Origin of the sequence: Pantoea sp. GM01 (assembly GCF_000282675.1) — a bacterium.
GTDB lineage: Bacteria > Pseudomonadota > Gammaproteobacteria > Enterobacterales > Enterobacteriaceae > Pantoea > Pantoea nemavictus.
The window spans coordinates 1-57,671 of sequence record NZ_AKIU01000084.1 but is presented as its reverse complement, the minus strand read 5'-3'; the positions used below and the strand labels follow the sequence as shown (position 1 = coordinate 57,671).

At 54.7% G+C, this 57,671-nt stretch carries 56 protein-coding genes and 1 other annotated feature (1 of these 57 running past the window's edge); of the genes, 15 read left to right on the top strand and 41 right to left on the bottom strand.

Annotated features, from left to right (window positions below; genetic code table 11):
* A protein-coding gene (gene ppsA, locus PMI17_RS21320) for a phosphoenolpyruvate synthase (RefSeq protein ID WP_007892710.1) crosses the window boundary here: on the bottom strand, positions 1-96 show its 5' end (the start). Its footprint begins 2,292 nt before the window's first position; the window shows 96 of its 2,388 coding nt (coding positions 1-96); the start codon lies at positions 94-96; its stop codon lies off the left edge, out of view.
* Between the two features lie 450 nt (positions 97-546).
* On the opposite strand from ppsA, the gene PMI17_RS21315 reads away from it, so the two are divergent.
* Together PMI17_RS21315 and PMI17_RS21310 are read left to right on the top strand one after the other, a co-directional pair.
* On the top strand, positions 547-1,374 hold the full coding sequence (locus tag PMI17_RS21315) for a pyruvate, water dikinase regulatory protein (RefSeq protein WP_007892708.1): 828 nt from the start codon (positions 547-549) through the stop codon (positions 1,372-1,374).
* Positions 1,375-1,572: 198 nt separating this feature from the next.
* Entirely contained in the window at positions 1,573-2,622 is a 1,050-nt protein-coding gene (locus tag PMI17_RS21310; RefSeq protein ID WP_007892706.1) for a 3-deoxy-7-phosphoheptulonate synthase, read from the top strand.
* Between the two features lie 3 nt (positions 2,623-2,625).
* Here PMI17_RS21310 and PMI17_RS21305 read toward each other — a convergent pair whose 3' ends face one another.
* The 16 genes from PMI17_RS21305 to PMI17_RS21235 form a co-directional block, all read right to left on the bottom strand.
* Positions 2,626-4,065 carry a YdiU family protein gene (locus PMI17_RS21305; RefSeq protein ID WP_007892703.1) on the bottom strand — a complete coding sequence of 480 codons (1,440 nt, stop codon included), beginning with the start codon at positions 4,063-4,065 and terminating at the stop codon, positions 2,626-2,628.
* A 98-nt stretch (positions 4,066-4,163) separates the two neighbouring features.
* Positions 4,164-4,907, bottom strand: a complete 744-nt coding sequence (locus PMI17_RS21300) for an EAL domain-containing protein (RefSeq protein WP_007892699.1) — start codon at positions 4,905-4,907, stop codon at positions 4,164-4,166.
* A 314-nt stretch (positions 4,908-5,221) separates the two neighbouring features.
* Positions 5,222-5,680, bottom strand: coding sequence for an NlpC/P60 family protein (locus PMI17_RS21295; protein ID WP_007892697.1), 459 nt, complete (start codon positions 5,678-5,680; stop codon positions 5,222-5,224).
* A 69-nt stretch (positions 5,681-5,749) separates the two neighbouring features.
* Positions 5,750-6,496 (bottom strand): vitamin B12 ABC transporter ATP-binding protein BtuD, encoded by a 747-nt coding sequence (gene btuD / locus PMI17_RS21290; RefSeq protein ID WP_007892695.1) that lies wholly within the window; start codon positions 6,494-6,496, stop codon positions 5,750-5,752.
* Positions 6,497-7,042, bottom strand: coding sequence for a glutathione peroxidase (locus tag PMI17_RS21285; RefSeq protein ID WP_007892693.1), 546 nt, complete (start codon positions 7,040-7,042; stop codon positions 6,497-6,499). It abuts the gene before it with no gap.
* Between the two features lie 39 nt (positions 7,043-7,081).
* The gene (btuC, locus tag PMI17_RS21280; protein ID WP_007892691.1) at positions 7,082-8,065 is read right to left on the bottom strand and encodes a vitamin B12 ABC transporter permease BtuC; all 984 of its coding nucleotides are present in this window, start codon (positions 8,063-8,065) and stop codon (positions 7,082-7,084) included.
* A gap of 90 nt (positions 8,066-8,155) precedes the next feature.
* Positions 8,156-8,524, bottom strand: coding sequence for a DUF2502 domain-containing protein (locus tag PMI17_RS21275; protein WP_007892689.1), 369 nt, complete (start codon positions 8,522-8,524; stop codon positions 8,156-8,158).
* A gap of 190 nt (positions 8,525-8,714) precedes the next feature.
* On the bottom strand, positions 8,715-9,017 hold the full coding sequence (ihfA, locus tag PMI17_RS21270) for an integration host factor subunit alpha (RefSeq protein ID WP_007892687.1): 303 nt from the start codon (positions 9,015-9,017) through the stop codon (positions 8,715-8,717).
* Between the two features lie 4 nt (positions 9,018-9,021).
* The gene (gene pheT / locus PMI17_RS21265) at positions 9,022-11,409 is read right to left on the bottom strand and encodes a phenylalanine--tRNA ligase subunit beta (RefSeq protein ID WP_007892682.1); all 2,388 of its coding nucleotides are present in this window, start codon (positions 11,407-11,409) and stop codon (positions 9,022-9,024) included.
* Positions 11,410-11,423: 14 nt separating this feature from the next.
* The gene (gene pheS / locus PMI17_RS21260) at positions 11,424-12,407 is read right to left on the bottom strand and encodes a phenylalanine--tRNA ligase subunit alpha (protein ID WP_007892680.1); all 984 of its coding nucleotides are present in this window, start codon (positions 12,405-12,407) and stop codon (positions 11,424-11,426) included.
* A 71-nt stretch (positions 12,408-12,478) separates the two neighbouring features.
* Positions 12,479-12,604, bottom strand: a sequence feature (Phe leader region).
* Positions 12,555-12,599 carry a pheST operon leader peptide PheM gene (gene pheM, locus PMI17_RS25430; protein ID WP_106120997.1) on the bottom strand — a complete coding sequence of 15 codons (45 nt, stop codon included), beginning with the start codon at positions 12,597-12,599 and terminating at the stop codon, positions 12,555-12,557. (Overlaps the previous feature by 45 nt.)
* A gap of 115 nt (positions 12,605-12,719) precedes the next feature.
* On the bottom strand, positions 12,720-13,076 hold the full coding sequence (gene rplT, locus PMI17_RS21255; RefSeq protein WP_007892678.1) for a 50S ribosomal protein L20: 357 nt from the start codon (positions 13,074-13,076) through the stop codon (positions 12,720-12,722).
* A gap of 94 nt (positions 13,077-13,170) precedes the next feature.
* Positions 13,171-13,368, bottom strand: a complete 198-nt coding sequence (gene rpmI, locus PMI17_RS21250; protein WP_004157374.1) for a 50S ribosomal protein L35 — start codon at positions 13,366-13,368, stop codon at positions 13,171-13,173.
* Between the two features lie 99 nt (positions 13,369-13,467).
* A complete protein-coding gene (infC, locus tag PMI17_RS21245) occupies positions 13,468-14,019 on the bottom strand; it encodes a translation initiation factor IF-3 (RefSeq protein WP_036621995.1) in 552 nt (183 codons plus the stop codon).
* Complete coding sequence (gene thrS, locus PMI17_RS21240) at positions 14,015-15,952, bottom strand: threonine--tRNA ligase (RefSeq protein WP_007892653.1); 1,938 nt, start codon at positions 15,950-15,952, stop codon at positions 14,015-14,017. The genes infC and thrS overlap by 5 nt, the downstream gene beginning before the upstream one ends.
* 246 nt (positions 15,953-16,198) lie before the next feature.
* Positions 16,199-16,960 carry a YdiY family protein gene (locus tag PMI17_RS21235; protein WP_007892650.1) on the bottom strand — a complete coding sequence of 254 codons (762 nt, stop codon included), beginning with the start codon at positions 16,958-16,960 and terminating at the stop codon, positions 16,199-16,201.
* A gap of 331 nt (positions 16,961-17,291) precedes the next feature.
* On the opposite strand from PMI17_RS21235, the gene ghoS reads away from it, so the two are divergent.
* The gene (gene ghoS / locus PMI17_RS21230) at positions 17,292-17,582 is read left to right on the top strand and encodes a type V toxin-antitoxin system endoribonuclease antitoxin GhoS (protein WP_007892647.1); all 291 of its coding nucleotides are present in this window, start codon (positions 17,292-17,294) and stop codon (positions 17,580-17,582) included.
* Positions 17,583-17,671: 89 nt separating this feature from the next.
* On the top strand, positions 17,672-18,565 hold the full coding sequence (locus tag PMI17_RS21225; RefSeq protein WP_007892644.1) for a fructosamine kinase family protein: 894 nt from the start codon (positions 17,672-17,674) through the stop codon (positions 18,563-18,565).
* Between the two features lie 4 nt (positions 18,566-18,569).
* On the opposite strand, the gene PMI17_RS21220 is transcribed toward PMI17_RS21225, so the two are convergent.
* Positions 18,570-19,106: a YniB family protein gene (locus tag PMI17_RS21220; protein ID WP_007892642.1), complete on the bottom strand. Its 537-nt coding sequence runs from the start codon at positions 19,104-19,106 to the stop codon at positions 18,570-18,572.
* Positions 19,107-19,247: 141 nt separating this feature from the next.
* On the opposite strand from PMI17_RS21220, the gene hxpB reads away from it, so the two are divergent.
* The 6 genes from hxpB (at position 19,248) to PMI17_RS21190 (ending at position 24,541) form a co-directional block, all read left to right on the top strand.
* Entirely contained in the window at positions 19,248-19,916 is a 669-nt protein-coding gene (gene hxpB / locus PMI17_RS21215) for a hexitol phosphatase HxpB (RefSeq protein ID WP_007892639.1), read from the top strand.
* Between the two features lie 156 nt (positions 19,917-20,072).
* Positions 20,073-20,909, top strand: coding sequence for a 5-dehydro-4-deoxy-D-glucuronate isomerase (gene kduI / locus PMI17_RS21210; RefSeq protein WP_007892636.1), 837 nt, complete (start codon positions 20,073-20,075; stop codon positions 20,907-20,909).
* 13 nt (positions 20,910-20,922) lie between these two features.
* A complete protein-coding gene (gene kduD / locus PMI17_RS21205) occupies positions 20,923-21,684 on the top strand; it encodes a 2-dehydro-3-deoxy-D-gluconate 5-dehydrogenase KduD (RefSeq protein WP_007892633.1) in 762 nt (253 codons plus the stop codon).
* Between the two features lie 140 nt (positions 21,685-21,824).
* Entirely contained in the window at positions 21,825-22,415 is a 591-nt protein-coding gene (locus PMI17_RS21200) for a metal-dependent hydrolase (RefSeq protein WP_007892630.1), read from the top strand.
* Positions 22,416-22,568: 153 nt separating this feature from the next.
* Entirely contained in the window at positions 22,569-23,960 is a 1,392-nt protein-coding gene (locus PMI17_RS21195) for an L-cystine transporter (protein WP_007892621.1), read from the top strand.
* Positions 23,961-24,157: 197 nt separating this feature from the next.
* Positions 24,158-24,541: a DUF6515 family protein gene (locus PMI17_RS21190; protein ID WP_007892617.1), complete on the top strand. Its 384-nt coding sequence runs from the start codon at positions 24,158-24,160 to the stop codon at positions 24,539-24,541.
* 58 nt (positions 24,542-24,599) lie between these two features.
* On the opposite strand, the gene osmE is transcribed toward PMI17_RS21190, so the two are convergent.
* Positions 24,600-24,935 carry an osmotically-inducible lipoprotein OsmE gene (osmE, locus tag PMI17_RS21185; RefSeq protein ID WP_007892614.1) on the bottom strand — a complete coding sequence of 112 codons (336 nt, stop codon included), beginning with the start codon at positions 24,933-24,935 and terminating at the stop codon, positions 24,600-24,602.
* Between the two features lie 192 nt (positions 24,936-25,127).
* On the opposite strand from osmE, the gene PMI17_RS21180 reads away from it, so the two are divergent.
* From PMI17_RS21180 to cho, 3 genes are all read left to right on the top strand, one after another.
* Positions 25,128-26,318, top strand: coding sequence for a multidrug effflux MFS transporter (locus PMI17_RS21180; RefSeq protein ID WP_007892611.1), 1,191 nt, complete (start codon positions 25,128-25,130; stop codon positions 26,316-26,318).
* Between the two features lie 117 nt (positions 26,319-26,435).
* Complete coding sequence (gene nadE, locus PMI17_RS21175) at positions 26,436-27,263, top strand: ammonia-dependent NAD(+) synthetase (protein WP_007892610.1); 828 nt, start codon at positions 26,436-26,438, stop codon at positions 27,261-27,263.
* Between the two features lie 110 nt (positions 27,264-27,373).
* Positions 27,374-28,234 carry an excinuclease Cho gene (gene cho / locus PMI17_RS21170; protein WP_007892609.1) on the top strand — a complete coding sequence of 287 codons (861 nt, stop codon included), beginning with the start codon at positions 27,374-27,376 and terminating at the stop codon, positions 28,232-28,234.
* 89 nt (positions 28,235-28,323) lie between these two features.
* Here the strand turns inward: cho and spy are convergent, their stop codons facing one another.
* The 6 genes from spy to PMI17_RS21140 form a co-directional block, all read right to left on the bottom strand.
* The gene (gene spy / locus PMI17_RS21165) at positions 28,324-28,821 is read right to left on the bottom strand and encodes an ATP-independent periplasmic protein-refolding chaperone Spy (protein WP_007892608.1); all 498 of its coding nucleotides are present in this window, start codon (positions 28,819-28,821) and stop codon (positions 28,324-28,326) included.
* A gap of 400 nt (positions 28,822-29,221) precedes the next feature.
* Complete coding sequence (astE, locus tag PMI17_RS21160; RefSeq protein ID WP_007892607.1) at positions 29,222-30,217, bottom strand: succinylglutamate desuccinylase; 996 nt, start codon at positions 30,215-30,217, stop codon at positions 29,222-29,224.
* Positions 30,218-30,262: 45 nt separating this feature from the next.
* A complete protein-coding gene (gene astB, locus PMI17_RS21155; RefSeq protein ID WP_007892606.1) occupies positions 30,263-31,591 on the bottom strand; it encodes an N-succinylarginine dihydrolase in 1,329 nt (442 codons plus the stop codon).
* On the bottom strand, positions 31,591-33,057 hold the full coding sequence (gene astD, locus PMI17_RS21150) for a succinylglutamate-semialdehyde dehydrogenase (protein WP_007892595.1): 1,467 nt from the start codon (positions 33,055-33,057) through the stop codon (positions 31,591-31,593). The genes astB and astD overlap by 1 nt, the downstream gene beginning before the upstream one ends.
* Entirely contained in the window at positions 33,054-34,085 is a 1,032-nt protein-coding gene (gene astA, locus PMI17_RS21145) for an arginine N-succinyltransferase (protein ID WP_007892592.1), read from the bottom strand. Before astA ends, astD begins: the two co-directional genes overlap by 4 nt.
* Positions 34,082-35,302 (bottom strand): aspartate aminotransferase family protein, encoded by a 1,221-nt coding sequence (locus PMI17_RS21140; RefSeq protein WP_007892589.1) that lies wholly within the window; start codon positions 35,300-35,302, stop codon positions 34,082-34,084. Before PMI17_RS21140 ends, astA begins: the two co-directional genes overlap by 4 nt.
* 878 nt (positions 35,303-36,180) lie before the next feature.
* Between PMI17_RS21140 and PMI17_RS21135 the strand changes: the two genes are divergently transcribed.
* Positions 36,181-37,254: a porin OmpC gene (locus tag PMI17_RS21135; protein WP_007892586.1), complete on the top strand. Its 1,074-nt coding sequence runs from the start codon at positions 36,181-36,183 to the stop codon at positions 37,252-37,254.
* A gap of 82 nt (positions 37,255-37,336) precedes the next feature.
* On the opposite strand, the gene PMI17_RS21130 is transcribed toward PMI17_RS21135, so the two are convergent.
* The 7 genes from PMI17_RS21130 to PMI17_RS21100 all read right to left on the bottom strand — a co-directional run bounded on the left by PMI17_RS21130 (position 37,337) and on the right by PMI17_RS21100 (position 44,826).
* Positions 37,337-38,773: a YchO/YchP family invasin gene (locus PMI17_RS21130; protein WP_081496539.1), complete on the bottom strand. Its 1,437-nt coding sequence runs from the start codon at positions 38,771-38,773 to the stop codon at positions 37,337-37,339.
* Between the two features lie 170 nt (positions 38,774-38,943).
* A complete protein-coding gene (locus tag PMI17_RS21125; RefSeq protein ID WP_007892580.1) occupies positions 38,944-39,741 on the bottom strand; it encodes a glucose 1-dehydrogenase in 798 nt (265 codons plus the stop codon).
* An 11-nt stretch (positions 39,742-39,752) separates the two neighbouring features.
* The gene (locus PMI17_RS21120; RefSeq protein ID WP_007892577.1) at positions 39,753-40,820 is read right to left on the bottom strand and encodes an ABC transporter permease; all 1,068 of its coding nucleotides are present in this window, start codon (positions 40,818-40,820) and stop codon (positions 39,753-39,755) included.
* Positions 40,821-40,840: 20 nt separating this feature from the next.
* The gene (locus PMI17_RS21115; protein WP_007892575.1) at positions 40,841-42,373 is read right to left on the bottom strand and encodes a sugar ABC transporter ATP-binding protein; all 1,533 of its coding nucleotides are present in this window, start codon (positions 42,371-42,373) and stop codon (positions 40,841-40,843) included.
* Between the two features lie 9 nt (positions 42,374-42,382).
* A complete protein-coding gene (locus tag PMI17_RS21110; RefSeq protein ID WP_007892572.1) occupies positions 42,383-42,994 on the bottom strand; it encodes a DUF2291 family protein in 612 nt (203 codons plus the stop codon).
* Positions 42,995-43,036: 42 nt separating this feature from the next.
* Positions 43,037-43,972: a D-ribose ABC transporter substrate-binding protein gene (locus PMI17_RS21105; protein ID WP_007892571.1), complete on the bottom strand. Its 936-nt coding sequence runs from the start codon at positions 43,970-43,972 to the stop codon at positions 43,037-43,039.
* A gap of 56 nt (positions 43,973-44,028) precedes the next feature.
* The gene (locus PMI17_RS21100) at positions 44,029-44,826 is read right to left on the bottom strand and encodes a GolD/DthD family dehydrogenase (protein ID WP_007892569.1); all 798 of its coding nucleotides are present in this window, start codon (positions 44,824-44,826) and stop codon (positions 44,029-44,031) included.
* Positions 44,827-45,204: 378 nt separating this feature from the next.
* Here PMI17_RS21100 and PMI17_RS21095 point away from each other — a divergent pair, with 378 nt between their 5' ends.
* Positions 45,205-46,008, top strand: a complete 804-nt coding sequence (locus PMI17_RS21095) for a DeoR/GlpR family DNA-binding transcription regulator (RefSeq protein WP_007892568.1) — start codon at positions 45,205-45,207, stop codon at positions 46,006-46,008.
* Positions 46,009-46,168: 160 nt separating this feature from the next.
* Here PMI17_RS21095 and cheZ read toward each other — a convergent pair whose 3' ends face one another.
* The 9 genes from cheZ to cheA all read right to left on the bottom strand — a co-directional run bounded on the left by cheZ (position 46,169) and on the right by cheA (position 57,512).
* Complete coding sequence (gene cheZ, locus PMI17_RS21090; protein WP_007892566.1) at positions 46,169-46,810, bottom strand: protein phosphatase CheZ; 642 nt, start codon at positions 46,808-46,810, stop codon at positions 46,169-46,171.
* 9 nt (positions 46,811-46,819) lie between these two features.
* Positions 46,820-47,209 carry a chemotaxis response regulator CheY gene (gene cheY / locus PMI17_RS21085; RefSeq protein WP_007892562.1) on the bottom strand — a complete coding sequence of 130 codons (390 nt, stop codon included), beginning with the start codon at positions 47,207-47,209 and terminating at the stop codon, positions 46,820-46,822.
* 39 nt (positions 47,210-47,248) lie between these two features.
* Complete coding sequence (locus PMI17_RS21080; protein ID WP_007892560.1) at positions 47,249-48,298, bottom strand: chemotaxis response regulator protein-glutamate methylesterase; 1,050 nt, start codon at positions 48,296-48,298, stop codon at positions 47,249-47,251.
* Complete coding sequence (gene cheR, locus PMI17_RS21075) at positions 48,295-49,170, bottom strand: protein-glutamate O-methyltransferase CheR (protein WP_007892559.1); 876 nt, start codon at positions 49,168-49,170, stop codon at positions 48,295-48,297. Before cheR ends, PMI17_RS21080 begins: the two co-directional genes overlap by 4 nt.
* A gap of 103 nt (positions 49,171-49,273) precedes the next feature.
* Positions 49,274-50,953, bottom strand: a complete 1,680-nt coding sequence (locus PMI17_RS21070) for a methyl-accepting chemotaxis protein (RefSeq protein ID WP_007892558.1) — start codon at positions 50,951-50,953, stop codon at positions 49,274-49,276.
* Positions 50,954-51,200: 247 nt separating this feature from the next.
* Positions 51,201-52,862 (bottom strand): methyl-accepting chemotaxis protein, encoded by a 1,662-nt coding sequence (locus tag PMI17_RS21065; RefSeq protein WP_007892557.1) that lies wholly within the window; start codon positions 52,860-52,862, stop codon positions 51,201-51,203.
* 319 nt (positions 52,863-53,181) lie between these two features.
* Entirely contained in the window at positions 53,182-54,855 is a 1,674-nt protein-coding gene (locus PMI17_RS21060; protein WP_007892555.1) for a methyl-accepting chemotaxis protein, read from the bottom strand.
* A 166-nt stretch (positions 54,856-55,021) separates the two neighbouring features.
* Positions 55,022-55,519 (bottom strand): chemotaxis protein CheW, encoded by a 498-nt coding sequence (gene cheW / locus PMI17_RS21055; protein ID WP_007892553.1) that lies wholly within the window; start codon positions 55,517-55,519, stop codon positions 55,022-55,024.
* A gap of 22 nt (positions 55,520-55,541) precedes the next feature.
* Complete coding sequence (gene cheA / locus PMI17_RS21050) at positions 55,542-57,512, bottom strand: chemotaxis protein CheA (RefSeq protein ID WP_180823742.1); 1,971 nt, start codon at positions 57,510-57,512, stop codon at positions 55,542-55,544.
* Positions 57,513-57,671 lie beyond the last annotated feature (159 nt).

The following is a 57,671-nucleotide window of genomic DNA, read 5'->3' as shown; positions in this document are numbered from 1 at the left end:
TCCGAGGGAGGCATTTTTACCTCCCACCCGATCAACATCATGCATGCCAAGCTGGTTGTACCAGAGCACTAGCGACTGTTGGTCTTGATTGGACATTGAGATTATCCTTTTAAATGATGTGAATACACATGGAACATTTTGCTGTTCGCCAAAACAGCCTGGCACAACCGATTAATAAAGACTAAGTGTTGAATCGTTAAAGCAGGAAAAGAGCGGCAAAATAGGATTAGTACGTAGAATTACCTGAGTTGCGCAACCCTTCTATTTCAGGTTAATTGATTGCTGTGGCGATATTTTTCCCCTTTTCAGAGGGTTAGCGATTGATTTTTGTTGCTCAACGCCTGCACACTTTATTTCATGCGCGAAAAGGAAAATGCGCGAAAATAGCGCTTTTCAAAACAGCATTTCATCTAAAATTGATTATTCGCTTATTCATCTTTGTGAGCGCACTAGCGGACAATATGGATATTTCATTTTACTATTATTTAAAATGAAATATTGTCATTGTTAATTTGGTCATGGGTACGCAAGAGGATTATTCGCACTATGAATACTGAACGCAGCGTCTTTTACATTTCTGATGGTACCGCCATTACCGCCGAAGTGCTCGGGCATGCGGTGCTGTCACAGTTCCCGGTGATGACCCATAGCGTGACGCTGCCGTTTGTGGAGAATGTGCAGCGCGCGCAGGCGGTTAAAGCACAGATCAACGCGTTGTATCAGCAGAGCGGCCTACGTCCAGTGGTGTTTTTTTCCATTGTCACTCCTGACGTGCGCGAAATTATTCTGGAGAGCGAAGGCTTTTGTCAGGACATCGTGCAGGCGCTGGTGGCGCCGTTGCAGAGCGAACTGGGCGTCGCATCAATGCCGGTAGCGCACCGAACGCACGGATTAACCGCCAGCAATCTGGGTAAATACGACGCGCGTATTGCGGCGATCGATTACACCCTCGCACATGATGACGGTATTTCGTTACGTGGCCTGGAGGATGCGCAGGTGATTTTGCTCGGCGTATCGCGCTGCGGTAAAACCCCCACCAGCCTCTACCTGGCAATGCAATTTGGCGTGCGTGCCGCCAACTATCCCTTCATCGCGGATGACATGGATAACCTGAAGCTGCCGCCGGCGCTGCGTGCGCATCAGCATAAGCTGTTCGGCCTGACCATCGATCCGGAGCGTCTGGCGGCGATTCGACAGGAGCGCGCGGAAAATACCCGCTATGCGTCGCTGCGCCAATGCCGCCTGGAAGTGGGCGAAGTGGAAGCGCTGTTCCGCACTAACCAGATTCGTTACCTCAACAGTACCAACTATTCGGTGGAAGAGATCGCCACCAAAATCCTCGATATCATGGGCCTCAGCCGCAGCATGTATTAACAGCCTTCTGTTGTGTCGCCAACTTTGGCGACCTCATGGGCTGAGAATCCACCTGTATTTAAGGCGTAAAGCCTGGCTTCCGTCTTGTTGTATGCCCTTTGTTTTTAGCAGGTTGAATTCGCAGACTATTAGTTTATTGTGACCACCATCACTTCCCGGTATTTCACCGCTGCGAAGAACCCATTTTTGAGAATCTCAATGAACAAGACTGATGAACTGCGCACCGCGCGCATCGGTAGCCTGCTGACTCCGGCTGCACTCGCGCATGAACACCCCATTTCGGCGGAAATTGCCGCCAACGTCACCGCGGCACGCCAACGCATTGCGCGTATTCTGACCGGTGAAGATCCACGTCTGCTGGTGATTATCGGCCCATGCTCACTGCACGACCCCAAAGCGGCGATGGAATATGCCCAGCGTCTGACTGTGCTGCGCGAGCGCCATCAGGATCGACTGGAAATTGTGATGCGTGCCTACTTCGAAAAGCCCCGCACCGTCGTGGGCTGGAAAGGCCTGATTTCCGATCCAGATTTGGATGGCAGTTACGATGTGAATCGCGGCATTGCTATTGCCCGCAAATTGCTGCTGGATATCAATGCGCTGGGCATGCCGACCGCCACCGAATTTCTCGATATGGTGATCGGCCAATTTATTGCCGACCTGATTAGCTGGGGCGCGATTGGCGCGCGTACCACCGAAAGCCAGATTCACCGTGAAATGGCCTCGGCGCTCTCCTGTCCGGTGGGCTTTAAAAACGGCACCGACGGCAACGTACAGATCGCGGTAGATGCGATTCGCGCCGCGCGTGCCAGCCATATGTTCCTGTCACCCGATAAAAACGGTCAGATGACCATTTATCAAACCAGCGGCAACCCGCATGGTCATGTGATCCTGCGCGGCGGCCGTCAGCCCAACTATCACGCTGAAGATGTGGCAGCGGCGGCAGCGAATTTGCGCGATTTCAACCTGCCTGAGCAATTGGTGATCGACTTCAGCCACGGCAACTGCCTGAAGCAGCATGGTCGTCAGCGTGACGTTGCCGATGACGTGGCCGCACAAATCCGCGCGGGTTCACGTGCGGTTGCCGGCGTGATGATTGAGAGTTTCCTGCAGGAAGGAAATCAAAAAGTGGTGAGCGGTGAAGCGTTAACCTATGGCCAATCGATCACCGATCCGTGCCTCGGCTGGGAAGACAGCGCCGAGGTACTGGCGAAACTGGCTGCCGCAGTCGACAGCCGTTTCAACTAACGCTTAGCTGGAGCAGCTCACTTCCAGCGTTTTGCCCCACTCTGGCGGCCGTTGGCGCAACTCAGCGCTAACGGCCGCATCGCTATACGGCTGCTGTAACGCGTTATGCAGCCTGGCTAACGCCGTCGTCTCGCCTTTCTCAACCTCTTCAATCACCTGCTGTGCCAGATAGTTGCGCAACACCAGTGCCGGATTGGCTGCTTTCATTACCGCCTGACGCTGCTCATCGCTGGCCTGGTCTTGTAACAGGCGCTGGCGATAGTCGCTGTACCAGCGATCAAAGGCGGCGCGATCGATAAACTCATCACGCAGCGGCGAACGGGTTTCCTGCTGTTGGGTGTCGCTCAGCATGCGGAAGGTCAGCGTGTAATCGCTGTGTTCTGCGGTCATCAGTGACAGCAGGCCGGTGAGAATAGTGTTGTCATTGGCATCTGCTGTTAGCAAACCAAGCTTAGCGCGCATCTTCTCACCCCAAACGCGCATCAACTCATTTTCATACTGGCCGAGCGCCTGCTTAAGCTGTTCGGTACTCAGCAAACCGGATAAGGCATGTGCCAGTCGATTCAGGTTCCACAGGCCAATCATCGGCTGATTTTCGAAGGCGTAGCGCCCCTGATAATCACTGTGATTGCAGATATAGTTCGGCTGATAGTCGTCGAGGAAACCGTACGGACCGTAATCCAGCGTCAATCCCAGAATCGACATGTTATCGGTGTTCATCACGCCGTGCGCAAAGCCAACGCTTTGCCAATGCGCGATCAGGCTGGCGGTTCGTTTCACAATATCGGTGAACCACAGCTGATAACGATCCGCTTCATCCTGCAGCTGCGGCCAGTGATGGCGAATAGCGTAATCCGCCAGCATACGCACTTTGTCTTGCTCACCCGCATAATAGACGTGTTCAAAATGACCGAATCGCAGATGGCTTTCCGCAATGCGCATCAACATCGCGCCGCGCTCCTGCGTTTCGCGCAGTACCGGCTCATCACCAATCGCTAACGCCAGCGCGCGCGTAGTGGGAATTCCCAGATGGTGCAGCGCTTCGGAAGCGAGGAATTCACGCACGCTGGAACGGATCACCGCGCGTCCATCGCCCATTCGCGAATAGGGCGTTAATCCTGCTCCTTTCAGGTGCCAGTCCAGCTTGCCACCCTTGGACAGCTGCTGTTCACCGAGCAAAATGCCGCGTCCGTCGCCCAGCTGTCCGGCCCAAACGCCAAACTGGTGGCCGCTGTAAACCTGTGCCAGCGGCGACATGCCGGGCAGCAGCTCACGTCCTGACCATACGCCGTGGCCGTTGCCGGCAAAGAGCGCATCGTCTACCCCCATCTCTTGCGCCAGCGGTGCATTGTGATAAAACAGCCGTCCACCCGCCAGCGGCGTCGGCGGCAGCGCGGTGTAGAATCCGGGTAATTCTTGCTGCCAACTATTGGTAAATTGCATCGATACTCCTGAAGGTGCACTTTAACAAGGCACCAGCATTGAGTTTTAAGATAAAGCAGAGTGTAACGCCGACGCGGCGCGGAAGACAGGCGAAAGGATTACTGCTGCGAAGGCGTGGGTAAATCAAGGTCGGAATAAATCAGATCGTTCAAGCGTTCGGCCTTAACCACCGGGAACAGACTGCCCTGCAGCTGCGCACCGCTAAGCGTGTTCATCTTTTCCATCATTTGATTATCGTCGACACCGCAAATAATGATCTGCTCTGCAAAATCAGAGAAAGTATCGATAACCGTTTGAATAAATGGCGTAAAGGAAGCGCGCTTAGCCAACCCCTGAATAAAGGCTTTATCCAGTTTCAGGACGCTAAACAGATTATCGTACACCGCATTTGCCGGTGCTTTTCCTGCGCCAAATTGTGAAAGCGATAAACGAAATTCGTGTTGCAACGCCGCTAACAGAGGATGGGATTTACCCAATGCCAATTGCGGAAACGTTTCGCTGATATCCAAAACAATAAAAGGAATTTGTTTGAACTTTCTTAACAGAAACTCGCTGGCTAAAAGTGTATTTGCCATAGAATCATCAATACGAACCAAAGCGATAATTTGATTGAGCTCAAAAAAGTCGCGGTACTTTTCCAGCAATGAAAGTTGGCTCTGTAACAGACGTAATTGCTGCGCATCATCCAGCTGCGGCAACAGCAAATCCTGCGGCAGCGTAATAGGTGCGCTGTCGTGGACAAATTGCGTAACCAGCTCGACCGCAGTCAGCTGGCCCGTCAGAGAATAAACTGGATAAAACCAGGTTTCCGACTGATAGTCGGCAGACAGATGGACTTTCATTTTACAAGCCAGAAGCAATGGCAATTGGCGCATCGTATATCAACGAAAACAACCAGGCAATAGGACCAAACGTTTGAAGAGATGCCGTTTTCAGTCTTATTACGTCGGTTTAAGCCGCAAATAATACTTAAGCCAAATAAGCCGGGGTTAATGTCCATACCAATTAAATAAAATTACGCTTTATTTTTAGTATTAAATCAATGGCGGGTAAAGTGCCATTTTAAATGATAGTTAAATATCGGCACAATTCGGATTTAATTCAGGGTGAATAACCCTTATTTTTTCGCGCTTTTAATGCTCAAACAGATCCACGTTTAGATGCGACGCGCCTGCCAAAATACTTTGCGCCAGTAAACATTGTCCAGCGAGGAGCGAATCACACCCTGACTGGTAGAGGCGTGAATAAAGGTGTTGTCGGTATCATAAATACCCACATGCAAACCATTTTCTCCACTACCGGTTTTGAAGAACACCAGATCGCCAGGCAGCAGATCGTCTTTATTGATACGGGTACCAATGTCGGTTTGATCGATAGTCGAACGCGGTAGCTGCATGTCGAATTTATCGCGGAAAGTGAGATAGACAAAACCCGAGCAATCGACACCACCCCGACTTAAACCGCCGTAGCGATAGGGCGTGCCACGCCAGCGGCTAAGCTGCTCGTTGAGCTGGGCAATTACGGTGATGGAATCGGACAGACGACCATTCGGCGGCGGTGCATGATGGCTACAACCGGCCAGCAACAGTGCCAAAATAAAAATCGTCAGCCGCATCAGCGTTTTCCTTCATTCCTTGTCCGGCTGACACTTTAGCGGCAAAGCGCTACGGCACGCAATGCTCTGTCAGGGAATAAACAGCAGCGGACCTTGTGCGGTATCGATTTGTTCAAACGGAGTTTGATAGAGTGGCGCTAATTGTGCCGCAGTTAACACCGCGCTGGCCCTGCCCTGTTTAACCACCTCGCCCCGATGCATCAACCACACGCGGTCGGCATGGCGCAGGCTGTGATTAAGGTCGTGGCCGCTGGCGACAATTGCCAGACCGCTACGGTACAGCTCAGCCAGCAGCTTATCGACTGCCCGCTGCTGCGCCACATCCAGCGCACTCATTGGTTCATCTAATAGCAGCAGCTTGCCGCGTGGATTAAGCGCCGGATGGACCTGTAGCACCACGGCAGCCAGACGCACCCGTTGCCACTCTCCGCCGGAAAGCTGCGTCACACTGCGGGTCAGCTTGTCTTGTAGCCCCAGTTGGGCCAGTACGTCTTGTAAAACATCGTCGGTTTCAGCCGTGAGTAGCGCGATGTGCATACGCAGATAGTGCCACACCGGCATCTGTCCCGGCGCCATCTGCTGCTGAGGCAGCCAGCCACGCAGCTGCGCCAACGCCGCCCCGCTAAGCGCCGCCAGCGCTGTACCGCCGATCAGCATGCTGCCCTGGCTCGGCAACAAGCCTGACAGCATCGCCAGCAGCGTACTTTTGCCGGCACCGTTCGGCCCAACCAGGTGCACCAGTTCACCGGCGTTGACGCAAAGTTCGACCGGAGCCAGTCGCCCTGAGACGCTGGCTCCGTGGCACTGCAGCACCATTTACTCTGCCAGCGCCTGCTCAACGCGTTTCAGAATGATCGGGTCATCCGGCGTCATATCCGGTGAGAAGCGGGCAATCACCTGGCCCTGCTTATTGATGAGGAATTTCTCGAAGTTCCACAGAATATCGCCCGGCGCTTTAGGTGCACGGCCTTTACTCTCCATACGTTCGAGGAACCCGCTGCCTTCCGGACGCTGCGCAACCGGTTGTGCCACCGTCAGCTGCGCATACAGCGGATGACGCTGTTCACCGTTGACATCGGTTTTATCAAACATGGGGAAGGTAACGCCGTAAGTGGTGCTGCAGAAGGTTTTGATCTCTTCGTTACTGCCCGGCTCTTGCTCGAGGAATTGATTGCACGGGAAACCGAGCACACTGAAATTTTTATCCTGCCAGGCTTTTTGCAACGATTCCAGCTGCTCATACTGCGCCGTCAGGCCACATTTTGAGGCCACATTCACCACCAGCAATACTTTTCCTTCATATGCTGCCAGCGTGGTTTTCTCTCCATCCAGCGTGACCAGTTCAGTTTGATAAATGCTCATAGTCGATTCCTGTTGTTGATAACACGTTGCCAGCCAAAGCTAGCGCGAAGACTTCACTAATAACACGATAAACAGCGGCGCGCCGAGCGTGGCGGTTACCACACCGATCGGCAGTTCGGCCGAGGTTAAAACCAGGCGAGCAATAATATCTGCGCCGAGCAGTACCGCCGCACCCGCCAACGCTGCCGCCGGAAGCAAATAGCGGTGATCGCTTAAACCACTGAGGCGTAATAGATGCGGAATGACCAGGCCAACAAAGCCAATTGCGCCGGCCATCGCCACGCTAACGCCGACTAACCAACCCATAGCCAGTACCAGCAAATTGCGCCACAGCAGCAGCGGCAAACCCAGCTGACGCGCTGAGGTTTCACCCAGCGCCAATAAGTTAAGCGTACGCGCGGTAGCAATTAGCAGCAGCGTGACCGGCAACAGCGCCAGCATCATCCAGCCATAGCGCCAGTCAATGCCGCTAAAACCGCCCATCATCCAGTACATGAGCTGGCGCAGATCGAGGCTGGTGCTAAAGTACACCGCCCATGTCATGATCGCGCTACAGATAATGCCCAGCGCTACGCCGGTTAGCAGTAAACGGCTCACCGATAACTGTTGGCGCGCGAAATGCAGCAGAAGAAGCGTAATCAGTAGTGCGCCAGCCATCGCCGCCAGCGCTAAGCTCCATAACGAGCCGTTACCGAGCATCACGCCCATCACCAAACCAATGCCGGCGCCATTAGACACGCCAAGCAAGCCCGGTTCCGCCAGCGGATTATTGAACAGTGCCTGCATCACCACACCACATACCGCCAGCGCCGCGCCAACCAGCACCACTGCCAGCGTACGCGGCATGCGCAGTTGCCAGACGAACAGATCGCCATTGGCCGAAAACCATTGGGTGGGGGAAATCCAGCTGTCACCGGCACACAGGCTAAGTCCAATCAGCAGCACTAACAGCACGCTGAGTGCGATAAGCCAGCGCTGGCTGCGGCGATTTGCCTGACGGGCAAGCTGATCCAGCAGAGTCATAGATAAGATTGGCTGAGAAAACAGAGATTTGATTGTAGAGGGATTACAGCAAAAAGAAAGCGGCGCTGTGAAGGCGCCGCTGGACGTGTATTACTGATGCGGAGGAATCGGCTGGCCGTGATTATCATGCTTCTGCTGCTTATCACGCTGATCGTGATGCTGCGGCTGCTGATGTGGCTGGCGTGGGTTATCCCGGTGCGCACCATTGCCTGGATGCTGGGCCTGCCAGCCGTTACCGTTCCAGTAACCGTGCGGGCCTTTGGTGCCAATACGCTGGTTATGATGCTGCTTCCACCAGGTTGGCGCACGCCAGTCGTAACCATCCCAATAGTAGCCACGCTTATCTTGATCGCCAATATGAATGGAAACACCTGGCGTGTTGATGTTGACGGAAACATTGGCGCTAGCCAACAGCGGCATGCCTAACAGGATGCTTAATAAAAGTGCGATCTTCTTCATTATTCAAACCAGTTGCTGTGTGATGGCGCTGTTATAACAAAAGCGTTGCTACAGTCACTATCGGCGCGGACCGATTTTCACCCTATTTTCCGGATGCTTACGCAATCCTTACATCGTGAATACATCGTGCAGAACGGCCAGTTTTCAGGCAAAAAAAAGGCCGCTAAGCGGCCTTTTTGTCGTACTGAAATTAGTCAGCATCCTTGGGTGTCGCGTTCTCAACGCGACTTTTCAACTTCTGTCCCGGACGGAATGTCACCACTCGGCGCGCGGTGATAGGAATATCTTCCCCCGTCTTCGGGTTACGGCCCGGACGCTGGTTTTTGTCACGCAGATCAAAATTACCAAATCCGGACAGTTTTACCTGTTCTCCGTTTTCCAACGCGCGGCGAACCTCTTCAAAAAAAAGTTCAACCAACTCTTTGGCATCACGTTTGCTCAACCCGAGTTTTTCAAACAGGTACTCTGACATTTCAGCTTTTGTAAGCGCCATAGGTTCAATCCCTCAAGGTTGCCTGGAATCGCTCTTTTAATGCCGCAACGCATTTGGCAACGGTCGCGGCAATCTCCTCTTCTTCGAGTGTCCGGCTGGTATCCTGCAAAATCAGGCTAATCGCAAGGCTCTTTTCACCTTCGTTTACGCCCTTACCACGGTACACGTCAAACAAGTTTACGCCAACTACCTGATTTACGCCAACTTTCTTACACTCCGCAATGATATCTGCTGCTGGCACGTTTTCAGCCACCACCACAGCGATATCGCGACGGTTTGCCGGGAAGCGTGAAATCTCGCGCGCATCAGGCAGGACGCGGTCTGCGACCTTATTCCAAAGCAGTTCAAACACTAAGGTGCGACCATTAAGATCCAGCTTACGTTCCAGCTCTGGATGAACCACACCGATAAATCCGATTCGTTCACCGTGTAAATAAATTGCGGCGCTTTGTCCTGGGTGCAGCGCCGGATTGGCTTCCGCACGGAAGGAAATCTCATCGAGTTTACCGGTCAAATCCAGCAGCGATTCTAAATCGCCTTTCAAATCATAGAAGTCAACCGTCTGACGCGCCAGATCCCAATGCTCTTCGTAGCGATTACCGCTTAAAACACCGGCCAGCATAAGATCCTGGCGAATGCCCAGATCGGCCTGTGTATCAGGTACAAAGCGCAAACCGCTCTCAAACAGGCGCACGCGGCCCTGCTGACGGTTTTGGTTGTACACCACCGCCCCCAGCAAACCGGTCCACAACGATAGGCGCATCGCCGACATGTCGCTTGAGATCGGGCTTGGCAGAATCAGGGCTTCTTCACCTGGATGCAGCAGTTGCTGCAGTTTTGGATCAACGAAGCTATAAGTAATCGCTTCCTGATAGCCTTTATCAACCAACAGATTTTTCGCGCGTTTCAGCGACAGATCGGCTTCGCGATGCTGCGTCATGATCAGGCTGGCCTTTACCGGCACATCGGGGATGTTGTTGTAGCCGTACACGCGAGCCACTTCTTCCACCAGGTCTTCTTCGATAGCCATATCGAAGCGCCAGCTTGGCGCTACGGCTTGCCATTCACCGCTACCCACCGTCACTTCGCAACCGAGACGCGTCAGGATATCGGTCACCTGATCGTCGGCAATGACGTGGCCAATTAAACGGTCAAGCTTTTCACGACGCAGCGTGATGGTGGCGCGCGGCGGCAACGCATTCGCGTCAGTTTGATCGATAACCGGGCCGGCTTCGCCGCCACAGATCTCCAGCAGCAGCTGTGTGGCACGCTCAATCGCCTTGTGCTGCAGCGCGGGATCGACACCACGCTCGTAGCGATGCGATGCGTCGGTATGCAGGCCCTGACGACGTGCACGACCGGTAATCGCCAGCGGATCAAAATAGGCACACTCAAACAGGATGTTTTGCGTCTCTTCATTTACGCCCGAATGCTCGCCACCAAAGATGCCGCCCATCGCCAGCGCTTTGTGGTGATCGGCGATCACCAGCGTATCACTGCTCAGTTTGGCTTCGGTACCATCCAGCAGCGTGAGCACTTCGCCCTCTTTCGCCATGCGCACCACAATGCCACCGTCGATGCGGTCGAGATCAAAGGCGTGCATTGGTTGGCCGAGCTCCAGCAGCACAAAGTTGGTGATATCGACGACCGGATCGATTGAGCGAATACCGCAGCGACGCAATTTTTCACGCATCCACAACGGCGTGGCTGCTTTCACATTCACCCCTTTTACTACGCGGCCAAGGTAGCGCGGGCACGCTGCGCTCGCATCAACGCGAATCGGGAACGTATCGCTAATCGTCGCGTTGACCGGCTGAATGGCAGGCGCGGTCAGCGGTAAACCGTTTAGTACCGCCACATCACGCGCAATACCGATGATGCCGAGGCAATCGGCGCGGTTTGGCGTGACGCTGATTTCAATGGTGTTATCGTCCAGCTGCAGATAGCTGCGGATATCGGTACCAATCGGCGCATCAGCAGGCAGCTCAATGATGCCGCTGTGATCGTCGGAAATGCCCAGTTCTGAGAATGAGCACAGCATGCCTTCAGACGGCTCGCCGCGCAGTTTTGCCGCTTTGATTTTGAAATCGCCCGGCAATACCGCACCCACGGTGGCCACCGCCACTTTCAGGCCCTGACGGCAGTTTGGCGCGCCGCAAACGATATCCAGCAGGCGATCGCCGCCAACGTTGATTTTGGTAACGCGCAGTTTGTCGGCATTCGGATGCTGGCCGCACTCAACCACTTCACCCACGACAACACCGGTGAAAGCACCGGCAACCGGATCGACGCCATCCACTTCGAGGCCGGCCATGGTGATTTGCTCAGACAGCGCAGCGCTGTCCAGGGCTGGATTTACCCATTCGCGTAACCAGAGTTCACTGAATTTCATTGGATAACCTGCCCTTATTTAAATTGTTTGAGGAAACGTAAATCATTTTCGAAGAAGGCGCGCAGATCGGTCACACCGTAGCGCAGCATGGTGAGACGCTCCATGCCCATGCCAAAGGCAAAGCCTGAATACACTTCCGGATCGATGCCCACGTTGCGCAGTACGTTCGGGTGCACCATGCCGCAACCCAGTACTTCCAGCCATTTGCCGTTTTTACCCATCACATCTACTTCCGCAGACGGTTCGGTAAACGGGAAGTAAGAAGGACGGAAGCGGATTTGCAGGTTCTCTTCGAAGAAGTTGTTCAGGAAATCGTGCAGCGTGCCTTTCAGATTGGTGAAGCTAATGTCTTTATCGACAATCAAACCTTCCATCTGATGGAACATCGGTGTGTGCGTCTGATCGTAGTCGTTACGATAAACGCGGCCTGGCGCGATGATGCGGATTGGCGGCTGCTGATTTTTCATAGTGCGAATCTGCACGCCTGAAGTTTGGGTACGCAGCAAACGCGTGGCATCAAACCAGAAGGTGTCGTGGTCGGCACGCGCCGGGTGATGCCCCGGAATATTCAGCGCATCAAAGTTATGGTAATCATCTTCAATTTCCGGACCGGTCACTACCGCAAAACCGAGTTCGCCGAAGAAGTTTTCGATACGATCGATGGTACGAGTGACCGGATGCAAACCGCCATTCTCAACGCGACGACCTGGCAGCGACACATCGATGGTTTCTGCCGCCAGACGCGCGTTCAGCTCAGCGCTTTCCAGCGTCTCTTTGCGCGCGGTAAGGCGATCCTGCACTTGCTGCTTGGCATCGTTGATAACCGCACCGGCTGCTGGACGCTCTTCTGCTGGCAATTCGCGCAGCGTGGTCATTTGCAGCGTCAGGTGCCCTTTCTTACCCAAAAATTCGACGCGCACGGCGTCCAGAGCAGCGATATCCGCCGCCTCGTCGATGGCGGCCGTGGCACGGGCCACCAGGTCTGCGAGTTGGGACATGATTTCCTCTTCTTCCAGCCGGGCTGGTCAGTTCTCGTTGGGATCGTGTGATCCGATTAAGTGTCGCCAGAAATAAAAAAGCCTCCACGAGGGAGGCTTTCAGCGCGATTTTTCGTTTCTTTTCTTATGCGCAAAAGCCCCTGATGTTCAGGCGCTAAAGTAAAAAAAGAAACGGAAAATAGCAGCATTCATGCTTGCGTTACCTTGTCATGTTAGAAACCGCACTATTGAAATGCGCAGCGGCCAAAATGTCAATCTTTTGCGCGAGTTGCGGGTAATAAAAAAGGGAGCAAGCTCCCTTTTTCAACTGACTTACGCCAGAGCTGATTTTGCTTTTTCAACAAGTGCAGTAAATGTCACTTTGTCGAATACAGCGATGTCAGCCAGAATCTTACGGTCGATTTCAATAGAGGCTTTTTTCAGGCCATTGATGAAACGGCTGTAAGAGATACCGTTCTGACGAGCCGCAGCGTTGATACGCGCGATCCACAGTTGACGGAACTGACGCTTACGTTGACGACGGTCACGGTAAGCATACTGACCAGCTTTGATAACAGCCTGGAAGGCAACGCGGTATACACGTGAACGTGCACCGTAGTAGCCTTTAGCTTGTTTTAAGATTTTCTTGTGACGTGCGCGAGCAATTACACCACGTTTAACGCGAGCCATGTGAGCTCTCCTTTATCATATTCTGTGACGCCTTATACCCTGCAAGCCAATGGCCGTTACGCAACGTTTTCAGGCAAATTTATAAAAAGTTTACTTATGCGTACGGCAGGCAGGCAATAACCAGACCCAGATCGCCTTTAGACACCATGCCTTTCGGACGCAGGTGACGTTTACGCTTAGTAGACTTTTTAGTCAGAATATGACGCAGGTTTGCGTGCTTACGCTTGAAGCCACCAGAAGCGGTCTTCTTAAAGCGCTTAGCGGCGCCACGTACAGTTTTAATCTTTGGCATTTTTACAAATATCCACTTCGCATTGTTAATAAAATGAATCAGATAGGCGAATAAAAATCCGCGCAACGCAAGCGCTGCGCGGCATTATTACTTGAAGGCCTACTGTTTCTTCTTAGGAGCGAGCACCATGATCATCTGACGACCTTCGATCTTCGAAGGGAAGGATTCGACAATCGCCAGATCCATGTCTTCACACAGATCTTTACGGACGCGGTTAAGCACTTCCATACCGATCTGCTGGTGCGCCATCTCACGACCGCGGAAACGCAGCGTGATTTTGGCTTTATCGCCCTCTTCCAGAAAGCGAATCAGGTTGCGTAGTTTGACCTGATAGTCGCCATCATCGGTACCAGGACGGAATTTGATTTCCTTAACCTGGATAACTTTCTGCTTCTTCTTCTGTTCCTTAGAAGACTTACTCTTTTCATAAAGGAACTTGCCGTAATCCATAATACGGCAAACCGGCGGTTCGGCGTTCGGGCTGATTTCAACTAAATCTACGCCAGCTTCTTCAGCTTTCTCAATGGCTTCACGCAAGGTGACAATGCCAAGTTGCTCACCGTCTACGCCAGTTAAGCGCACTTCGGTGGCTCGGATTTCGCCGTTGATACGGTTCGGACGTGTCGGTTGTACTCGTTTTCCGCCTTTAATAACCTGTTTCCTCTAATTGGTGAAGATGTCGGCTGCGAATCTCTTGTTGCAGCTTCTCAACAAACACATCTACGTCCATGCTCCCAAGGTCTTTACCACGGCGGGTGCGCACGGCAACTTTGCCTGCTTCCACCTCTTTGTCACCGCAAACCAGCATATAAGGGACGCGACGTAATGTGTGCTCGCGGATTTTAAAGCCTATCTTCTCGTTTCTCAAGTCTGCTTTGACACGAATGCCCGCATTCTGCAATTTCTTTGTCAGTTCACTGACATATTCTGACTGACTGTCGGTGATATTCATCACTACAGCCTGCACCGGCGCCAACCAACTCGGGAAGAATCCAGCGAACTCTTCGGTCAGGATGCCGATAAAGCGCTCCATCGAACCGAGAATTGCGCGGTGAATCATTACCGGTGTCTGGCGATCGTTGTTTTCGCCGACAAAAGTAGCGTCCAGACGCTTTGGCAGGGAGAAGTCTAGCTGAACGGTGCCACACTGCCAGGCGCGGTCGAGACAATCGTACAGGGTAAACTCAATTTTAGGGCCGTAGAAGGCACCTTCTCCTGGCTGATATTCGAATGGAATGTCATTCTCTTTCAGCGCTTCTGCCAAATCCACTTCCGCACGATCCCACATTTCGTCGGTACCGATACGTTTTTCCGGACGGGTCGACAGTTTCACCACGATTTTTTCAAAACCGAAGGTGCTGTACATGTCGTATACCATGCGGATACAGCTATTCACCTCATCACGTACCTGATCTTCGGTACAGAAGACGTGAGCATCATCCTGAGTAAAGCCGCGTACACGCATCAGACCATGTAACGCACCTGAAGGTTCGTTACGATGGCAGCTACCAAACTCCGCCATACGCAGCGGCAGGTCGCGGTAGGATTTCAGACCCTGATTAAAGATCTGCACGTGGCCTGGGCAGTTCATGGGTTTGATGCAATATTCACGGTTCTCTGAAGAGGTGGTGAACATCGCTTCTTTGTAGTTTTCCCAGTGACCGGTTTTTTCCCACAGCACACGGTCCATCATGAACGGACCCTTTACTTCCTGATAGTCGTACTCTTTCAGCTTGGTACGCACAAACACTTCCAGCTCGCGGAAGATGGTCCAGCCGTCATTGTGCCAGAACACCATGCCCGGTGCTTCTTCCTGCATGTGGTACAGATCAAGCTGCTTACCGATTTTACGGTGATCGCGTTTCGCCGCTTCTTCCAGGCGCTGCAAATAGGCAGCCAACTGTTTTTTATCCGCCCAGGCCGTACCGTAGATGCGCTGCAGCATTTTGTTATCGCTGTTGCCGCGCCAGTAAGCTCCGGAGATTTTCTGCAGTTTGAAGTGATGGCAGAAACGCATATTCGGCACGTGCGGACCGCGGCACATGTCGATGTATTCTTCATGGTGATACAGGCCAGGACGGTCGTCATGGCTGATGTTCTCGTCAAGAATAGTGGTTTTATAGCTTTCGCCACGCTCGGCAAACACGTCACGTGCTTCCTGCCAGCTCACCTTCTTCTTAACAACATCATAATTGCTTTCAGCCAGCTGGTGCATACGTTTTTCCAGCAGCTCAAGATCTTCCTGAGTTAACGTATGTTCCAGATCGACGTCATAATAGAAACCGTTATCGATCACCGGGCCGATAGCCATCTTGGTGTTTGGCCACAGCTGCTTAATCGCATGCCCTAACAGGTGTGCACACGAGTGACGAATGATTTCTAAACCGGCGTCGTCTTTAGCGGTAATAATCGCTACCTGAGCATCTTCGGTGATGGGATCAACCGCATCAACCAACTCGCCATTCACGCGACCGGCGATACAGGCTTTCGCCAAACCCGGTCCAATATCCAGAGCGATATCCATCACGCTAACGGGACGGTCAAAGCTGCGCTGGCTGCCATCAGGAAGAGTAATTACTGGCATTTCATATCCTTAAATGCAGTGGTAAGCCACACGAAAGCCTACATGCAAAACTGAGTTTCGTAGTGTGTAACCCGGCGTGATGTCAGACCCACGTTGTCGGAATGACGCCAGGAATGTAAAGCGGCGATGATAATAGCAGCTTTCGCCGCCGATCAAAACCCGTGCGGAGATTCGCTAAGCTAAAGAGAAATAAAAAAAACCGCCGCGAGGCGCAGGCCTGGCAGCGGTGATTCACACACGGCTCGCTTACATCGCGTATGAGAGCTGGATCGTGGTTTTAGTATCGGTACGATCGGGCGCAGATTCTGGTGGGTTGTTATTCCAGGTCACGTTATAACCCAGTTTCAGTGCGAAGTGATCATTGATAGCCACCTGTAACGCGGTTTCTGAGTTCAGCGTGGTGTCTTCACCGAAGCTGCTCAGCACAGATACACCCTGAATAAACTTGGTGGTATCCGTCAGCTGCCACTGGTAGCTCACTGCGCCATAACCCAGCGCTTTGGTTTCATGACCGCCTTCGCGGAAATCATCGTAACGTACACCCGGACCGAATTCAGCACGCAGTGAGTGAACCGGACCGTTGAGGATCTGACGACCGTAACCGGCTGTCAGCACGTCGCGTGAATCATAACCGTTGAAACGATCGCTTAACCAGCTCGCCTGACCAAACAGGTAATCAGCGCTATTAAGGTTGTAACGGCTACGACCACCGATGTTATAGGTCTCAGATGAACGCTCATCGTTAGATGAGTTGTTTGAAGCATTGCCCCAGAGACTCAATGCGGTGTTGGTTTGGTACCACGTCATATTGGTAGCAGCACTCAGCGAAGAGCTGGTGGTGTTACCGGTTTGAGCCAGATAACCCGCTGACGCAGTGCCTTCAAACGGTTTTTTCGCCGTGGAAGGGTCATCCATTGAGGTGAAAACGGCGTTATCTGCCAATGCCTGGTGACAAAATGCTCCAGCAGAGAGCAATAAAATAGCGGACAGCTTGTTGAAGGCTTTCATTAAAAGTAATCCGTACGACAGTTTAAAAAACGAAGAGTTTGAAGCGTTTCTCCGGCCAAGCAATGCAATTTAGCGTAAGTTTTGTAAAAAAGCATGTACTCACAAAAAAAGCCAGGAAAGCCGCTGGAGCGCTCATTTAATGGGATTTCTCCCATTTTCGTTGCGCATTATAGGGGGCAAATAACCAAATAGCAGCCCAAAAACAACAAGAATTCTCTTAACTCTCTTGACGCAGATTTACGTCTCACGCAAAGCAATAAATTGCTCGAAATTCGCTCTATTCAGCCTGCTGGTCTACGCTGAAATCTGTTCGATAACAATGAGGTGAATAATGAGTGACCATGACCTAAAACGTTACATTGTCACGTTGAAATACCAGGAAAATGGCTTGGGTGACTTGCAGTCCGTTAACAGCGCCATGATTAATGGCGGATATAGCACCTCATTAAACGATAATGACGGCCATCCGCATGAACTTGGCACCAACAGCTTTGGTATCGTCAGCGCCTTAGAGGAACATGACGTTGCTGAGCAAGCGGCGGGATATGCCCAAATTGCGCTGGACCATAAACCCGAGGTTGAAGTCACTACGCTGGAAGCATTTCTGAAAAACCAATCCTGACGCATTGTAAAAAACCGCATCGACGTCAGGTTTGCTGAAGTTTTGCGCGTTACAATCGAACTTACGCAGCGAATAAAGAGGATTACCCGATGTGGTCAACCATTAGTCGTCTGTTAAGCGAATACGCCGGCGATGCCGAAATTACTGAACGCCAGGAACTTCCCGGCGGCGACGTTCACCCTGCGTGGCGTATCCGTTACGGGGAATTGGAGGTGTTCGTCAAATGTAATACTCGCGACATGCTCACGCTGTTTAGTTGGGAAGCGGATCAACTTGATTTGCTGGCACGCACGCAAACGGTGCGCGTGCCAAAAGTGTATGGCGTCGGCAACGATCGCGATACCAGCTTCCTGCTCCTGGAGTATATTGCGCCCGAACCCTTAAACGACAAGAGCGCCTTCCAGCTCGGTCAGCAACTCGCGCACCTGCATCAATGGAGCGAGCAACCGCAATTTGGTCTCGATTACGACAACAACATCACCACCTCGCCGCAGCCGAATAGCTGGTTACGTCGCTGGTCGGTGTTCTTTGCTGAGCAACGCATCGGCTGGCAGCTCCAGCTGGCCGCTGAGAAGGGCGTGCATTATGGCAATACCGAGCTGATTGTCGATTGCGTACAGCGCGCTTTAGCCAACCATCATCCGCAGCCCTCTTTACTACACGGCGATCTATGGCCAGCCAACTGTGCAGGTAGCGTCAACGGCCCGTGGCTGTTCGATCCCGCCTGTTACTGGGGCGATCGTGAATGCGATCTGGCCATGCTGAGTTATTACGCTGACCTACCACGCCAGATATATGATGGCTACCATGCTGTTTGGCCGCTGGCAGAGGGTTTCTCACAGCGTCAGCCGGTTTATCAGCTCTATTACTTGCTCAATCGCGCTAACGTGTTCGGCGGCAACTGGACGGGCGAAGCCCAGTTCGCCATCGGCCAGTTGTTAGATGAAGATGTATTGGGAGCTCGTCAGGCCAAACCGGCCTGACGTTTTACAGCATACCGAGCAGCTTAAGCACGAAATACCCGGCGATAGCGATAACGATAGGCAAGATATAAAGCGGGAAAATCTGCAAAAAAATGGTGTGGCGTGGAATGTGAATTTTCTCTTCCAGTTGCATGCGCGTGCGCCCTTCACTGCCTTTAGCCTGTTCCAGGATCAGCTGATCCTCAATTCCCTCTTTAATATGGCGCGACTGACGCCACATCCGAGCACCAGATGCCTGTAAGGCGATGCCGACAAAAATCAGGATGTAGATCAGCCAGAATCCGATATTCGCGCCGCCGTTAAATTCCGGCACCGGTGAGTTTTGCCAGAATACATTGAGAAACGGTGTATTGAACTTCACCATATCGACCATGACATGGACAAAATCGAGCATCACCGCATCAATGCCTGGTTGCTTTTCACTGTGCTTAAACATATAGCCCAGCAGCGAAATGATGGTGGATAGCAGTGACGGTATGAAAATCACCCAGCCAGCCACACGCTTAAGGATGGCGATGCGGCCAGCCTGTTGGTAAGTCATGGTGTCTCCCTGAACCAAAAATAGTTTGCCTAAGTCTACCTGCACTAACGCCATTTTTCCTGAAAAATGCGTGGCCTGCCGTCAGTCGGCTTTCTGCAGGTCTCATGCTAAGGTAAACCAAATTTCAAAGGGAGCTGTTGTATGTCATATCGTCGTCCTGTATTGGCCGCCATTTTTGATATGGACGGATTGCTGATCGACTCCGAACCGCTATGGGATCGGGCAGAGTTGGATATTTTCGCCAGCCTCGGTGTGGATATCACCCGCCGCCACGAGTTGCCGGATACGTTAGGCCTGCGCATCGATCAAACCGTGCGTATGTGGTTCGAAGCGTTGCCGTGGCAGGGGCCGGATCAGCAGGAAGTGACCAATCGCATTATCGCCCGCGCGCTGGCGCTGGTGGAAGAGACGCGGCCACTGCTGCCCGGCGTGGAACAGGCGCTGCAATTGTGCCAGCAGCAAGGTTTGAAAATTGGCCTTGCCTCCGCCTCACCGTTGCACATGCTGGAACGCGTGTTGGCGATGTTCGACTTGCGGAAATACTTTGATGTGCTGGCCTCCGCCGAAGCGTTGCCCTACAGCAAGCCGCATCCGCAGGTCTATCTCGACGCCGCAGCAAAATTAGGTATTGATCCGCTCAACTGCGTCACGCTGGAAGACTCTTTCAACGGCATGATTGCGACCAAAGCCGCACGGATGCGTTCGATTGTGGTGCCCGCGCCCGAGCATCGTGACGATGCGCGCTGGTCACTGGCGAACATCATTCTTACGGATCTTACCCAACTCAGACCTGAACATCTGCACGGTTAATCGCAGCCCGCTCAACGCGGGCTTTTTTATGCAAGTTGATCGATCACGCAAATAAATAAAACATCGTTTCATTTTTATTGAATTCATGTCTCATCCTGCCTAAGATGCCCGAAGACCCGCATCGGGACCATTCCTTTGACTCTTGAGAGGCCTGAGATGGACGTACGTCAAAGCATTCACAGCGATCATGCCAAAACCCTGGATACCACCGGTTTACGCCGCGAGTTTCTGATCGAAAAAATTTTCGACGCCGATAACTACACCCTGACTTACAGCCATATCGATCGCATCATCATCGGCGGCGTAATGCCGGTGCATAAAGCGGTGACCATCGGTCATGAAGTAGGTAAACAGTTGGGCGTCAGCTACTTCCTTGAGCGCCGCGAACTGGGTGTCATCAATATTGGTGGGCCAGGTGTAATTGAGGTAGACGGCAAAACCTGGGAGATTGGCCAGCAGGAAGCGCTGTACGTGGGGCAAGGTGCACAGAGCGTGATATTCCACAGTAGCGATGCTCATCAGCCCGCGAAGTTTTACTACAACAGCGCGCCAGCACATACTCACTTCCCAGACAAGAAAATCACCCTCGACGAGGCCGTAAAAGCCACCTTAGGCGATGCCGCCACCTCCAATCGTCGCACCATTAATAAATTCATCGTGCCGGACGTGCTGCCGACCTGCCAACTGACAATGGGACTAACGCGTCTCGATGACGGTAATCTGTGGAATACCATGCCGTGCCACACCCACGAGCGGCGTATGGAGGTCTATTTCTACTTTGATATGGCCGATGACAGCGCCGTGTTTCATATGATGGGCCAGCCGCAGGAGACGCGTCATTTGTTAGTACACAACGAACAGGCGGTGATTTCACCCAGCTGGTCAATTCATGCTGGCGTTGGAACGCAACGCTATACCTTTATCTGGGGCATGGTGGGTGAAAACCAGGTGTTCGATGACATGGATCACGTCAACATCAGCGCGCTGCGCTAACAAGGAGCGAAGCATGATACTCAACGCATTTAATCTTGAAGGCAAAATCGCGCTGGTGACCGGCTGTAACACCGGATTAGGTCAGGGCATGGCACTCGGGCTGGCGCAAGCGGGCTGTGACATCATTGGCGTCAATCGCGCGGGGCCAGATGATACCCAGGCCAAAGTCGAGGCGTTAGGCCGTCGCTTCTGGTCAATTCAGGCCGATCTCACTAAACCCGCCGTCGTGCCACAGATTGTGCAACAGGCTGTCGCACAGGCCGGGCATATCGACATTCTGGTCAATAACGCCGGCATTATTCGCCGCGAAGATGCACTTAACTTCAGTGAGCAGGATTGGGACGATGTGATGAACATCAACAGCAAAAGCCTGTTCTTCTTGTCGCAGCAGGTGGCGCGGCAGTTTATCGCGCAAGGCAACGGCGGCAAGATCATCAACATCGCCTCCATGCTCTCGTTCCAGGGCGGGATTCGCGTGCCGTCTTATACCGCCTCGAAAAGTGCGGTCATGGGATTAACCCGCCTGATGGCCAACGAGTGGGCGAAACACGGCATTAACGTCAATGCCATCGCGCCGGGCTACATGGCAACTAACAACACCGAACAGCTGCGCAGTGACGAATCGCGCAACGAGGAGATTCTCGGCCGCATTCCATCAGGTCGCTGGGGCATGCCGGACGATATGATGGGTCCCATCGTGTTCCTCGCCTCCAGCGCCTCGGATTATGTCCAGGGTTACACTTTAGCCGTCGATGGCGGATGGTTAGCACGCTAAGCTAACCCGTTCTTTTCCCGCGTCATTGTGGCGCGGGAATGCCAAAATTATTAACGCTTCGTTACAGCGTCACCATTCTCATTCACTGGATAAATCCCTATACTGGATGCATCGACAGTTTTATGCAGCCAGGTTTTATCATGACGGCCGAAGGCCATATTATCTTTGCCATTGCCAGCGCCATTTTTGCCAAGCGCGCGGAACTGACGCCAGTGATGGCCAGCGCCGATTGGTGGCATTTAGTGCCTGCTGCGCTTCTCACCTGCCTGCTGCCCGATATCGATCACCCGAAATCCGTATTAGGCCAGCGGCTGAGGTGGCTATCGCATCCGATTGCCCGCGCTTTTGGCCATCGCGGTTTTACCCACAGTTTGCTGGCCGTGGCGCTCAGCTTATGGCTATTTCAGATCAATGTGCCCGCCAACTGGTTTCTCCCCGCCGATGTGCTGCAGGGGATGACGCTGGGTTATCTCAGCCATATCGTCGCCGACATGCTAACGCCAGCGGGCGTACCCTTGTTATGGCCCTGCCGCTGGCGCTTCCGTTTACCGATACTGAATAGCCAGAAAGGTAACCAATTTGAGCGTGCGCTTTGCCTGGCATTAGTCGGTTATGCTCTGTGGTTCCCACCCGGGCTGCCCTCTTTTGGTGCTAATGGTTGGCCGGAACAGCTGTTTAATACGCTACAAAATGGCGTCGGTCGGCTGGTTAATGGTCAAAACGGTCAATAACCCGACAATTCAAGCGATAAAGTTATAAAACATTCTTTTTGGGTATAAGCCCGCTCCGCACTGAACTGATAACATTCCCAATATTCCCTAAAGGGGACTTACTGTTTTCTGCGCCATCATAATCTCATGGCGCAGCACCTTCTGGAGTTGAGCATGGATATTCCCCTAATTATTAACATCGTGGCGTTTGTCGCGCTGCTGATTCTGCTGAATCGCATTGGTAATCAAAGCTGGAGCCTGTCAAAGCGCGTATTGACCGGTTTGGTATTGGGCGTGGCTTTCGGTCTGGCGCTGCAAACCATTTACGGCGAAAACAGCGCCACGGTAAAAGCATCGATTGGCTGGTTCAACATCGTCGGTAACGGCTACGTTCAACTGCTGCAAATGATTGTGATGCCGCTGGTGTTCGCCTCTATCCTGAGTGCGGTAGCGCGTCTGCATAATGCATCATCGTTGGGCAAAATCAGCGTACTGACCATTGGCGTGCTGTTGTTCACCACAGCGATTTCTGCGCTGGTCGGCGTAATGGTGACCGGCTTGTTTGGCCTGAGTGCTGAAGGTTTGGTACAAGGCGTGCAGGAAACCGCGCGTCTGAGTGCGATTCAAAGCAACTATGTGGGCAAAGTGGCCGACCTCAGCACGCCACAGCTGCTGCTGTCATTCATCCCGAAAAACCCGTTTGCCGATATGGCCGGCGCCAATCCAACCTCGATCATTAGTGTGGTCATTTTTGCTGCCTTCCTCGGTGTGGCAGCGCTGCAACTGCTGAAAGATGACAAGGCTAAGGGCGAGCGCGTACTGGTGGCGATCGATACCCTGCAATCGTGGGTGATGAAGCTGGTGCGCTTGATCATGAAGTTGACGCCGTACGGTGTGCTGGCGCTGATGACCAAAGTCGTGGCGGGTTCTAACCTGCAGGACATCATCAAGCTAGGTGGTTTCGTGGTGGCCTCTTACCTCGGCCTGGCGATCATGTTTGCTGTGCACGCGCTGCTGCTGTCGGTCAACGGCATCAACCCAATGCGCTTCTTCCGTAAAGTGTGGCCGGTGATTACCTTCGCTTTCACCAGCCGCTCCAGCGCCGCGAGTATTCCACTGAACGTGGAAACGCAAACGCGTCGTCTTGGTGTGCCGGAATCTATCGCCAGCTTCTCAGCCTCGTTCGGTGCCACTATTGGTCAGAACGGTTGTGCGGGTCTCTATCCCACCATGCTGGCGGTGATGGTTGCGCCTACGGTGGGTATCAACCCGTTTGATCCGATGTGGATTGCCACGCTGGTGGGGATTGTCACGCTGAGCTCTGCGGGTGTTGCGGGCGTCGGTGGCGGTGCAACTTTCGCCGCGCTGATTGTGCTGCCCGCGATGGGCCTGCCAGTGACGCTGGTCGCACTGCTGATCTCCATCGAGCCGCTGATCGATATGGGCCGTACCGCGCTCAACGTTAACGGCTCAATGACCGCCGGTTCACTGACCAGTCGCTGGCTCGGTTTGACCGACAAGCAAGTGCTGGAGAGCGACGAGCACGCCGAACTGGCGCATCGCTAACGTCTTATGATTTCGATAACGGCAGGCCGCAAGGTCTGCCGTTTTTTTTGCCTTTTTCTGTCGAATTCGCCCCAATCATGGTGCCAGCGTCAGGAAAGCGTTAAGCGTGGTAAACAGAGGAAAAATCGACGGCTTTTCGCTTGAGTTTTCCCTCAGGAAAGCCAATTCTGCTGCTCATCACAGCAGGAGAATCACCGATGAAAAAAGTTATCGCCTCGCTGCTGGCGTTAACCTTATTAACGCCAGCTATCAGTTTCGCTCATCCCGGCGGTTGGGGTCCCGGCCCAGGTCCACATTGGGGTGGAGGCCCGCATTGGGGCGGCCCGGGCCCGTTGCGCTTCTTACCGGAAGCGGCAACCGCCGTGCTACTGGGGGGACTGACCTATTACGTGCTAAACGGCAACTACTATCAGCGTCAGGGCGACACCTACGTGGTGGTCCAGCCGCCTAAAGCGCCGCCCGGCGGCGGGATGCGCGTGCTGGATTTCAACGGCAAGCGCTACTACGTGCAGGAAGGTCATTACTACCAGCGCGAGATTGGCGGCGATTATGTCGAAGTGCCACGCCCTTACGGTTTATAAGCGCGACAACGAAAAACGGCCCGTCAATGACGGGCCGTTTATAATTCTACTGCTGCGCTTACTGAGCCGCTTGCGGATCGGTATCGTAATCTTTACAGCTCTGGAAGCCATAATTCATCACGCGACCGGTATCGTTATAGCTCACGAAGTAGGTCTGAGGTTTGCCATCGCGCTCGCCAATGACATAAGTCTGGCAAGTACCACGCGCGTGAACCATGGTGATCTCCGTGGAGGCTGGACCGGCAATCTGGCGCACCTGATCACGCGTCATCCCTTTCTTCACATCTTTCACTACTGGCTTGGTCACGTAGCTTTCAGCTTTGTCATAAGTCGTACAACCCGACAGGGCTGCCAGCGTCATAGCGGCAGCGATACATCCCATCACTTTATTCATGTTGTTGTTCCTCGTTTTTTTGTCCATGTGAGATAAGCCTGGAACATAAATCCAGATTTATCAACTTTATGGGATAAATTTCACCAAAATCCGAAGCGTTAGGTTTTCGTAAAAATGCTGTGTTGGCGCGCTACGCTTCGTATAATCCCCCGCGAAAAAATACCGATAGTGATGAATTAAGACAGAGGATAAATGACACCTGCACCTTCTAACCGCCTGGCTTATGCCATTACGCTTGGCCTGCTCGCTGCGCTCGGGCCACTTTGTATCGATCTTTACCTGCCTGCCCTGCCGGAACTGGCGCGTGATTTGCAAACGGAAACCGCCACCGCGCAACTGAGTTTGACCGCCGGCCTGCTCGGTCTTGGCGCGGGCCAGCTGCTGTTTGGGCCGATGAGTGACAAATTTGGCCGCATCCGGCCGCTGCTGTTATCGCTGGTGCTGCTGTTTATTGCCTCAATTGGCTGTGCGCTGGCCAAGGACATCAACGCGTTGCTGATAGCGCGTCTGTTTGAAGGATTGGCGGGCGCAGGCGGCGCGGTACTGTCGCGCGCGATTGCTCGTGACATGTATAGCGGCCATGAATTAACGCGTTTCTTTGCGCTACTGATGTTGGTCAACGGATTGGCACCGATTGGTGCACCGGTACTGGGCGGCGCGTTAATGACAGTACTAAACTGGCGCGGCATCTTTGTGGTGCTGGGCTGTATCGCCGTGGTGTTGATTTTCCTCGCGCGCTGGAAATTGCATGAAACCTTACCCGCCGAACGCCGCAGCCAGGGCTCGATTTTTTCCGCATGGGCAGCGCTGGGCCAGGTGGTGACGCACCGTCAGTTTATGGGCTTCTGCCTGACGCAGGGTTTTATGATGTCCGGCATGTTCGCTTACATCGGCGCTTCGCCGTTTGTGCTGCAACAACTGTATGGTCTGACACCGCAGGCCTTCAGCTTCTGTTTTGCTGCCAACGGCCTCGGCCTGATTATTGCATCACAAACCAGTGCGCGCCTGTGTCCGCTGTGGGGCGAATATCGCGTATTGAAAGGCGGTCTGACGCTGGCCTTCGTCGCATCCAGCTGCTTGCTGCTGGCGGGACTAACGGGAGCGGCGCTGCCGATTCTGTTGGTCGCCCTGTTCTTCACCATTGCCAGTAATGGTGTTATTGCCACTACCGCCTCATCGTTGGCGATGCAGAGCCAGGGGCAACGCGCGGGCAGCGCTTCCGCCGTAATTGGCGTGGGCATGTTCACCTTTGGCGCCATCAGCGTACCGATCACTGGCCTTGGTGGCACATCGGTGGTGAGCATGACGGGCACTATTTTTGGCTGCTTTATGCTGGCGATTGTGTCGTTCAATTTGTTAGTACAGAAGTCAAAAAACGTCTGATTTGCCAGCAAATAATCCGCACAACAAACCGTGCGGCTTGTTGTTTGCCGACAGAGGCGTTAGCTTTAGCAGATGATTCGCATTGTGCCGTCAGGCTACTGACTTGAGGAGAGATTCATGTCTTTGCAACAGGAAATCATTGAAGCCCTTGGGGTTAAGCCCGTTATCGACCCGCAGCAGGAGATCCGCGTCAGCGTTGATTTTCTGAAGTCTTACCTGAAAGCCCATCCCTTTTTGAAAACGCTGGTGCTCGGTATCAGCGGCGGACAGGATTCCACTCTCACCGGCATCCTGTCGCAAACCGCGATTCGTGAGCTGCGTGAAGAGAGCGGCGATAACGATTACACCTTTATCGCTGTCCGCTTGCCCTATGGCGTGCAGGCCGATGAGCAGGATTGTCAGGACGCGCTAGCCTTTATCCAGCCGGATCGCACGCTGGTGGTGAATATCAAAGAAGCGATTCTGGCCAGCGAGCGCGCACTGAAAGAGGCCGGTATTAGCGTATCGGATTTCGTACGTGGTAATGAAAAAGCCCGTGAACGTATGAAAGCGCAGTACAGCATCGCCGGCATGACCAAAGGCGTGGTGGTCGGCACTGACCATGCGGCGGAAGCCATCACCGGTTTCTTCACCAAATACGGTGACGGCGGCAGCGATATCAACCCCATCTTCCGCTTGCACAAAGGCCAGGGCAAACAGCTGCTAAAAACGTTGGGTTGCCCGGAGCACCTTTATCTCAAGCATCCTACCGCCGATCTGGAAGACGATCGCCCAGGCTTGCAGGATGAAGTGGCGCTTGGCGTCACCTATCAGCAAATTGATGCTTATCTGGAAGGCAAAACCATTGATGCCGCCGCGGCCAAAACCATTGAAGGCTGGTATCTGAAAACCGAGCATAAACGTCGCCCGCCGATCACCGTGTTCGACGACTTCTGGAAGAAGTAAGCGCGCCCCGTTTCCCGCCGTCGTTGCGGGAAACTTTCTCCTAACCGCTGACTGGCGAGAAAAAGCACAGTTTGATATACTGGATGGACAACCAGTAATCGGAGTGTGCTTTGGTCAGACGTGCAGCCAGCCACCGCCTCGATTTCGATGCGGCAGCAATCTATCAATATCCTGAACATCTACGTCAGTGGCTGGAAGGCTTACCCAATCAGCCGGGCGTGTATACCTTTCACGGTGAAAGCGAAAATCTGCCGCTGTATATCGGCAAAAGCGTCAACCTGCGTAGTCGGGTAATGGCGCATTTTCGCACGCCAGATGAAGCCAGCATGCTGCGTCAGGCGCGGCGCGTTAGCTGGATCCCCACCGCCGGCGATGTGGGCGCGCAGTTGCTGGAAGCGCAGATGATCAAAACCCAGCAGCCGCTGTTCAACAAGCGTCTGCGCAAGAATCGTCAGCTCTGCTCGCTACAGTTAGGCGAGGGTGCACCGCAGGTGGTGTATGCCAAAGATCTCGACTTCTCGCGTTCACCCAATCTGTACGGCCTGTTTCGCAGCCGGTTTGCCGCGCTGGAGAAGCTGAAAACCATCGCCGATGAGCAACGCCTGTGTCACGGTTTGCTGGGGCTGGAGTCTTTGCGTCCAGGGCGCGGCTGTTTTCGTGCCGCCCTTAAGCGCTGCGCGGGTGCTTGCTGTGGCAAGGAGTCGGTCGCTGAGCATCAGCAGCGTTTGCATGCCGCGTTAGAGCAGATGCGCATCATGTGTTGGCCTTGGCAAGGCCCGGTTGGCATGGTTGAACGTGGTGCAGATATCACGCAGATCCACGTGATCGACCACTGGTTCTGGCTGGGGTCGGTGAGCAGCGAAGCCGAAGCACGCCAGCTGCAGCGCGCCTCGCACGGCTTCGATCATGACGGCTATAAAATCCTTTGTCGCCCGCTGCTATCGGGCGTGTTCCCGCTGATTGAGCTGTAAAACAAAACCGCCGACGTTGCCCAAGGTATCGATGCAAGATCGAAAGCAGTGGACAACGTCGGCGGTCTCTATTCAGTTAGCGAAAGAACTTATTCAGCATCAGCCGGCGGTGGCGGCGTTTTGCCATCGTGCGGACCTTTCTCGGTTAAGCGCTTCTCAAAGTTCGCGTTGTACTGTTTCTTCTGTTCAGGTGTCAGCACGTTATAAATTTTGTTCTGAGTCTCCATCATCTGCAGAGCGCGATCTTTCGCATTCGCGGTCATCTTCTCTGCCTGCGCCTCAGCTTTGGCCCGGTCAAAGGTATCTGAAGCGATGATGCTGTGGTCAGCGCGACGCTCTTCCAGCGACGGACGCTTCATATCTTTATGGCCATCACGCAGGATGGTTTTGATCTGCGTTTTCTGCGCATCAGTCAGGTTAAGGCCTTTGAACATCATCTCCATGCCGTGATGGCGCATCGGCGGCTTATGCATCGGTTTTTCACTGCCCGCGGGTGGCGGAGTCAGGTTGTCTGCCGCTGCATGGACGATATTGGCGGCACCCAGTGCCATTGCGGTAGCCAGGAACACAGAAGTTAATTTACGCATAATATTGTCCTTATTTATCAGTTTAATGACGACAGCCTGTGTCGCGTCTTCGGAAACAAGCATACGACGCTGAACGTCAACTACTCAGAGGCTGAGTAAAGCCCTGAAAGCATAAAAGACAGAGTTCAGGCAATCATGGAGGGAAAGAGAAGAAATGCGTGAAGAATTGAAAAAGTTTATGACAATCAAAGGAAAAACGCAGGAATTATGGAGGAGTGTAACGGTATTGTCGGTTTTCAGATAGCGGAATATGCACAGGATCGTTAGTACTACTTTCCCTCACCCTACCCCTCTCCCGCAAGCGGGAGAGGGAATGATTAGGTAGAGCGACGGATGGATCTTCAGACCGTACGTTCGGCTCCCTCGCCCGCTTGCGGGAGAGGGCTGGGGTGAGGGCAAATCAGAGCGTCAGCGCCTGCGTCTGTTCGTTCTCTTCCACCAGCATCAATCCGGCGCGTAATCCCGGCGCCACGTTGGGATTGGGAAACAATACATACTCCCGCGCTTGCTGCACGAAGTAACGCCGCTCCCCCTCTTCCGCCAGTAACGTTCCCTGCGGGAAAGCGGTGAAGTTCAAGGTTTCCGGTCCCATATGCAGGACAAACTTATCACCGTGCCGGGTGAGTTGCTGCGACACGCGATAGTGGTGCGGTTGCTCGCGGACCTCCGGCAAGGCATCGCCATACAGCAAGGCTGCCAGCGCCTGCTGCACCCCGCTAAACTGGCTAAGATCGTTTTCACCAAACGGCAGCGCTTTGCCAAGTTCCAGCGTGCAGCTCGCCGCATCGTGGTGTTCGCAGCTGTAATGGGTAAAGGTCCCGCCCGGTGAACGATGGAACACCAGCGCTTCCATTTCTGCTGCCGCCAGCCAGTGCATAAAGTCCTCAGGCCACGGATTGGGATTCAGGGGCATCACGCCAAATCGCGCATGATACGAACCACGAATCGCGGTATGCAGATCGAGATGCCAGCGCACTTCATGGTCGAGACAGGCGCGCCAGAAACTCTCCAGCTCTTGCTCCAGCTGCAGCACGCGCTGCGCTTCGGGGACATCGGCCACCTGCTGCCAGCGGCCGCCAAACAGACGATTGATATCGTGCTGCTGATAGCGCTTGCCGCTGCGTAACGCTGCGGGATTGCCCAAAATAACCAGCAAGCGCACTGCCAGCGGCTTTTCGCCCTTGAGCAGCGGCGTCAGTAACAGATTGAGAATTTCGACTGGCGCAGTTTCATTACCGTGAATCCCCGCAGAAAGCACCAGCGCCTGCTGCGTTGGAGTATGCGGCGTGAGGGACATCAGCCCCTCGTTGTGCCATTGCCAACTGAGATGGTCATTGCTCCCTTCTCGCTGCTGTGGCGGTTCACCAGACAAGGTCTGCTGTAAAAAATCCTGCATGTTCACTCCTTTTTAACGACGTGGGGCGAACCTCTCGCCCCGGCGTTAACGCTGAAACGCGTAGACACTGCCTAAGTCTAGCAGCTGCGTCAGCTCATCCAGCGCGGTGCGCCCTTCACGCAGCAGTTGCGGATCGGCTAAATCGGCCTGGGTTAAGCGATCGCGATAGTGCCGATCAACCCAATGGTTAAGGGTAGCAAACAGGCGATCGTTCATCAGCACCGCCGGATTCAGCGCCTGACGCTCGGTTTCGGTCAATACCACGCGCAAACGTAAGCAGGCCGGTCCGCCGCCGTTAAACATGCTTTCACGCAGGTCAAATACCTTAAGTTCCCGAATCGGTCCGCCGCTCTCTACCAGCTCCGTAAGGTAGCGCCACACGCCAGGATGCTGACGCGACTCCTCCGGTAACACCAGCAGCATGCCGCCCTCTGCACGTTGCAATAACTGGCTGTTAAACAGATAAGTGTTCACTGCATCGGTGACCGACACTTTATCACGTGGCACCTCAATCGGCTGAAAACCGCTGACGCGCGCGGCGAGATCGCTCAGCAGCTGCGGTTGATTAACAAACGCATCCTGATGGCAGAACAGCACCTGCTGATTGCTCACCGCAATCACGTCGTTATGAAACACACCCTGATCGATCACCGCAGGATTCTGCTGAGCGAACAGCGTGCGATCGCCGTGCAGCTGATGTAAACGCGCCACCGCTTCGCTGGCTTCGCGCGTTTGTCGCGCCGGATAACGTGCCGGTGTCGCACCCTGCTGCTGGCCGTCGCGACCATAAATAAACAGCTGCACCCCGGCATCGCCGTAATCGCTGCCGAAGCGATTGTGATTTGCCGCGCCCTCATCGCCAAACTGCGCCACCTGCGGCAGCGCGTCGTGCACGCTAAAGTGCTGAGGATTGCGGAAGATGGCGCGCAGCAGATCGGCGGTTTCTGGCGCTTCAATCGCCCGGTGGAATTTGTTATTGAGGTTAGCGACGGTGAAATGCACGCGCCCATCGCCGCTGTCGGCGGACGGAGAAACCGTCGCCGCATTCGCTACCCACATGGCCGAGGCCGAACTGGCCGCCGATAACAGCTGCGGCGCGTGTTGCGCCGCTTGCGCCAACACCTGCTCATCGCTGCCGCTGAAGCCCAGCTGGCGCAGCAGTGGCAGATTGGGCCGTTCATGCGGCGGAATCACGCCCTGCACGTAGCCCATATCCGCCAGCGCTTTCATCTTCAACAAGCCCTGTTTCGCCGCCAGACGCGGGTTGGAAGGCTGCAGTTGGTTGCGCGTCGAAGCTTCATTGCCAAACGACAACCCGGCGTAATGGTGCGTCAGCCCGACCAGCCCATCAAAATTGGCTTCAAAGGCTTTCATTATTTAGCTCCCTGCGGCGAGAAATCGAGGCCCGGCGATAAGCTGCCCGGCAGCGCCATAGCGGGACTTTCCAGCGATGCCATGGGCCATGCGCAGTAATCGGCGGCGTACCAGGCGCTGGCACGATGGTTACCCGAAGCGCCAATGCCGCCAAACGGTGCGGTACTGGCAGCGCCGGTGAGCGGTTTATTCCAGTTAACGATACCGGCGCGCGCTTCCAGCAGCAGCTGATCAAATTGCGCGCGCTGCGGTGAGATCAAACCACACGACAGGCCATAGCGGGTGTTATTGGCGATGGCGATTGCCTGCTCGAAGCGGTCGTAGCGAATCACCTGCAGCAGCGGGCCAAACACCTCTTCATCCGCTAAATCATTGATCTCGGTAACGTCAATGATGCCCGGGGTAATAATGGCGCTGTCACGATCCGGCCAGTGCATACCCAGCAGCACTTTTCCGCCCTGTTCAACCTGCTGCTGCCAGGCGGCAAAAATATGTCCAGCGGCTGTTGGCGAAATCACGCTGCCCATAAAGGGTTGTGGCTCGGCGTTCCACGCGCCCGGCTGCAGGCGTGCCGTCACCTCAATCAAACGCTGCAGGAACGCATCCCCCGCCGCGCCGCGTTTCACCAGCAGACGACGCGCGCAGGTGCAGCGCTGTCCGGCGGTAATAAACGCCGACTGAATGGCGATATGCACCGCACCCTCCACGTCAGAAGGCTCCTCCACAATCAGCGCATTGTTACCGCCCATCTCCAGCGCTAGCATCTTATCTGGCTGACCGGCAAACTGGCGATGCAGGTGATAGCCGGTGGCCGCGCTACCGGTAAACAGCAGGCCATCAATCTGCGGTTCATTCGCCAACGCCTGGCCGGTTTCGCGACCGCCCTGCACCAGCGCGATGACACCCGCCGGCAAGCCCGCCTGTTCCCACAGCTCAACGGTTTTCTGCGCCGTCATCGGCGTCAGTTCGCTCGGTTTAAACACCACGCAGTTACCGGCCAGCAACGCCGGGACGATATGACCGTTCGGCAGATGCCCAGGGAAATTGTAGGGGCCAAACACCGCCAGCACGCCGTGCGGCCGATGGCGTAATGAGCTCTCGCCGTCGGCCTGTTCGCCGGTGCGGCTGTGATAAGCCTTAATTGAAATGGCGATTTTATTGATCATCGCCTGCACTTCGGTCAGCGTTTCCCAGCGCGGCTTGCCGGTCTCCTGAGCGATAGTTTCTGCCAGTGCCGTTTTATGGCTTTCAAGCAGACGCGCAAAACCCTCTACCAGCGCCTGACGTTCTGCAAAGGGCTTTCTCGCCCACAGCGGAAATGCCGCGCGCGCTGCTTCACAGGCTGCAGCCACTTGCGATCCCGAGGCTGCCTTACCCTGCCATAGCGTTTCACCGGTTACCGGATTTTGTTTGCTAAAGGCGTCCGCGCCGCCGGTCAACCATTGACCCTGAATAAAATGCGTCATGCTTTTTTCTCCTCGCGACACAGCGTGACCACACGCAGTTCATCGCCATGTTTACACTGCAGCGCCGCGCGCTGGCTCTCATTGAGGCACACAATGCCGGAAGCCATGTCGACCGGCAGCAGCGCCACGCGAAAATGTTGGTAATCGGCATTCGCCACCAGACATAGCGGCCAGTTTTCATCCGCTGAACCCGGTTGCGCGGTCAGCAGTCGACTTTTACGAATCGCGCGAATGCGATCGATCTCGCACTCCAGCGTTGGGCCGCCGTCGAAGATGTCGATGTAGTTGAGATAACGGAAGCCTTCTGCCTCGAGCACCGCGCGCGCTGGCGCCGTTTTCGGATGCACTTCACCAATCACCTTCTGCGCCGCCTCGGACAGATAGTCAATGTAGAGCGGATGTTTCGGCATCAGCTCGGCGATAAAGGCTTTCTGGCCGGTGCCGCTGAGGAAATCCGCCTTGCTGAACTCCATAGAGAAGAAGCGGCTGCCCACGCTGTCCCAGAATGGCGAGTGCCCGTTGTCATCGCTGACGCCACGCATTTCCGCCACCACGCGTTTCATAAAGCGATCGCGGAAGTTGGCCATAAACAGGAAGCGCGATTTCGACAACAGATAGCCATTTTTGCCATCGCGGTAGTCAGGATCGAGAAACAGCGTGCACATCTCGCTACTGCCGGTATGGTCGTTGCACAGTGACAGCGTGGGCAAGCTGGCATAGACGTTAAGCTCTTTCGACGCGTGTACCTGGGTACCGACGCGGAAGTTATACCAGGGATCCTGTAAGCCAACCGCGACTTCAATGGCGCAGATACCGACGGCGCGATTGTCCTCGCTATCAGCCAATACAAATACATAGCCTTGTTCGGCGCGCGGCAGCGCACCTTGCCAGGTGAGCAGCGAACGCTCAATACGCGCTTTGAGCGTATCGCTATCCGCGGGCAGCGAGGTTAAACCGCCCCCGGTTTTGCCCGCCAGCGACAACAACTGCGCAAGATCGTCACGTTCGACGGGGCGAATCACCATCATGATGTGGCTCCTTTGAGCACGCGTTCACAGGCACGTTCGAAGCGCGCCAGACCCTCTTTCACTTCGCGTTCGCTGATGTTGAGCGCCGGCGCAAATCGCACCACGTTAGCGCCGGCAATCAGCACCATCACGCCCTCTTCAGCGGCGGTGAGGTTGAACTGTTTGGCCTTACCGGCGAAGTCGTCGTTCAGCACAGCCCCAATCAGCAGCCCGAGTCCGCGCACTTCTTTAAACACCGGCAGACGCTGGTTCAGCTCTTGCAACGCGGCAACAAACCACTGATGACGCTCGGCAACGCCCGCCATGAAGTCCGGCTGGTTAATCAGCTCCATCACTTTGCCCGCCACAGCGCCCGCCAGCGGATTGCCGCCGTAGGTGGTGCCGTGGGTGCCCACGCCCATGACCTGGGCTAAATCTTCCCGCGTTAGCATCGCGCCAATGGGGAAGCCGCCACCCAGCGCTTTTGCCGTAGTCAGCACATCGGGCGTCACGCCGTAATGCATGTAGGCATACAGCGAACCGGTACGACCCACGCCGCTCTGCACTTCATCAAAAATCAGCACGGCATGATGTTTATCGCAGAGTTCACGCAGGCCGCGCAGGAAAGAGGGATCGGCAGGCAGCACGCCGCCTTCACCTTGAATCGGCTCAACGATCACCGCGCAGGTTTGGTCATTAATCAGCGCCGCTGCCGAGGCCAGATCGTTGAACACCGCATGGTCAATGGCCGGAGGCAGTGGGGAAAAATCACGTGAATAGGCCGGCTGCCCGCCCGCTGTCACAGTAAACAGCGTGCGGCCGTGGAACGCATTTTTAAACGCCACGATGCCATTTTTCTCCGCACCGAAGCGATCGTGTGCGGTTTTACGCGCCAGCTTCAACGCCGCTTCATTCGCTTCGGCGCCGGAGTTACAGAAGAACACGCGATCGGCAAACGTGGCATCAATCAGCTGTTTGGCAAGGCGTAGAATCGGCTCATTGGTGTAGCCATTACCGGTATGCCACAATTTGCCCGCTTGTTCAGTCAGGGCCTGCTGTAAAGCGGGATGGGCATGACCTAAGGCGTTAACCGCAATGCCACCGGCGAAGTCGATATACTCTTTCCCCTGCTGATCCCAGAGCGTTGAACCTTCGGCACGCACCGGAACAAACGCTGCGGGTGCATAAACTGGCATCATCCATTGATCAAAATTTTGACGTGAAACCTGCAGTGACATAGCCCTTTCTCCTGCTTCACAACCCGCGAAGCCTTTGTTTTAAATTTGTTAAAAATGTTAAGTGACCGCTCTAATGTATATTGCAGTTAGCGTGCCAGCCAGCGGTTAAAATGCATAAACGTCTTACCACAACGGAATATCAACAACTTAACTGCTATCACTATTCACACTTAATGCATAAAAAGTGAATAAATGTCTGATGCCGACGCTGTCGCAGCAATTTATTTAGCGGATTTATGCATCTACAAAATGAAATATTGCTTTTGTGATCGCGCAGGAAATAATTCGCCAAAATAGCGCTTTTAAAGCCCTTTTTTGGGGCGTTATGAACCGGATTGGTGCAGTGAAGTGCCCAAAGTGTGCAGCTTTGTGCGGGGGCGTTTTACATTCGTTTTAACATCTCAATAACGCCACTGGATATTATTTAACCAGGAACAAATCTTAAATTAAGGCTAAATAACATTTCGTGACCAAGGTTATTATCAGAATGGAAATAACCAGACACAAAGCCATGTACCAAGTAATTACCCTGCTAATGATTAGCGGGATTCAGATATTTACTATTGAACAATAATGCATAGGCTTGTGCTATTTCAGGAACATGATAGCCACAATGTTTACGCTTCTTTTAATTTCATAAAATGCTTATTAATCAACTTACTGCATATTAAATCCATCGATTACCTCAACCATTAATAGATAAGTTTAACCAATATAAGATTCCACATAATGGAATTAAGGATTAAAAATCACACAAAAAGCCAACTGGAAATGTTTAGTTACATATATTGCACTATAGATCTTGAACCTTTTGTGTCATTTTCTTTTCACCCCAACCTTGGGGATAAAATTAAAAAATATCACAGGGTAAAAATTAAATGATGAAGCGCTCCTTACTGGCAGCAGTGATGCCTTTACTGCTGGGAATTTCTTCGGCTCAGGCCGCCGAAATCTACAATAAAGATGGTAACAAGCTGGATCTGACCGGCAAAATTAACGTCTCGCATTTGTTCTCTGATAACGATGCGGCAAATGGCGACAACTCGTCTTACACCCGTCTGGGCTTTAAAGGCGAAACCAAAATCAGTGACCAACTGACTGGCTATGGTCAATGGCAGTATCAGTACAGCCTGAGCAACTCAGAAGGCAGCGATGCTAACACCGGTAACAAAACCCGTCTGGGCTTTGCAGGCTTGAAGTTTGGTCAGTTTGGCTCGATTGATTACGGTCGTAACTACGGCCTGATTTATGACGTGCTGGGTGTTACCGATATGCTGCCATTCTTCGGCGGTGATTCCGGTTATACCGATGCGTTCCTGTCTGGCCGCTCAGGTGGCGTGCTGACATGGCGCAACAAAGATTTCTTCGGTCTGGTGAAAGGCTGGAACGTTGCGGCGCAGTATGAAGGTAAAAACGATCGTAGCGATGCGAGTGTTGCAGTACGTCGTTCAAATGGCGATGGTTACGCGCTCTCTACTTCCTATGATTTCGATTTCGGTCTGAGCCTGCTGGGTGCATACGCCAGCCTGGATCGTACCAATGCGCAGAACCTGGCCGCGCGCGGCGACGGCGAGAAAGCGCAGCACTGGACTGCCGGTGTGAAATATGACGCCAACCAGATTTATCTGGCAACCATCTACGGTGAAACGCAGAACGCCACGCCAATCACCGGTGGTTTTGCTAACAAAGCCGTCAACTTTGAAGCGGTTGCACAGTATCAGTTCCTGAACGGTCTGCGCCCTTCTATCGGCTACGTATCCTCTAAAGCCAAAGACGTGGAAGGTATTGGCGATGTTGATATTGTTAAATACATTGGTGTCGGCGGAACCTACTACTTCAACAAAAACATGTCGGTCTACAGCGAATACAAAATCAACCTGCTGAAAGATGACAATGCTTTAGCCATTCCGAAAGATGATGTTGTGGCCGTCGGTCTGGTGTACCAGTTCTAAGTTGCAGTTCCCTCATTGCATCTTCGGCTAGTGTCGGCTGAAGATGAGCAAAGGGCAGCGTAAGCTGCCCTTTTTATTGCGCTTACGGCGCCATCAAATTGAAACGCTCGTCATCACCCTGATCCAGCGAGAACGGCGGTTGCAGCTGCAGAACAATCTCATTCGAAGTCACATGATTCTGCTTACTGTCTTCTAACTGCACCGACAAGCGATAACTGTTGCGAGCACCGGGTGAACTGTCCCAGGCCGGCAAGATAACACTCCAGCCTTGTGGATCGTTCGGGTTGGCACCTGGCGTCAGGCTCAGCGCCTGGGTATCACCCTGCCACATCACTTTGGCGATCGGATTAGTACTGCGAATCTGCAGTTTCAGCGGCAAGCTTTCCCCACCCTTCAACTGCCACGGCGGCGTTGCGAGGAATACCGACAGCGTCTTACGCTGGCGGAATTCCAGCACCGGCGTATTGGTGCGCGTCACGTTATCGTAGCGACTGCCGCGCAGCGAGTGCGCCGCCGCCACGTTGTCCGGACTTAACTGCTGGCTGAGCGCTACGCCGAAGCGATAGTTGAGGCGCAGACCCAGCTGATCCTGGCTCTCTCCGCTATCGCTGGTTTTATGACTGGCCGACAGCGTCACCAGCGGCACTGGCGTATAGGTCACGCCAAAGGTCAGCGCCGACGGATTGTGGTAGCGATTGCCCGAGCTAAACAGATCAACGTTATCGCCGAGATATTGCTGCCAGCTTACCGAAGCACCCAGTTGGCGATACTGCGGCAGATAGCCTTGCGTAGTGAAATCATAGCCGCGCGCCAGGCGTTGCTGCTGGAACGGATCGCGATCCTGCCAGCCAGATAACGGCGTGTAATAATTGGCGGAAAAACGCAGGTAATCGCCCCAGGCTTCGGTACCGAGCGAAGCGCGTTGCTGTCCGCTACTGAACATACGATCAACAAAGCCGTTATAGCCCAGCAGCCATTTACCCGTCACCCAGCGCTGACCAAGGCCAAAATTGCCCACCAGCCCATCATCGGTTTGATGAAACCCCACCTGACTAAAGGTCAGATAGCGGTAGTTATCCGCCCACGGCGTCAACAGCGAGGCACCGCTGCCGTTAAAGTTACCGTCGATATCCACGTTGAAGTCGATCTGTGCGTTGCCGTACGGTGAAAGCAGCGACTGGCCTTCATTAACCAGTCGATTCCCCACTTCATCGCGGAAATGATTGAAGGCCCAAAGACCCGCCTGCTGACCTAACGAATTTTCGTCGGTGCTATTCTGACTGGCTTCACCGATGCTTTTCGCAATGGTCGCCAGCTTTTTGTTAAACGTCTCGGTCTCGTCCTGATAACCCAATGCCGGTAACTGATCGGCCATTTTCTGGAAACGTGCGGGATCGCTAAACGGCGCATCGGAGAGTTTAGTATCAGAGATCAACGCCAGCGCTGGCGCAGCGACGGCGAGTGCGGAAATACCGGAGACATACCGCAAGGATTTAGGCGAAAACAAAGTAGGCAACATAGCAAAAAAGGGATCAACCCGACTCAGAATTAGAGGTAGCTCACAAAACTGCATAAGTTTACCCTAGCACATTCTGACCTGTGTGCAGGCAATGTCTTGTTTTGTTTAAGACAATACCGAATCGACCGCGGTTTAGTAGGGTGCGCATTCATGCGCACCTGGGGAAAACATCACGAAAAGATCAACCCGCCGTCCACGTTAATGGTCTGCCCGGTGATGTAACGCGCATCATCCGAGGCGAGAAACGCCACTAAACCGGCGACATCTTCCGGCTGACCCGCGCGCTTCAGCGGGATGTTCTCCACCCACTCCGCCATCAACTCGCCTTTGCCATACTGCTTTTTATCGCTACTGAGAATCTCACCCCATACGCGATCGTTATAGTCCCACATTTCACTCTCAATAATGCCGGGACAGAAGGCATTCACCGTGATGTGCCACGGCGCCAACTCCAGCGCCAGGCTCTGCGTAATACCAATCACCCCCATCTTGCTGGCGGCGTAGTGAGGCGTATAGATAAAGCCCTGACGTCCCTGACCTGAAGAGGTGTTAATCAGGCTGCCGCTGCCCTGCTTCACCATATATTTTGCCGCTTCGCGACAGCACAGCCAGACGCCGGTGGTATTCACCGCCAGGATCTTATCGAAATCGCTTTTCGGCATCGAATCAAAGCGATCGATGGTGATCACCCCGGCATTTTGAATCGACACATCAATGCTGCCAAAACGCTCCGCAGCCTGCTGATAGAGCTGCTGTACCTCAGTCTCATTGGTGACATCCACCTGCAGCGCCAGAATCTCACTGCCAAACTGCTGTTCGATGGCCTGCGCGGTAGTAAAGACGCGTTCAGCATTTGACACCATCACCAACCTCGCACCGTCGCGGGCGAAGCGAGCCGCAATGCCCGCCCCAATGCCGCGGCATGCTCCGGTAATCACCACCGTCTTACCACTAAAATCGCGTGTCATATTGCCTCCTGTTATCCATGTGTCGCTTCAGGCAGGGCGGCCGATTGCTGCTTTTTTTCATGTCTGCGCAGCAGCACCACCTTACTTTGTAATTTTTGCTGGAACTGGTCGATCACCACCGCAGTAACTATCACCAGGCCTTTAATCACCATCTGCCAGAAATCACTGACGCCCATCATCACCATGCCATCGGCGAGGAACACGATGACGAAAGCGCCGATAATAGAGCCGGACACCCGACCACGGCCGCCCGCCAGCGCCGTGCCGCCTAATACCGTGGCACCGATAGCGTCCATCTCGAACATGTTGCCGGTCATCGGGTGGGCGGTTTGCAGCTGCGACGCCACGATCAAGCCTACCAGCGCGGCACACAAGCCGGAAAAGGCATAGACAAACACTTTAACTTTGATGATTGGCACGCCGGCCAGCCGCGCCGCCGATTCGTTGCCGCCGGTGGCGTAGATATAACGACCGAGCGGCGTTTTACGCGTCAGGTATAAGCCCAGCAGCAGAAAACCCAGCATCAGCCAAATCGGGATATACACGCCCAGCACCGAACCCGAACCAAGCAAGGCAAAGCCGGTATTGCCCAACGCCGGTGTGCCGACGAGGTTGGCGTAAGTGCTGCCATCGTTGAACAGCAGCGCCGCACCGCGCGCGATGTACATCATGCCGAGCGTACAGATAAAGGGCGCCACGCCAAGTCGTGTCACCACCGCACCATTAATCAGTCCCAGCGCAACGCCGAACAGCGCCACCACCAGAATTACTTCGGGCACATTAAAAAACAGCACATTGCCGCCCCATAGCGGTACGCCATTGGTGAGCAGTGCACCCGCCACCATGCCGCAAATACCCGCTACCGCGCCCACTGAAAGATCAATGCCGCCGGTAAGAATCACCAGCGTCATACCAATCGCCAGCAACCCGGTGATCGCCACATGCTGCGTCATGATCAGCAGGTTTGAGGTCGTGAGAAAGTTAGGCACCATCAAGCTGAAGAAGCTCACCACGATTAATAACGCAATAAAGGTGCGCGCCTTCAACAGGTACATGTAGATCAGGTATTTTTGATTCATCGTTTCACTCTCCAGCGGGCTCAGTCATGTGGCGTAGAGGCGCTAATCAAGGCTTCACGCGTGGCCGCCGCGCGCGGTAAATCAGCGGTAATGCGGCCATCGGCCATCACCAGAATGCGGTCCGCCAGCGCCATCACTTCATCCAGTTCCGAAGATGAGAACATCACGGCCAGCCCCTGCTGTGCCAGATGACCAATCAGGTGATAGACATCCGTTTTTGCCCCAACGTCGATGCCGCGCGTAGGCTCATCGAGCAGCACCACTTGTGGACCGGTCATCAGCGCTTTTCCCAACACCACTTTTTGCTGATTACCGCCGCTGAGTGACGTGATCGGCAGCTCCGGATCGCTGACTTTGATCGCCAGATGACCAATCATTTCATCCACGCGACGCTGCTCTTTATGCGGATTGAGCCTCTGCCACGCACGGCGGAACCCGCGCAGGCTGAGATCGCTGAGCGTCATGTTGGCGGTGATCGACATCAGCTGCACCACGCCTTCGGTTTGGCGATCTTCCGGCACCAGCGCAATCCCTTTTTTCAATCGCTGCTGAAAGCTGCGCTTCTCCAGCGCTTCCCCGTTGAGGCTGACGCTGCCCGATTGACAATGCATCATGCCAATCAGCCCTTTAAACAACTCGGTGCGCCCGGCGCCCAGCAAACCGTAGATGCCAATCACCTCACCTTTGCGCAGGGAAAAAGAGACATCATTAAGCTTGTAGCCACCGTTTTGATGCAGCGCGGTCAGCCCATTGACCTTGAGGACGGTGGCACCCTGCGCCGCCGGTTGGTAGTCGAAATGCTTTTTCTTATCGCCCACCATCTGCTCGATGATCCAGGGAATGGAAGCATCACGCACCTCACGCTCGCTGATAAAGCGTCCGTCGCGGAAGATGGTGATGTGATCGCCAATTTCCATCAGCTCTTCCAGCCGGTGCGAGATATAGATGATGGTGACGCCGCGCCGCTTGAGCTGCTCAATCACGTTAAACAGCACTTTCACCTCAGACTGGCTGAGTGCGCTGGTCGGTTCATCCATAATCAGGACGCGCGTGTCTTTGGACAGCGCCCGCGCAATCTCCACCAGCTGCTGATGGCCGATACCCAGCTCAGCCAGTGGCGCATAGGGATCGACATCCAGCTCCAGCCGCTGCAGCAGCGCTTTGGCCAGCTCATACTGGTACTTCTCATTGATGACGCCACGCTGGAAAAACTCATTGGCCATGAAAATGTTGTCCATCACATTCATATTGGGAAACAGGTTTAGCTCCTGAAAGATAATGCTGATGCCCTGTTTCTCTGCCTGATGCGTGGAGTTGAGCGATACCACCTCGCCGTCCAGCAGAATGTCGCCGGAGGACGGGATCTCTACGCCCGCCAGCATTTTCATCATGGTGGATTTACCCGCACCGTTTTCGCCAATCAGCACGTTGACTTTGTTGCGGTAGACGCGGTAATTGACCTGGTCCAGCGCGGTGACGCCGGGATAGAGTCGCGACACATTACGCGTCTCGATAATCACATCCAGCGGCCCGTCGGGCGGAATTTGCGACATAGCCCCTCCTTATTGCCGGGTGATTTGCGCCGGTGTAATGTCAGGCGCCTGCTGTGGAATATCCCAGCTGCTGAACACCCCGACGATCGCCACTTTGTCGCCCACTTTCGGCTTAAACGTCTGCATCATGTCGGATGCCTGCTGATTGATAGCGCGATTGAAATCGCCAAACAGCACCTGATCGTTGAAATCCTGATAGCTGGCGCCTTTATAAACGTCACGCAGCGCGGTGCCGCGAATAATCGGCCCGGTTTGCACCGTGACGCTGGCACCCGAGACCTCTTTCACCGTCATTTTGCCGCTGCGCGAGGTGGTATTCAGCGCCGTCACTTCTCCGCTCAGGCTGACGCTAAATACACAGGGATTCTCATCCTGGCTGCGATAGCCGTAGCTTTTACAGGCACTGTCGAAATCTTTGGCCGACTGCAGCGACTTCATCAGTTCTGCCAGCGGCCTGGCTTCATGAGCGACCTGCGGCACCAGCTTCTGCTGCCACATCTGCGCGATGTTGGCCATGTTGGCATTAGGGGGATTTTTCAGGTCGGCCAGCTCCTGCTGCGACACAATGCGGCAACCGCTAAGGATCACGACAGGTAGCAGTAACCAGAGTCGTCTGTGCATCACATTCTCCTGAGCGCCCGATGAACGGGCGCACCGCGTTGATTACGACTTGAAGTTAAAGTCCTGCACGCCTTTCGCGTTATCTGGGGTGATGAGAATGCCGCGGAACATCACGCGCTGCTTCTCAGGTTTAGTGCCTTTCTGAATAAAGTTGTCGAGGTCGGTTACGCCCTGTGCGGCAATAGCTTGCGCCTGCAACATCACCGTGGCTTTCAGATCGCCTTTCTCGACCGCATCGCGCTCATCATTACTGCCGTCAATACCGACCACGATGACATCGTTACGACCCGCCGCTTTCAGCGCGGCAATTGCCCCCAGCGCTACCGGGCCGTTGCCGCAGATCACCCCTTTCACATCCGGATGCGCCTGCAGGATGCTGTCCATGATGCGTTTACCATCAATCAGCGTGCCTTTGGCATCCTGACGCGCGACGCTTTTCATGTCGGAATATTGATCGAGCACCTGGTGGAAGGATTTGGAACGCGTGACGCAGTTGTTATCGGCGAGATTACAGGTGAGTTCGGCGTAGCTGCCCTTTTCGCCCATCTTCTCGACAAACACGTTGGCCACATCGGAACCGGCCTGGAAGTTGTTGTGGGTGATTTGCGCCAGCGCCACGTCATCCACCGGGATCTCGCGGTTGATCAGTACCACCGGAATGCCGGCATCTTTGGCTTTTTTGATGGCGGCGACGCTGGCGGTGGAGTCCGCGTTATCCAGCACGATGCCCTGTACTTTCTTGCCAATCGCGGCATCAATCAGTTCACTTTGCTTCTTCACATCTTCGCCATGCGACAGCACGCTGGTTTTGTAGCCGAGTTCCTGCGCTTTGAGGTTGGCCCCTTTGGCTTCGGAGGCGTAATACGGGTTATCCAGTGAGTTCACCAGAATCATGATGGTGCCTTTTTCGGCAGCCAAACTGGCGTGCGCGATCAGACAACTGGCAATAGCAGTCAACAGCAGGATGGGTTTTTTCATGGTGATTTTCTCTTTGTTGTAGGTGCAGGGTCAGCCGTTCTGGTGTTGGCGTGGCCTTACCAGATGGTAAAGCCACCGTCGATCATCAAATCTGCGCCGGTGATCATGTCGCTGCCGTTACTGGCGAAGAACAGCACCGCGGCGGCGATTTCGTCGGTATAGGCAAAGCGCCCGAGTGGGATCAGTTTTTTCATCTCTTCACCCTTCTCTCCGCGCCAGGCTTTTTCCCCCATCGGCGTCAGCACTACGGTGGGCGACAGGGTATTCACGTTGATGCGATGCGGCGCAAACTCTTTGGCCATCACCTTGGTCATGCCCAGCAGACCCGCTTTGGCCGAGGTGTAAGCCACGTGGTTATCGATGGCGATAGAGGCGGCCTGCGAGGCGATATTGATAATTTTGCCGCCGTTACCGGCACGCACCATGCGTTTACCGGCAGCCTGCGAGCAGAGAAAGGGGCCGGTAAGATTCACGGCGATCTGTTTCTGCCACTCGGCGAAATCGGTCTCCAGTACCGCTTGTAACATCACGTAGCCGGCGCAGTTCACCAGGATATCAATCTGACCATAATGCTGTTCGACCTGGTTGAAGGCAGCATCCACCGAGCCGGGATCGGTGACATCGCAGCACACCAGCAGCACGCGATCGGCGGCGAACTGCGTCTGCACATCAGCCACTTTGTCACGTTCGAATGGAGGATAGAGCAGCGCCAGCCGCGCCCCTTTCTCCAGCAGCATGGCGTTACTGGCCATGGCAATACCGCCCAGACCGCCGGTGACCACCGCCACTTTGCCGCTTAAGTCCTGCTCAATGTTCACGCCGTAGCGCAGGTTGACGTCATATTCCCCACTCATCCACTTACTCCTTTCATCATTACGCTGCGGCGATGATTATCGCTGGCCGGGTTATCGTTTTGGCAACATTGGTTTTCGAACAAAAATATAAGCTATCGATTAATAATGGTTTGTGGGGCAGATCAAATTTCATACAAATCGCAGCAATAAAATACATCACTATGATTTCATTGATAATGCTTACATTTCATATTTCCAGGCATGGAGAGAGCTACTAGTGGCTTTGTGCAAAATCAATCGCATAGCAAACATTAATTTTCATTCGAAAACCAATGAGCTTGCGAGCTGCCTCGCAAATATCAAAAACGCAGAGTAAAATCAGCTCGGGTTTCCTTATTGGCGAAACCAGACCGTGATTGGAAAGAGGGAGCGTTTCGATTGAAAAGCAAAACTGAGCAGCTGGCTGATATGCAGCTTCGCCGTGAGAAGATTCTGGAGATGATCCGCGAAGACGGCACCGTCACGGTAAAAGCGTTAACCGATACCTTTGGCCTGACCGAAGCCACCATCCGCACCGACCTGCGCATGTTGCAGCAAGAGGGTCATGTGCAGCGTTATCACGGCGGCGCCACGCTGATGACCGGTAAGCAAAATAGCGGTGCAATGCTGCTGGAGCGCCAGACGCATCTCGACGAAAAACAGGCGATTGGACGCCTTGCCGCGCAGCATGTGGAGAATGGCGATACGGTGATTTTCGATTCCGGCACTACTACCACGGCAATCGCCGAGGCGATCAGTCATATTCGTCGTCTGTCAGTGATTACCACTGCCGTTAATATTGCGCTAAAGCTGGGCGGCGAACCGGGGATTAATATTTTGCTGACCGGCGGCACCTTCAAGTTCCCGACGCTATCGACCTCGGGTGAAAAAGCGGCATCTTTTTTCGAAAACGTATTGGCGGAGAAGCTGTTTCTCGCCACCGCCTGTATTTCGCCGCGTTTGGGGCTGAGCTTTCCCAGCGAGACCGATATCAAAGTGAAGATGGCGATGATCAAATCGGCCAGCACCGTTTACGTGGTAGCGGATTCCAGCAAGATTGATAAGGTGTCGATGTTCGCCCTGCCGTGCGACTGGAGCCATATTCACTATCTGATTACCGATAGCGGGATTTCACCGGCGCAGGTCGCGGCGTTTGAGGCGTTGGGGGTGCAGGTGTTGGTGGCGCACAGGCGTGCTGTGTGAGGTTTGGCACGGATGGGTGCCGTGCGCGTTGTCCCTCACCCGCAAGCGGGAGAGGGAGACGCTGCCACATGCAGGCTCAGTCGAATTACTCTCAAACATGCAGGCTCGATCGGTTCCCTCTCCCACCTGTGGGAGAGGGTTAGGGTGAGGGCCAGCGTACTTAAAACCCTAAACTATCCAGCAGGTCATCAACCTGATCCTGGTTCGCCACCACGCCCGGTGCATTGGCATGGATCTGCGGACCATTTAACAGGCTGGTCGCATCCTTACGGGCTGCCGCGTTCGCTTCTGGCATATTCTCCAGCAGCACCATCAGCAACTGACGCTCGATCTCCTGGATCACATCCATCATGCGCTTGATCACCTGACCAGTAAGGTCCTGGAAATCCTGCGCCATCATGATTTCGAGCAACTGCTTATTGGTGTACGACGTGTGTCCCGGAACGTCAGTCAGGAACTGGCGCGTATCCGAAACCAACTCGCGCGCATCTGTCAGTTCAATCGGATTTTCAAACCATGCGTCCCAGCGGCCTTTCAGCTGGTTGGCGTTGGCTTCCATTTGGTCCTGGTGTGGCTGCGCTGCTTCAACGCAGTTCAACGCACGTTCAGCCGCTTGCGCCGTCATTTGCACAACATAATCCAAACGATCGCGCGCGTCAGGAATCGCTTCCGCCGCTTCAGCAATCGCCTGGTCTAACCCCAGCTCACGCAAACTGTCACGCAGCATGCGCGTCAGTGAGCCGATGCGGGTAATAATGTCGTGTGCCGAGGCTTCTTCGGTTGATTTCGGAAGGTCGCTCATCACATCTCCTTACATACCCAGTTTTTCGAATATTTTGCCTAACTTCTCTTCCAGCGTGGCAGCAGTGAACGGTTTCACTACGTAGCCGCTGGCACCCGCCTGCGCGGCCGCGATGATGTTTTCTTTCTTCGCTTCCGCCGTGACCATCAGCACCGGCAGTTTACTCAGCGCCGCATCGGCACGAATGGTCTGCAGCAGTTCCAGACCGTCCATGTTGGGCATGTTCCAGTCCGACACCACGAAATCAAAGCCGCCCGCACGCAGTTTAGTCAGCGCATCAACGCCGTCTTCTGCCTCTTCGACGTTATTGAATCCCAGCTCTTTCAGCAGGTTACGGACGATACGACGCATCGTATTGAAGTCATCCACCACTAAAAAGCGCATATTTTTATCAGCCATATCTACTCCTGTGTTGTCTCGTCCAGCAGGACGGGCTCGTTAAATTCGCAATGCCTGTCCGGCGCTAATTTTCGCCAGCATGTGCTGACTGATGTGGCCCAAATCGACCACTTCACTGGTGCCGCCCATCGCAATCGCTTCGCGCGGCATGCCAAATACCACACAGCTGGCTTCATCCTGCGCGATGGTCCAGGCGCCCGCGCGATGCATTTCCAGCATCCCGGCGGCGCCGTCGTTCCCCATCCCGGTCAGGATCACACCCACCGCATTTCGTCCTGCATGGACCGCCACCGAACGGAACAGCACATCAACCGATGGCTTGTGTCGATTCACCGGCGGACCGTCATTTAGTTTCACTACGTAGTTCGCCCCGCTACGCGCCAACTCCATGTGCATCGCGCCCGGCGCGATATAGGCATGGCCCGGCAGAATTCGCTCGCCGTCTTCCGCCTCTTTTACGGTGATCTGGCACAGCTTGTTCAGTCGCTCGGCAAACGAGCGGGTAAAGCCTGGCGGCATATGTTGCGTAATCAGCAGCGCCGGACTGGTGGCCGGCAGCGGCTGCAGCACATGGCGAATCGCTTCGGTGCCGCCGGTGGATGAGCCAATGGCTATCAGCTTTTCACTACTTAACAGCGGACCGGCTTTCAAGGTTACCGGCATCGGCGTGGCCGCACGCGCATGCAGTTTGGCGCGCGCTGCGGCGCGAATCTTGTCGGCAATCATCTGGCTATAGGCCAGCATGCCCTCACGTATGCCGAGCTGCGGCTTGGTGACAAAATCCACCGCGCCCAGCTCCAGCGCGCGCAGCGTCACTTCGGATCCTTTACCGGTCAGCGATGACACCATCACCACCGGCATTGGACGCAGGCGCATCAGTTTCTCGAGGAAATCGAGGCCATCCATGCGCGGCATTTCCACATCCAGCGTCAACACCTGCGGGTTGTACTGTTTGATTAAATCCCGCGCCACCAGCGGATCTGGCGCACTCGCGACCATCTCCATATCGGGATGGCTGTTGATGATTTCCGTCATCAACTGTCGCATTAGCGCAGAGTCATCCACGCACATCACGGTGATTTTGCTCATCGTCTTTCCTTGCTCAGTCCATAGACTGTCTGTCCACGCAGCCAGAACTCTTTGCTGATCTGACTAAAGTTCTCTGAGTGTCCGGCAAACAGCAGGCCGCCGGGCTTCAGCAGGGGCACGAAACGGCGCAGAATCTGTTCCTGCGTCTCTTTATCGAAATAGATCATCACGTTGCGACAAAAAATCGCGTCGAACGGACCCGGCAACGCCCAGTCGTTGGCCAGTAAATTCAGTTGCGAATAGTTCACCATGTTGGCGAGGTCAGAACGCACCCGCACCATGCCTTCGTGCGGGCCAGTGCCGCGCAGGAAAAAGCGCTGCAGCTGTGACTGCGACAAGGTGCGCAGCTCTTCCTGGCGATAGACGCCTGCCACGGCTTTCTCAAGCACCTGCGTATCAATATCGCTGGCGTGCACCTGGAACTTACCCGGGCCGGTGCCCAGCGTTTCTGCCAGCGTCATGGCGATGGAGTACGGCTCTTCGCCGGTTGAGGCGGCGGTGCTCCAGACGCTGTAATTACCCGTGCGCTTACGCGCATGATCCGCGAGGATCGGAAAGTGATGCGCCTCGCGGAAGAAAGAGGTCAGGTTGGTGGTCAACGCGTTAATAAACGCCTGCCACTCGGCACTGTTCTGGTCCTGCTCCAGCAGCGCCAGATAGCGGCCAAAGTCATCAATATTCAGCATGCGCAGACGACGCACTAAACGGTTGTAAACCATCTCGCGCTTATGGTCGGCCAGCACAATGCCCGCTCGCTGATAAATCAGCTGGCTGATACGACGAAAATGAGTATCTGAGAGCGGCAAGCGCTGCACCATTTGCGAGAGCAGCGTGGTCGCTTCACTTTGATCTAATAACGTCGATTTCTTCATTTCAGGTCACCCGGCAACAAACTGTTTAAATTGTGATACTGCGGTTGCTACTGTGCTGCCAGTCGCGCCATGCTTATGGGCCGCCTTGCGGCGGCCACAAGGATTAAAAGGTTTCCCAGTTATCGTCTGTGCTACGTGCGCCTGCCGGTTGTGCCAAGGCTTTTGGCGCTCCCGAACGCAAATTTTTTGCCGCTGTAGATACGTTAACGGCCTGAACGACAAATTCTTTACCAATATTGAACACCGCAACCGACTGTTTCAGTCGGCTGGCCTGATCTTCCAGCGCCGCTGCCGCAGTCGCCGACTCTTCAACCAGCGCGGCGTTCTGCTGAGTCACGCGATCCATCTCGTTCACCGCCAGACCGACCTGATCGATACCTCGGCTCTGCTCGTCCGACGCCGAGGCGATTTCGCCCATGATGTCGGTAACGCGCGTCACCGCATTGACGATGTTGGTCATGGTTTCCCCGGCGCTCTCCACCAGCACGGAACCGGTGTTGACGCGGCTGACCGAATCTTCGATCAATCCTTTAATCTCTTTCGCCGCCTGGGCACTGCGCTGTGCCAGACTGCGCACCTCACCGGCTACCACGGCAAAACCACGGCCCTGCTCACCGGCGCGCGCGGCTTCTACTGCGGCGTTCAGTGCGAGGATGTTGGTCTGGAAGGCGATACCGTCGATCACGCTGATGATGTCAGCGATTTTCTTCGAGCTACCGGTAATCTCTTTCATGGTGGTGACTACGCCATCCACCACTTTGCCGCCCTGTTGCGCGGTTTCAGACGCCGTCAACGCCAGCTGTGAGGCCTGGCGGGCATTCTCGGCGTTCTGCTTCACGGTGGCGGTGAGCTGCTCCATGCTGGCGGCGGTCTCTTCCAGCGAAGCCGCTTGCTGCTCGGTACGCGAAGAGAGATCGTTGTTGCCCATAGCGATTTCGCTGGCACCGGTGTAGATGGCATCAGAACCATCACGCACGGTACGCACCGTACGCGCCAGCGCTTGCTGCATCTCCTGCAGTGACGTGAGCAGTTCGCCCATCTCATTGCGCACGTTGATCTCCACCTGCTGGGTTAAATCACCCCGCGCGATGTGGCGGATATGCTCAATGCTCTGCTTCAGCGGACGGATCAGCACCGAACGCATGCCGCTCCACACCAATGCAATCACCAGCAAGGTCACCAGCAGCGTGCCGACCACCAGCATGATTGATTGGGTATAGGCCGCTTCATTGGCCTCCACACCCTTACTCGCCAGCTCGATGTTGTAGCCCAGCCAGGCGTTGTAATCTTTGGCAAACTTATCCTGGAATCCCTGCGTCGGTTGATCGACAAATCCTTTGAAATTTCCGCTACCGAGGAAATCAATCAACTCACCCAATGCCCCCCGATAGGCGTTGTAGTTGGCCTGCAGCGTCAGCACGTTTTCCGCCGTTTTGCCCTTTTCAGACAGATTGGCGTTAAATTCGGCGAAACCTGCATCAGCGTTCTTCAACTCCTCACTCGCCAGCGCCACCAGATCTTTCACGGTCGCTCCCGAGCCCGCCTGCTGACTATCCAGCAGGTAACGGATCCCCGCACGGTTCAGCGTGTTACGCGCCTGAACCAGCGATACCCATGAGGTGCCCATCGCCCGTTGCAGCGTGCTGAGACGCTGGTTGTAGGCAAAATTATCTTTATCGGCTTTCACCGTGGAATAGAACACTCCCCCGGAAAACAGCTGCAGTAAGGCAAACAGCGCCAGCACGCACAGCAAGCCGGAAACAACACGAATACGACTAAACATAAACACCTCATTGGTTGGCGGATCGCTCCTGTTATCGGCGTGCGCGAGGGGATCTTTATGTGTGTTCGCAGGGGTTGGACCAGCGGGAATTAAGGAGGAGTAAGGATAAATAGGGGATGTGCTCGCTGTCCCTCACCCTAACCCTCTCCCACAAGTGGGAGAGGGAACCGATCGCGCTAACATATGGCAGCGTCTCCCTCTCCCGCTTGCGGGAGAGGGCCGGGGTGAGGGGCAGCGACGCCGAAACTTAAAACGTCTCCCAGTTACCCTCACTCACCGCCGCCGCTGCTTTGCGCGGTGCGCTGGCGATCTGACGGGCGAGAGTGGCTTTAGCGGGTGGCACCTGAGCGGCACGCGGAATGCGGAATACCGATACCGACTGGCTCAGGCGACTGGCCTGCTCTTCCAGTGACGCGGCGGCGGCGGCGGACTCCTCCACCAGCGAGGCGTTCTGCTGCGTGACGCGATCCATCTCGGTCACCGCTTGTCCCACCTGATCGATACCGCGGCTCTGTTCATCGGATGCCGACGCGATCTCGCCCATGATATCGGTGACGCGTGTGACGGCGCCGACGATATCATTCATGGTTTCACCGGCGGTCCCCACCAGCTGCGAGCCGTTGTTGACGCGATTCACCGAGTCTTCAATCAAGCCTTTGATCTCTTTCGCCGCCTGCGCACTGCGCTGTGCCAGGTTGCGCACCTCGCCTGCCACTACGGCAAAACCACGCCCCTGCTCACCGGCACGAGCCGCTTCCACCGCAGCGTTGAGTGCCAGGATGTTGGTCTGGAAGGCAATTCCATCAATGACGCTGATAATGTCGGCGATCTTCTTCGAGCTACCGGCAATATCCTGCATGGTACGCACCACGCCATCGACCACTTCACCGCCTTTGCGCGCGGTATCGGATGCGCTGAGCGCCAGTTGCGAGGCCTGACGGGCGTTTTCGGCGTTCTGTTTCACGGTAGCGGTTAACTGCTCCATGCTGGCTGCGGTCTGTTCCAGTGACGCGGCTTGCTCTTCGGTACGCGCCGAAAGATCGTTATTACCGGCGGCGATTTCACTGGCACCGGTGAAAATGGCATCGGAACCGTCGCGCACATTGCCCACCGTGCTGACCAGCGACTGCTGCATTTCATGCAGGCTGCCCGCCAGCTGGCTCATCTCATTTCGCCCCTCAACCACGATGGTTTGGGTGAGATCGCCCGCGGCGATGTGACGAATATGGCCCAGCAACTGATGCAGTGGCTGAATCAGCACGCTGCGTAAACCAAACCAGCAGCCGATAATCACCGCAACCACCACGAGCATCACTGATGCCAGCAGCCACATCATGGTATGGAAGGCACGCTGATTCTGCGCCACACCTTCTGCTGCCAGTTCGCTTTGCGCAGTACGCCACTCTTCGTAGGTGGCTTTCATCGCCACCTGTTTCGCTTCGATATTCTGCGCAAACATGCCTTGCAGATCGTTGGCTTTCAGGCGCTCAAGCATCGCTTTCAGCCCGTTGTTGAAAGCGGCATAGTTCGCTTCCAGCTTATCGCGCAGCGCTTCCGGCAAGCCCGGCGTGGCGGGCAAGTCGTAGTAGCGTTGATAGTGGCCGGCAGCGACATCGAGCTGTTTTTCCGTTTGCGCAATTAACGCTCCCAGCTGGCCGCCGTTGGCCTGCGCGGCCATGCTGCCCTGCATGCGCAACATCGCGCGATTGAGTACCGTGCGGGTTTGGTTTAATTCAATCCAGGCGTCGGACATCGCCCCTACGTTGTTGGTTGAGATCTGCGCAACGGCAAACGCCTCTTTATCTTTTTGCAAGGCGGACCAGAACAGGCCACCCGAAAGTAACTGTAAAGCACCAAATACCAGCAATACGGCGATTAAACTGGTCACTACATTGATTCGTTTTAACATGGGATCTCCAGAAATGCGTTTCGGCTATCCCCGTTATCGACCAATATTCTGAATTTTTCAGGGCGCTTAAGCGACTTTACAAATTAAAACTCTGCGTTTTAGCATGATTGCAGTGTTTTATAAGTAAAAAAATTAACAGTAAAAAAAATGCGCCTTTATCGGGTGAGTGATAAAGGCGCATTGGGTGAGGTGCGGTTTGTCCCTCACCCTAACCCTCTCCCACAAATGGGAGAGGGAACCGATCGAGCTTACCTATGGCAACATCGCCCTCTCCCGCTCGCGGGAGAGGGCCGGGGTGAGGGACCGACGACGCCGAAACTTAAAACGTTTCCCAATTACTGTCGCCTGCAGCGGCGATCACCGCTTTACGCGGTGCGCTCAAGGTGGGCGGTGCAATCTGCGGATGACGTACGCCGGCTTTCGGCTGCGCTTGTGCCGCGCGCGGTACGCGGAACACCGCCACCGACTGGCTCAAGCGGCTGGCCTGCTCTTCCAGTGAGGCCGCCGCTGCGGCAGACTCTTCTACCAGCGAGGCGTTCTGCTGCGTCACACGATCCATCTCCGTCACCGCCTGACCCACCTGGTCGATACCACGACTCTGCTCATCCGATGCCGAGGCAATTTCGCCCATAATATCCGTCACGCGGGTGACCGCATTGACGATATCGCTCATGGTTTCACCGGCGGTACCCACCAGCGCTGAGCCGCTGTTAACGCGGCTGACGGAGTCTTCAATCAGCCCTTTGATCTCTTTGGCCGCCTGTGCGCTGCGCTGCGCCAGATTTCGCACTTCGCCTGCTACCACCGCAAATCCACGGCCTTGTTCACCGGCACGCGCCGCTTCTACCGCCGCATTGAGTGCCAGAATGTTGGTCTGGAAGGCGATACCGTCGATGACGCTGGTGATGTCAGCAATCTTCTTCGAGCTGCCGGCGATGTCGCTCATGGTACGCACCACGCCTTGCACCACATCGCCGCCCTTCTGCGCGGTTTCAGAGGCACTCAGCGCCAGCTGCGAAGCCTGACGCGCATTTTCCGCGTTCTGCTTCACGGTGGCGGTCAGCTGTTCCATGCTGGCGGCGGTCTGCTCCAGCGAGGCCGCCTGCTCTTCGGTACGTGCCGAGAGATCGTTATTGCCCGCCGAAATCTCACTGGCTCCGGTAAAGATGGCATCCGATCCGTCACGCACATCACTTACCGTGCGTACCAGCGACTGCTGCATATCATGCAGGCTTTGCGCCAGCTGGCTCATTTCATTGCGCCCGACAACCGCAATGTGCTGCGTTAAATCGCCCTGCGCAATGTGCTGAATATGCTGAATGTTGTGGTTGAGCGGCGTGATCAGGATTTTGCGCATGCCAAACCAGCACAGCACAATTACCGCCACCACGATCGCCAACACCGCAGTCAGCAGCCAGATCATATGATCGTAGGCAGAGCTGTTGGCGGCGACGCCGGTCGCCGTCAAACGGTCCTGATCGGCACGCCACTGGCGGTACTCTTTCAGGAACGCGCTCTGGCTTGGCGCCACCGGCACTTTCGCGGCCTGCACCAGATCTTGTGCTACCAGCGCATCCTGCATCTGGCCCAGCGCGCTGGCATAAGCAGAATAGGTGTCATCCAGACGCTTGTTAAGCGCGGCATCCTGCCCCGGCGTATCCGGCGTGGCTTTAAACAGCTGATAGTTATCAGCGGCCTCTTTCTGGAAGGCTTTGCTGTCGTTATATAAACCGGCCACATCCGCTTCACTGCCGCTGAGCTTGCTGGTCGCCATGCGCAACTGAATGCGGGTTAACACCACACGGCTCTGATTGAGGCTCATGTAGGCGTCGTTGATGGCGGCGGTGTTTTTGCTCGCCAGTTGTGAAACGTTGAAACTGTTTTTGTCATCACTTAGCGCTTTAAAAAACAGCGAGCCGGATGCCAATTGCAGAAAACCAAATACCAACAACACCAGCAATAAGCTGGTGACAACGCGGATTCTTGTAAACATAGTTTGCCCTGGAAAATGAAGAAAAATCGTGCAGAGCAGTTATCGACTTACGGCGGGGAATATTGAGGAGAAAAGCAGAGTTTTTGCAGTTTTGTTGTTGATTTACAACAAATTAATTAACGTGCGTGATGATAACGGGCCGCAGCAGCGCGGCCCGTTGATGTGATTAGGCGGTACGCAGGTTATCCACTAGCGCCATCTCTTCACTGCTCAGCAGCTTTTCGATGTCGACCAGAATCAGCATACGTTCACCCAGCGCACCCAGACCGGTCAGGTACTCGGTAGACATGGTGACCGCAAATTCCGGTGAAGGACGAATCTGCTCCTGAGTCAGCGACAGCACGTCAGAAACGCCGTCAACCACAATCCCCACCACGCGCTGCTCAAGATTCAGCACGATCACCACGGTGTTCTCGTTGTAATCCACATCCGGCTGCGAGAATTTCACGCGCAGGTCGATAATGGGCACAATCACGCCGCGCAGGTTAGTGACGCCTTTGATGAACTCTGGCGTGTTCGCGATGCGGGTTACCTGATCGTAGCCGCGGATCTCCTGCACTTTCAGAATGTCGATGCCGTACTCTTCGTCACCCAGTGTGAAAACTAAGAACTCCTGGCCGACGGTTTCGCCAGCGATTTTGGTCACGGTTGCCATGTCAGTCATTTTTTTACCCTTTCGTTATCTATTACGCTGCGGCACCGGCCACACGCTTTTCACGGTTCAACGATTGCAGTGCTGAGACATCCACAATCAGCGCCACGCTACCATCGCCCAGAATGGTGGCGGCTGAAATCCCCGGCACTTTGCGATAGTTGCTTTCAAGGTTTTTCACTACCACCTGATGCTGACCAATCAGCTGATCGACCAGCAGCGCATAGCGACGGCCTGCGCTTTGCAGAATCACCACAATGCCTTGCGTGGCGTCGGTTTTGGCGTTTTGCACCTCAAACACATTCCACAACTCAACCAGCGGCAGATACTCGCCTCGCACTTCCAGCACGCGCTCGCCACCGGCCAGCGGTTTTAACTCTTCAGCGGTTGGCTGCAGTGATTCCATCACCGCGTTGAGCGGCAGAATGAACACTTCGTTGGCCACGCGCACCGACATGCCGTCGAGGATCGCCAACGTCAGCGGCAGCAGGATGCGAATAGTGGTGCCTTTGCCCTGCTTCGAGGAGATTTCGACGTGGCCGCCCATCTCCTGAATGTTACGTTTCACCACATCCATGCCCACGCCACGGCCCGACACGTCAGTGACCTGTTCGGCGGTGGAGAAGCCCGGCGCGAAGATCAGCATGCCGACTTCTTCATCGCTCATGCTGTCGCTCACCGGCAGGCCAGACGACAGCGCTTTAGCCAGGATACGTTCACGGTTCAGACCGGCACCGTCATCGATCACTTCGATGCAGATGTTGCCGCCCTGATGTTCCGCGGACAGCGTCAGGTTACCGACTGCCGTTTTGCTGGCAGCCAGACGTTTTTCCGGGGTTTCGATACCGTGATCGAGGCTGTTACGCACCAGGTGCGTTAACGGATCGATGATGCGTTCAATCAGGCTCTTATCCAGTTCGGTCGAGCTGCCAAGCAGCGTCAGTTCCACCTCTTTGCCCAGCTTGCTGGCCAAATCGCGCACCAGGCGCGGGAAGCGGCTGAAGACATACTCCATTGGCATCATACGAATCGACATCACCGACTCTTGCAGATCGCGGGCGTTACGCTCTAGCTGGCCCATGCTGTTCAGCAGGTCGCCGTGCGCCACCGGATCCAGCGCGCCGGAGCGCTGCGCCAGCATCGATTGGGTGATCACCAGCTCGCCCACCAGGTTAATCAGCTGGTCCACTTTCTCCACTGCCACGCGGATGCTGCTGGATTCACTGCCCTTGGCCGGTGCCGCTGCACGCTTAGGTTCACGTTTCGCTGCCGGCGTAATCTCGGTAACGGTGGCGGTTTGCACCGCTTCAGCGACCACGTCCACCACCGGCGCTTCGGCCACGGCCGCCGCGCCTGCCGGGAAGTGGATCTGCGCTTCATCGAGCACAAAGCACAGCACGGCGACGATGTCATCTTTGCCGACGCCATCGATGGTCACTTCAAGCGAGTTAGCGCCTTTTACCACGTTGCTGACCGTGCCGAGATTGCCGAGCTCTTCCAGCATCAGCTCCGGCTCTTTCTCTTTCAGATCAACCAGCTGCAGGCGCAGACCTGCGGCGGCAACCGGTGCAGCGATGTCAATCACTTCGGCGACTTTTGGCGCTTCAGGCGCGATGCCCTTCGCTTCCAGTGCCAGCTGACGCAGCGCTTCGCAGATGTATTTAAAGCTTTCTGCGTTGGGCTCCTGCGCCGTTTTATAGGCATCGAGCTGTTCTTGCATAATATCTTTGGTTTCCAAAAACAGGTTGATGATATCGGTGCTGAGCTGCATCTCGCCGCGGCGCGCACCATCCAGAATGTTTTCCAGGATGTGGGTGGTTTCCTGTAAAACCGTAAAGCCAAACGTACCGGCTCCGCCCTTGATGGAGTGGGCGGCGCGGAAGATGGCATTCAACTGCTCGGAATCGGGCTCCTGGGGATCGAGTCCCAACAGGTGTTGCTCCATATCCGCTAACAGCTCATCGGCTTCATCGAAAAACGTCTGGTAAAAATCGCTGATGTCCATGCTCACGGGATCACCTCGGCTGTGAGGGTTGGTCTGGTGTCACCACGCTCACCGCGGGCGTCGCCGCTGCCGCAGGTGCCGTCGCAGCCGCCGGCGCAGCCGGTGTCGCAGTGGAACCTGTTGGGGCAGTCGGCGCAGCCGGTACGGCGGGGGGGGGGG

Coding starts and splice junctions, on each gene's coding strand:
- cheW (WP_007892553.1), bottom strand. CDS start 55,519: ATGACTGACATGGCAACCGTGACCAAAATCGCTGGCGAAACCGTCGGC.
- PMI17_RS21125 (WP_007892580.1), bottom strand. CDS start 39,741: ATGACACGCGATTTTAGTGGTAAGACGGTGGTGATTACCGGAGCATGC.
- PMI17_RS21060 (WP_007892555.1), bottom strand. CDS start 54,855: ATGTTTACAAGAATCCGCGTTGTCACCAGCTTATTGCTGGTGTTGTTG.
- ghoS (WP_007892647.1), top strand. CDS start 17,292: ATGAGTGACCATGACCTAAAACGTTACATTGTCACGTTGAAATACCAG.
- btuD (WP_007892695.1), bottom strand. CDS start 6,496: ATGGTGCTGCAGTGCCACGGAGCCAGCGTCTCAGGGCGACTGGCTCCG.
- kduD (WP_007892633.1), top strand. CDS start 20,923: ATGATACTCAACGCATTTAATCTTGAAGGCAAAATCGCGCTGGTGACC.
- PMI17_RS21190 (WP_007892617.1), top strand. CDS start 24,158: ATGAAAAAAGTTATCGCCTCGCTGCTGGCGTTAACCTTATTAACGCCA.
- PMI17_RS21275 (WP_007892689.1), bottom strand. CDS start 8,524: ATGAAGAAGATCGCACTTTTATTAAGCATCCTGTTAGGCATGCCGCTG.
- PMI17_RS21065 (WP_007892557.1), bottom strand. CDS start 52,862: ATGTTAAAACGAATCAATGTAGTGACCAGTTTAATCGCCGTATTGCTG.
- PMI17_RS21235 (WP_007892650.1), bottom strand. CDS start 16,960: ATGAAAGCCTTCAACAAGCTGTCCGCTATTTTATTGCTCTCTGCTGGA.
- cheY (WP_007892562.1), bottom strand. CDS start 47,209: ATGGCTGATAAAAATATGCGCTTTTTAGTGGTGGATGACTTCAATACG.
- cheA (WP_180823742.1), bottom strand. CDS start 57,512: ATGGACATCAGCGATTTTTACCAGACGTTTTTCGATGAAGCCGATGAG.
- PMI17_RS21135 (WP_007892586.1), top strand. CDS start 36,181: ATGATGAAGCGCTCCTTACTGGCAGCAGTGATGCCTTTACTGCTGGGA.
- astA (WP_007892592.1), bottom strand. CDS start 34,085: ATGATGGTGATTCGCCCCGTCGAACGTGACGATCTTGCGCAGTTGTTG.
- rplT (WP_007892678.1), bottom strand. CDS start 13,076: ATGGCTCGCGTTAAACGTGGTGTAATTGCTCGCGCACGTCACAAGAAA.
- PMI17_RS21180 (WP_007892611.1), top strand. CDS start 25,128: ATGACACCTGCACCTTCTAACCGCCTGGCTTATGCCATTACGCTTGGC.
- cheR (WP_007892559.1), bottom strand. CDS start 49,170: ATGAAGAAATCGACGTTATTAGATCAAAGTGAAGCGACCACGCTGCTC.
- rpmI (WP_004157374.1), bottom strand. CDS start 13,368: ATGCCAAAGATTAAAACTGTACGTGGCGCCGCTAAGCGCTTTAAGAAG.
- nadE (WP_007892610.1), top strand. CDS start 26,436: ATGTCTTTGCAACAGGAAATCATTGAAGCCCTTGGGGTTAAGCCCGTT.
- btuC (WP_007892691.1), bottom strand. CDS start 8,065: ATGACTCTGCTGGATCAGCTTGCCCGTCAGGCAAATCGCCGCAGCCAG.
- astB (WP_007892606.1), bottom strand. CDS start 31,591: ATGAAAGCCTTTGAAGCCAATTTTGATGGGCTGGTCGGGCTGACGCAC.
- PMI17_RS21220 (WP_007892642.1), bottom strand. CDS start 19,106: ATGACTTACCAACAGGCTGGCCGCATCGCCATCCTTAAGCGTGTGGCT.
- PMI17_RS21070 (WP_007892558.1), bottom strand. CDS start 50,953: ATGTTTAGTCGTATTCGTGTTGTTTCCGGCTTGCTGTGCGTGCTGGCG.
- ihfA (WP_007892687.1), bottom strand. CDS start 9,017: ATGGCGCTTACAAAAGCTGAAATGTCAGAGTACCTGTTTGAAAAACTC.
- PMI17_RS21080 (WP_007892560.1), bottom strand. CDS start 48,298: ATGAGCAAAATCACCGTGATGTGCGTGGATGACTCTGCGCTAATGCGA.
- osmE (WP_007892614.1), bottom strand. CDS start 24,935: ATGAATAAAGTGATGGGATGTATCGCTGCCGCTATGACGCTGGCAGCC.
- PMI17_RS21130 (WP_081496539.1), bottom strand. CDS start 38,773: ATGTTGCCTACTTTGTTTTCGCCTAAATCCTTGCGGTATGTCTCCGGT.
- pheT (WP_007892682.1), bottom strand. CDS start 11,409: ATGAAATTCAGTGAACTCTGGTTACGCGAATGGGTAAATCCAGCCCTG.
- PMI17_RS21110 (WP_007892572.1), bottom strand. CDS start 42,994: ATGCACAGACGACTCTGGTTACTGCTACCTGTCGTGATCCTTAGCGGT.
- thrS (WP_007892653.1), bottom strand. CDS start 15,952: ATGCCAGTAATTACTCTTCCTGATGGCAGCCAGCGCAGCTTTGACCGT.
- PMI17_RS21140 (WP_007892589.1), bottom strand. CDS start 35,302: ATGTCACTGCAGGTTTCACGTCAAAATTTTGATCAATGGATGATGCCA.
- pheS (WP_007892680.1), bottom strand. CDS start 12,407: ATGTCCCAACTCGCAGACCTGGTGGCCCGTGCCACGGCCGCCATCGAC.
- cheZ (WP_007892566.1), bottom strand. CDS start 46,810: ATGAGCGACCTTCCGAAATCAACCGAAGAAGCCTCGGCACACGACATT.
- PMI17_RS21120 (WP_007892577.1), bottom strand. CDS start 40,820: ATGAATCAAAAATACCTGATCTACATGTACCTGTTGAAGGCGCGCACC.
- PMI17_RS21285 (WP_007892693.1), bottom strand. CDS start 7,042: ATGAGCATTTATCAAACTGAACTGGTCACGCTGGATGGAGAGAAAACC.
- hxpB (WP_007892639.1), top strand. CDS start 19,248: ATGTCATATCGTCGTCCTGTATTGGCCGCCATTTTTGATATGGACGGA.
- astD (WP_007892595.1), bottom strand. CDS start 33,057: ATGACGCATTTTATTCAGGGTCAATGGTTGACCGGCGGCGCGGACGCC.
- PMI17_RS21225 (WP_007892644.1), top strand. CDS start 17,672: ATGTGGTCAACCATTAGTCGTCTGTTAAGCGAATACGCCGGCGATGCC.
- PMI17_RS21100 (WP_007892569.1), bottom strand. CDS start 44,826: ATGAGTGGGGAATATGACGTCAACCTGCGCTACGGCGTGAACATTGAG.
- PMI17_RS21300 (WP_007892699.1), bottom strand. CDS start 4,907: ATGAAAGTCCATCTGTCTGCCGACTATCAGTCGGAAACCTGGTTTTAT.
- PMI17_RS21310 (WP_007892706.1), top strand. CDS start 1,573: ATGAACAAGACTGATGAACTGCGCACCGCGCGCATCGGTAGCCTGCTG.
- astE (WP_007892607.1), bottom strand. CDS start 30,217: ATGCAGGATTTTTTACAGCAGACCTTGTCTGGTGAACCGCCACAGCAG.
- PMI17_RS21115 (WP_007892575.1), bottom strand. CDS start 42,373: ATGTCGCAAATTCCGCCCGACGGGCCGCTGGATGTGATTATCGAGACG.
- kduI (WP_007892636.1), top strand. CDS start 20,073: ATGGACGTACGTCAAAGCATTCACAGCGATCATGCCAAAACCCTGGAT.
- PMI17_RS21200 (WP_007892630.1), top strand. CDS start 21,825: ATGACGGCCGAAGGCCATATTATCTTTGCCATTGCCAGCGCCATTTTT.
- spy (WP_007892608.1), bottom strand. CDS start 28,821: ATGCGTAAATTAACTTCTGTGTTCCTGGCTACCGCAATGGCACTGGGT.
- PMI17_RS21305 (WP_007892703.1), bottom strand. CDS start 4,065: ATGCAATTTACCAATAGTTGGCAGCAAGAATTACCCGGATTCTACACC.
- PMI17_RS21195 (WP_007892621.1), top strand. CDS start 22,569: ATGGATATTCCCCTAATTATTAACATCGTGGCGTTTGTCGCGCTGCTG.
- PMI17_RS21295 (WP_007892697.1), bottom strand. CDS start 5,680: ATGCGGCTGACGATTTTTATTTTGGCACTGTTGCTGGCCGGTTGTAGC.
- PMI17_RS21315 (WP_007892708.1), top strand. CDS start 547: ATGAATACTGAACGCAGCGTCTTTTACATTTCTGATGGTACCGCCATT.
- PMI17_RS21105 (WP_007892571.1), bottom strand. CDS start 43,972: ATGAAAAAACCCATCCTGCTGTTGACTGCTATTGCCAGTTGTCTGATC.